52 protein-coding genes and 1 pseudogene are annotated in these 55,615 nt (G+C 60.5%); 29 read left to right on the top strand and 24 right to left on the bottom strand.

What is annotated here, in order from left to right; genetic code table 11:
• Positions 1-270 precede the first annotated feature (270 nt).
• Entirely contained in the window at positions 271-726 is a 456-nt protein-coding gene (locus B7L09_RS24380) for a DUF721 domain-containing protein (protein ID WP_094470979.1), read from the top strand.
• Between the two features lie 58 nt (positions 727-784).
• Here the strand turns inward: B7L09_RS24380 and B7L09_RS24375 are convergent, their stop codons facing one another.
• On the bottom strand, positions 785-2,272 hold the full coding sequence (locus B7L09_RS24375; protein ID WP_094470981.1) for a helicase HerA-like domain-containing protein: 1,488 nt from the start codon (positions 2,270-2,272) through the stop codon (positions 785-787).
• A 188-nt stretch (positions 2,273-2,460) separates the two neighbouring features.
• Between B7L09_RS24375 and B7L09_RS32915 the strand changes: the two are divergent.
• The 5 genes and pseudogenes from B7L09_RS32915 to gpgF all read left to right on the top strand — a co-directional run.
• Positions 2,461-3,492 (top strand): annotated as a pseudogene (locus B7L09_RS32915) (HAMP domain-containing protein); the annotation flags it as partial.
• 93 nt (positions 3,493-3,585) lie between these two features.
• On the top strand, positions 3,586-4,350 hold the full coding sequence (locus B7L09_RS32910; protein ID WP_438269346.1) for a methyl-accepting chemotaxis protein: 765 nt from the start codon (positions 3,586-3,588) through the stop codon (positions 4,348-4,350).
• 190 nt (positions 4,351-4,540) lie between these two features.
• Positions 4,541-5,662 (top strand): N-acetylglucosaminyl phosphatidylglycerol synthase, encoded by a 1,122-nt coding sequence (gene gpgS, locus B7L09_RS24365; protein ID WP_094470977.1) that lies wholly within the window; start codon positions 4,541-4,543, stop codon positions 5,660-5,662.
• Positions 5,655-6,431: an N-acetylglucosaminyl phosphatidylglycerol deacetylase gene (gene gpgD, locus B7L09_RS24360; RefSeq protein ID WP_094470976.1), complete on the top strand. Its 777-nt coding sequence runs from the start codon at positions 5,655-5,657 to the stop codon at positions 6,429-6,431. Before gpgS ends, gpgD begins: the two co-directional genes overlap by 8 nt.
• Positions 6,428-7,423, top strand: a complete 996-nt coding sequence (gene gpgF, locus B7L09_RS24355; RefSeq protein WP_094470975.1) for a glucosaminyl phosphatidylglycerol flippase — start codon at positions 6,428-6,430, stop codon at positions 7,421-7,423. The genes gpgD and gpgF overlap by 4 nt, the downstream gene beginning before the upstream one ends.
• Here the strand turns inward: gpgF and B7L09_RS32050 are convergent.
• Entirely contained in the window at positions 7,410-7,586 is a 177-nt protein-coding gene (locus B7L09_RS32050) for a hypothetical protein (protein ID WP_010457533.1), read from the bottom strand. The genes gpgF and B7L09_RS32050 overlap by 14 nt on opposite strands.
• Positions 7,587-7,672: 86 nt before the next feature.
• Complete coding sequence (gene purU / locus B7L09_RS24350) at positions 7,673-8,521, bottom strand: formyltetrahydrofolate deformylase (protein WP_094470974.1); 849 nt, start codon at positions 8,519-8,521, stop codon at positions 7,673-7,675.
• A 340-nt stretch (positions 8,522-8,861) separates the two neighbouring features.
• On the opposite strand from purU, the gene mvaT reads away from it, so the two are divergent.
• A complete protein-coding gene (gene mvaT / locus B7L09_RS24340) occupies positions 8,862-9,239 on the top strand; it encodes a histone-like nucleoid-structuring protein MvaT (RefSeq protein WP_094470972.1) in 378 nt (125 codons plus the stop codon).
• 99 nt (positions 9,240-9,338) lie between these two features.
• Here the strand turns inward: mvaT and sbcB are convergent, their stop codons facing one another.
• The gene (gene sbcB / locus B7L09_RS24335; RefSeq protein WP_094470971.1) at positions 9,339-10,769 is read right to left on the bottom strand and encodes an exodeoxyribonuclease I; all 1,431 of its coding nucleotides are present in this window, start codon (positions 10,767-10,769) and stop codon (positions 9,339-9,341) included.
• A 182-nt stretch (positions 10,770-10,951) separates the two neighbouring features.
• Between sbcB and B7L09_RS24330 the strand changes: the two genes are divergently transcribed.
• The 8 genes from B7L09_RS24330 (at position 10,952) to B7L09_RS24295 (ending at position 18,650) form a co-directional block, all read left to right on the top strand.
• Positions 10,952-11,677: an RDD family protein gene (locus B7L09_RS24330; protein WP_094470970.1), complete on the top strand. Its 726-nt coding sequence runs from the start codon at positions 10,952-10,954 to the stop codon at positions 11,675-11,677.
• Positions 11,674-12,651, top strand: a complete 978-nt coding sequence (locus B7L09_RS24325) for a stage II sporulation protein M (RefSeq protein ID WP_094470969.1) — start codon at positions 11,674-11,676, stop codon at positions 12,649-12,651. Before B7L09_RS24330 ends, B7L09_RS24325 begins: the two co-directional genes overlap by 4 nt.
• Complete coding sequence (locus B7L09_RS24320; RefSeq protein WP_094470968.1) at positions 12,638-14,182, top strand: DUF4129 domain-containing protein; 1,545 nt, start codon at positions 12,638-12,640, stop codon at positions 14,180-14,182. The genes B7L09_RS24325 and B7L09_RS24320 overlap by 14 nt, the downstream gene beginning before the upstream one ends.
• Complete coding sequence (locus B7L09_RS24315) at positions 14,179-15,342, top strand: DUF4350 domain-containing protein (RefSeq protein ID WP_094470967.1); 1,164 nt, start codon at positions 14,179-14,181, stop codon at positions 15,340-15,342. The genes B7L09_RS24320 and B7L09_RS24315 overlap by 4 nt, the downstream gene beginning before the upstream one ends.
• Complete coding sequence (locus B7L09_RS24310) at positions 15,339-16,340, top strand: AAA family ATPase (RefSeq protein WP_094470966.1); 1,002 nt, start codon at positions 15,339-15,341, stop codon at positions 16,338-16,340. The genes B7L09_RS24315 and B7L09_RS24310 overlap by 4 nt, the downstream gene beginning before the upstream one ends.
• Positions 16,337-17,668: a DUF58 domain-containing protein gene (locus B7L09_RS24305; RefSeq protein ID WP_094470965.1), complete on the top strand. Its 1,332-nt coding sequence runs from the start codon at positions 16,337-16,339 to the stop codon at positions 17,666-17,668. The genes B7L09_RS24310 and B7L09_RS24305 overlap by 4 nt, the downstream gene beginning before the upstream one ends.
• A gap of 92 nt (positions 17,669-17,760) precedes the next feature.
• On the top strand, positions 17,761-17,994 hold the full coding sequence (locus B7L09_RS32480) for a hypothetical protein (RefSeq protein ID WP_094470964.1): 234 nt from the start codon (positions 17,761-17,763) through the stop codon (positions 17,992-17,994).
• A 281-nt stretch (positions 17,995-18,275) separates the two neighbouring features.
• Entirely contained in the window at positions 18,276-18,650 is a 375-nt protein-coding gene (locus B7L09_RS24295) for a DUF6124 family protein (protein WP_094470963.1), read from the top strand.
• Between the two features lie 141 nt (positions 18,651-18,791).
• On the opposite strand, the gene B7L09_RS24290 is transcribed toward B7L09_RS24295, so the two are convergent.
• Both B7L09_RS24290 and B7L09_RS24285 read right to left on the bottom strand, forming a co-directional pair.
• Complete coding sequence (locus B7L09_RS24290; RefSeq protein ID WP_094470980.1) at positions 18,792-19,151, bottom strand: PilZ domain-containing protein; 360 nt, start codon at positions 19,149-19,151, stop codon at positions 18,792-18,794.
• Between the two features lie 245 nt (positions 19,152-19,396).
• A complete protein-coding gene (locus B7L09_RS24285) occupies positions 19,397-19,783 on the bottom strand; it encodes a tetratricopeptide repeat protein (protein ID WP_094470962.1) in 387 nt (128 codons plus the stop codon).
• Between the two features lie 157 nt (positions 19,784-19,940).
• On the opposite strand from B7L09_RS24285, the gene pyk reads away from it, so the two are divergent.
• Positions 19,941-21,392 carry a pyruvate kinase gene (gene pyk / locus B7L09_RS24280; protein WP_064453951.1) on the top strand — a complete coding sequence of 484 codons (1,452 nt, stop codon included), beginning with the start codon at positions 19,941-19,943 and terminating at the stop codon, positions 21,390-21,392.
• Positions 21,393-21,480: 88 nt separating this feature from the next.
• Here the strand turns inward: pyk and B7L09_RS24275 are convergent, their stop codons facing one another.
• The 3 genes from B7L09_RS24275 to B7L09_RS24265 are packed head-to-tail and all read right to left on the bottom strand — an operon-like array spanning position 21,481 to position 24,296.
• Entirely contained in the window at positions 21,481-22,230 is a 750-nt protein-coding gene (locus B7L09_RS24275; RefSeq protein ID WP_094470961.1) for an enoyl-CoA hydratase-related protein, read from the bottom strand.
• A gap of 31 nt (positions 22,231-22,261) precedes the next feature.
• On the bottom strand, positions 22,262-23,197 hold the full coding sequence (locus B7L09_RS24270) for an iron-sulfur-binding ferredoxin reductase (RefSeq protein ID WP_094470960.1): 936 nt from the start codon (positions 23,195-23,197) through the stop codon (positions 22,262-22,264).
• Complete coding sequence (locus tag B7L09_RS24265) at positions 23,190-24,296, bottom strand: GGDEF domain-containing protein (RefSeq protein ID WP_094470959.1); 1,107 nt, start codon at positions 24,294-24,296, stop codon at positions 23,190-23,192. Before B7L09_RS24265 ends, B7L09_RS24270 begins: the two co-directional genes overlap by 8 nt.
• 579 nt (positions 24,297-24,875) lie before the next feature.
• Between B7L09_RS24265 and B7L09_RS24260 the strand changes: the two genes are divergently transcribed.
• The 5 genes from B7L09_RS24260 to B7L09_RS24240 all read left to right on the top strand — a co-directional run bounded on the left by B7L09_RS24260 (position 24,876) and on the right by B7L09_RS24240 (position 32,151).
• On the top strand, positions 24,876-26,399 hold the full coding sequence (locus B7L09_RS24260; protein WP_064453954.1) for a fumarate hydratase: 1,524 nt from the start codon (positions 24,876-24,878) through the stop codon (positions 26,397-26,399).
• 163 nt (positions 26,400-26,562) lie between these two features.
• Complete coding sequence (locus B7L09_RS24255; RefSeq protein WP_094470958.1) at positions 26,563-28,329, top strand: sensor histidine kinase; 1,767 nt, start codon at positions 26,563-26,565, stop codon at positions 28,327-28,329.
• Positions 28,323-29,648 (top strand): sigma-54-dependent transcriptional regulator, encoded by a 1,326-nt coding sequence (locus tag B7L09_RS24250; protein WP_094470957.1) that lies wholly within the window; start codon positions 28,323-28,325, stop codon positions 29,646-29,648. The genes B7L09_RS24255 and B7L09_RS24250 overlap by 7 nt, the downstream gene beginning before the upstream one ends.
• A 309-nt stretch (positions 29,649-29,957) precedes the next feature.
• Positions 29,958-31,277, top strand: coding sequence for an MFS transporter (locus tag B7L09_RS24245; protein WP_094470956.1), 1,320 nt, complete (start codon positions 29,958-29,960; stop codon positions 31,275-31,277).
• Between the two features lie 244 nt (positions 31,278-31,521).
• Positions 31,522-32,151 carry a flavin reductase family protein gene (locus tag B7L09_RS24240; RefSeq protein ID WP_094470955.1) on the top strand — a complete coding sequence of 210 codons (630 nt, stop codon included), beginning with the start codon at positions 31,522-31,524 and terminating at the stop codon, positions 32,149-32,151.
• On the opposite strand, the gene B7L09_RS24235 is transcribed toward B7L09_RS24240, so the two are convergent.
• Together B7L09_RS24235 and B7L09_RS24230 are read right to left on the bottom strand one after the other, a co-directional pair.
• A complete protein-coding gene (locus tag B7L09_RS24235; protein ID WP_083375873.1) occupies positions 32,152-32,382 on the bottom strand; it encodes a hypothetical protein in 231 nt (76 codons plus the stop codon).
• A 41-nt stretch (positions 32,383-32,423) separates the two neighbouring features.
• Positions 32,424-32,777 carry a putative quinol monooxygenase gene (locus B7L09_RS24230; protein WP_094470954.1) on the bottom strand — a complete coding sequence of 118 codons (354 nt, stop codon included), beginning with the start codon at positions 32,775-32,777 and terminating at the stop codon, positions 32,424-32,426.
• Between the two features lie 335 nt (positions 32,778-33,112).
• Here B7L09_RS24230 and B7L09_RS24225 point away from each other — a divergent pair, with 335 nt between their 5' ends.
• Positions 33,113-34,042: an AraC family transcriptional regulator gene (locus B7L09_RS24225; protein WP_094470953.1), complete on the top strand. Its 930-nt coding sequence runs from the start codon at positions 33,113-33,115 to the stop codon at positions 34,040-34,042.
• A 153-nt stretch (positions 34,043-34,195) separates the two neighbouring features.
• Here B7L09_RS24225 and B7L09_RS24220 read toward each other — a convergent pair whose 3' ends face one another.
• The 6 genes from B7L09_RS24220 to B7L09_RS24195 all read right to left on the bottom strand — a co-directional run bounded on the left by B7L09_RS24220 (position 34,196) and on the right by B7L09_RS24195 (position 41,618).
• Positions 34,196-35,251: an ABC transporter ATP-binding protein gene (locus B7L09_RS24220; RefSeq protein ID WP_094470952.1), complete on the bottom strand. Its 1,056-nt coding sequence runs from the start codon at positions 35,249-35,251 to the stop codon at positions 34,196-34,198.
• 15 nt (positions 35,252-35,266) lie between these two features.
• Positions 35,267-36,115: an ABC transporter permease gene (locus tag B7L09_RS24215; protein ID WP_094470951.1), complete on the bottom strand. Its 849-nt coding sequence runs from the start codon at positions 36,113-36,115 to the stop codon at positions 35,267-35,269.
• The gene (locus B7L09_RS24210) at positions 36,112-37,020 is read right to left on the bottom strand and encodes an ABC transporter permease (RefSeq protein WP_094470950.1); all 909 of its coding nucleotides are present in this window, start codon (positions 37,018-37,020) and stop codon (positions 36,112-36,114) included. Before B7L09_RS24210 ends, B7L09_RS24215 begins: the two co-directional genes overlap by 4 nt.
• 194 nt (positions 37,021-37,214) lie before the next feature.
• Complete coding sequence (locus B7L09_RS24205; RefSeq protein ID WP_094470949.1) at positions 37,215-38,318, bottom strand: extracellular solute-binding protein; 1,104 nt, start codon at positions 38,316-38,318, stop codon at positions 37,215-37,217.
• A 217-nt stretch (positions 38,319-38,535) separates the two neighbouring features.
• Positions 38,536-39,984 (bottom strand): aldehyde dehydrogenase family protein, encoded by a 1,449-nt coding sequence (locus B7L09_RS24200; RefSeq protein ID WP_094470948.1) that lies wholly within the window; start codon positions 39,982-39,984, stop codon positions 38,536-38,538.
• Positions 39,981-41,618 carry a 5-guanidino-2-oxopentanoate decarboxylase gene (locus tag B7L09_RS24195; protein ID WP_094470947.1) on the bottom strand — a complete coding sequence of 546 codons (1,638 nt, stop codon included), beginning with the start codon at positions 41,616-41,618 and terminating at the stop codon, positions 39,981-39,983. Before B7L09_RS24195 ends, B7L09_RS24200 begins: the two co-directional genes overlap by 4 nt.
• 159 nt (positions 41,619-41,777) lie before the next feature.
• On the opposite strand from B7L09_RS24195, the gene B7L09_RS24190 reads away from it, so the two are divergent.
• Positions 41,778-42,659, top strand: coding sequence for a LysR substrate-binding domain-containing protein (locus tag B7L09_RS24190; protein WP_094470946.1), 882 nt, complete (start codon positions 41,778-41,780; stop codon positions 42,657-42,659).
• A 130-nt stretch (positions 42,660-42,789) separates the two neighbouring features.
• Here B7L09_RS24190 and B7L09_RS24185 read toward each other — a convergent pair whose 3' ends face one another.
• Positions 42,790-43,404, bottom strand: a complete 615-nt coding sequence (locus B7L09_RS24185) for an NAD(P)-dependent oxidoreductase (protein ID WP_094470945.1) — start codon at positions 43,402-43,404, stop codon at positions 42,790-42,792.
• A gap of 212 nt (positions 43,405-43,616) precedes the next feature.
• On the bottom strand, positions 43,617-44,504 hold the full coding sequence (locus B7L09_RS24180; protein ID WP_094470944.1) for an MBL fold metallo-hydrolase: 888 nt from the start codon (positions 44,502-44,504) through the stop codon (positions 43,617-43,619).
• Between the two features lie 115 nt (positions 44,505-44,619).
• Here B7L09_RS24180 and B7L09_RS24175 point away from each other — a divergent pair, with 115 nt between their 5' ends.
• Both B7L09_RS24175 and B7L09_RS32045 read left to right on the top strand, forming a co-directional pair.
• Entirely contained in the window at positions 44,620-45,525 is a 906-nt protein-coding gene (locus B7L09_RS24175) for a LysR family transcriptional regulator (protein ID WP_217902017.1), read from the top strand.
• An 807-nt stretch (positions 45,526-46,332) separates the two neighbouring features.
• Positions 46,333-46,509: a hypothetical protein gene (locus tag B7L09_RS32045; RefSeq protein WP_176457761.1), complete on the top strand. Its 177-nt coding sequence runs from the start codon at positions 46,333-46,335 to the stop codon at positions 46,507-46,509.
• 9 nt (positions 46,510-46,518) lie between these two features.
• On the opposite strand, the gene B7L09_RS24160 is transcribed toward B7L09_RS32045, so the two are convergent.
• Positions 46,519-47,415, bottom strand: a complete 897-nt coding sequence (locus tag B7L09_RS24160) for a helix-turn-helix domain-containing protein (RefSeq protein ID WP_094470940.1) — start codon at positions 47,413-47,415, stop codon at positions 46,519-46,521.
• 197 nt (positions 47,416-47,612) lie between these two features.
• Here B7L09_RS24160 and pobA point away from each other — a divergent pair, with 197 nt between their 5' ends.
• Both pobA and B7L09_RS24150 read left to right on the top strand, forming a co-directional pair.
• Positions 47,613-48,797, top strand: a complete 1,185-nt coding sequence (pobA, locus tag B7L09_RS24155; protein ID WP_176457762.1) for a 4-hydroxybenzoate 3-monooxygenase — start codon at positions 47,613-47,615, stop codon at positions 48,795-48,797.
• Between the two features lie 80 nt (positions 48,798-48,877).
• Entirely contained in the window at positions 48,878-50,395 is a 1,518-nt protein-coding gene (locus B7L09_RS24150; protein WP_094470938.1) for an MDR family MFS transporter, read from the top strand.
• A 107-nt stretch (positions 50,396-50,502) separates the two neighbouring features.
• On the opposite strand, the gene B7L09_RS24145 is transcribed toward B7L09_RS24150, so the two are convergent.
• The 4 genes from B7L09_RS24145 to B7L09_RS24130 all read right to left on the bottom strand — a co-directional run bounded on the left by B7L09_RS24145 (position 50,503) and on the right by B7L09_RS24130 (position 54,428).
• Entirely contained in the window at positions 50,503-51,351 is an 849-nt protein-coding gene (locus B7L09_RS24145; RefSeq protein ID WP_094470937.1) for a cache domain-containing protein, read from the bottom strand.
• Positions 51,352-51,440: 89 nt separating this feature from the next.
• A complete protein-coding gene (locus tag B7L09_RS24140) occupies positions 51,441-52,319 on the bottom strand; it encodes an ATPase (protein WP_094470936.1) in 879 nt (292 codons plus the stop codon).
• Between the two features lie 121 nt (positions 52,320-52,440).
• Complete coding sequence (locus tag B7L09_RS24135; RefSeq protein WP_094470935.1) at positions 52,441-53,433, bottom strand: NAD-dependent epimerase/dehydratase family protein; 993 nt, start codon at positions 53,431-53,433, stop codon at positions 52,441-52,443.
• A 101-nt stretch (positions 53,434-53,534) separates the two neighbouring features.
• On the bottom strand, positions 53,535-54,428 hold the full coding sequence (locus B7L09_RS24130) for a LysR family transcriptional regulator ArgP (RefSeq protein ID WP_094470934.1): 894 nt from the start codon (positions 54,426-54,428) through the stop codon (positions 53,535-53,537).
• A 96-nt stretch (positions 54,429-54,524) separates the two neighbouring features.
• Between B7L09_RS24130 and B7L09_RS24125 the strand changes: the two genes are divergently transcribed.
• On the top strand, positions 54,525-54,926 hold the full coding sequence (locus B7L09_RS24125) for an ACT domain-containing protein (RefSeq protein ID WP_094470933.1): 402 nt from the start codon (positions 54,525-54,527) through the stop codon (positions 54,924-54,926).
• A gap of 5 nt (positions 54,927-54,931) precedes the next feature.
• Positions 54,932-55,531 carry a LysE/ArgO family amino acid transporter gene (locus B7L09_RS24120; protein ID WP_094470932.1) on the top strand — a complete coding sequence of 200 codons (600 nt, stop codon included), beginning with the start codon at positions 54,932-54,934 and terminating at the stop codon, positions 55,529-55,531.
• Positions 55,532-55,615: the final 84 nt, after the last annotated feature.

The raw sequence follows: 55,615 nt of genomic DNA, 5'->3' as shown, positions 1-55,615 counted from the left end.
GCACCGTGAGTGGCCCGAGCAGCCCTCACGGCCGCATGCGAACGAGCATTCTACCCGGAAACGATGGTGAGGAAAGTGGCGTTATTCCACGATGCATGCACTGCGCTGTAACGGGGCTCACTTAAAATAAGGGCTTTTTGCTGAACTTCAAGCCATTCGCGGCAGAAGTTACTTGTTGATTTAATGGGTAAAGCGCTCGCAAAGCAATGGGTCAGGTGCACGTGGTGCTTTCTGCTACCATGGCGGCTCTGTTACTTCAGGTGTCTGATCATGGCATTTCGCCCTCTTACAGCCCGCGCTCCCAGCGTGTTGCTTCGCGAAGCCAAGCCGTTGAAAGCCATCTTCGGCCACGCGCAACGCTTGGGCCATTTGCAACGCCTGGTAGAAAGCCAGCTGCAACCTGCCGCCCGCGAGCATTGCCATGTGGCGTCCTGGCGCGAGGGTAATTTGCTGTTAATNGTGACTGACGGTCATTGGGCCACCCGCCTGCGTTATCAACAAAAACGTCTGCAACGCCAGTTACAGATGTTCGACGAATTCGCCAGCCTGACGCGGATTCTGTTCAAAGTGCAGCCCCCCACCGTTCAGCAAGGGGCGGCGGGGCATACCATCAGTTTGTCGACGGATGCGGGCGCGACCATACAGGCCACGGCCGATGGCATCAGTGATCCGAATCTGCGAGCGGCGCTGGAACGCCTTGCGGCGCACGCCAAACCCAAGGAATGACATAGACCCCCTGTGGGAGCGAGCAAGCCCGCTCCCACAGTTTGATTGTGTCCGCTGGCTATCGGCGTTTGCTGCCGCCCAGTAGCGAGCCCATCAGTCCGCGTACCAGTTGTCGGCCCAATTGATTGGCTGCCTGGCGCATTGCCGATTTCAGCGCCTGCCCCGCCGCCGTGCCGAGGAACTCTCCAGCCTTGTCGGTGAAACTCGGTTCTTCGGCGGCCGGTTTGCCGGGAGCAGCGTCAGTCTCCGGCGCCAACCCTTTGCGCCCCATCAATATTTCATACGCCGATTCCCGATCAACCGGCTTGTCATACCGCCCCTTGAACGGCGACCCGGCGATCAGCATCGTGCGCTCGGTTTCGGTCAACGGCCCGATCCGCGATTGCGGCGGTGCGACCAAGACACGCTGGACCATCTCCGGCGTGCCCTTGTCTTGCAAGGTGCCGACCAGCGCCTCGCCAATCCCCAGCTCAGTCAACACCGATAAGGCATCAAACGCCGGGTTCGGTCGGAAGCCTTCCGCCACCGCACGCAGGGACTTCTGCTCCTTGGCGGTGAAGGCACGCAAACCGTGCTGGATACGCAGGCCGAGCTGAGCCAGCACGTCATCCGGCAAGTCACCCGGCGATTGNGTGACGAAATACACACCTACCCCTTTGGACCGGATCAAACGCACCACTTGCTCCAGGCGATCCTGCAACGCCTTGGGTGTATCGGCAAACAACAAATGCGCCTCGTCGAAAAACAACGCCAGCAGCGGTTTGTCCGAATCGCCACGCTCCGGCAGTTGCTCGAACAACTCGGCCAGCAACCACAGCAAGAATGTCGCATACACCTTCGGCGCTTCGTGGACCAGACGACTGGCATCCAGCAGATGGATGCGTCCACGGCCGTCAGCCGTCGGTTGCAGAATGTCTTCGAGTTGCAGCGCCGGTTCGCCGAACAGCGCTTCGGCACCTTGTTGCTCCAGGGTCGCCAGTCGTCGCAACAGCGCCTGACTGGAACCGGTGGTCATCAACGCCGCGTCGTCCCCCAGCAACTCAGGGTTGTCACGCAGGTGATTGAGCAGCGCCTTCAGATCCTTTAGGTCCAGCAGCAACAGCCCTTCGCGGTCCGCCACCTTGAACGCGGCATACAGCGCCGACTGCTGGCTGTCGGTCAACTCCAGCAGGCTGCCTATCAACAACGGCCCCATTTCGCTCAAGGTCGTGCGCAATGGATGACCGGACTGACCGTTAATATCCCACAGGGTGACCGGATAGGCCGCAGGCTTGTGATTCAGCCACGGCATCCCGGCGATCCGCTCGGCGATTTTGCCTTGAGGGTTGCCNGCTGCCCCCAGACCACACAGGTCGCCCTTGATATCCGCGGCGAACACCGCCACGCCAGCGTCGCTGAAGGCTTCGGCCAGACGCTGCAACGTGACGGTTTTACCGGTCCCGGTAGCGCCAGCGACCAGGCCGTGACGGTTCGCCAGGCGCATGGCCTGAGAGATAGGCTGGCCGGCAAGGTCAGCGCCGATAACGAGTTGCGATGAGTCAGGCATTTTGTCACCCATGGTTAATCTTTGATCCTGCACGGCCGATAAAAATGGTTGTGAGACTAATCCGAAAATAGCGTCGGTAATTCCCTAAGGAGAGGATGGAAATATCAGCTTTTTTTCAACATTGCCCATTCAGCGTGCCTTTATAAAAGCACGCTCAGGACATTAAGACCTTAGCGGAACCCCAAGCCATGAACAAAAACCTGCGCTTCAGCCATAAAATTTTGCTTGCCGCCGCCCTCATCGTTGTTGCCGCCTTCGCCTCGTTCACACTGTACAACGACTATCTGCAACGCAACGCCATTCGCGAAGACCTGGACAACTACCTCAACGAGATGGGAGACGTCACCGCCAGCAACATCCAGACCTGGCTGGCCGGCCGTATCCTGCTGATCGACAACCTCGCTCAAAACATCGCTGTCAATCCGGAACAGTCCAACGTCGCCAGCCTGCTTGAGCAGAAAGCCCTGACGTCGACCTTCATGGCATCCTATCTGGGCGATGCCACCGGCAGTTTCACGATTCGCCCCGACGCAAAAATGCCCGCTGGCTTCGATCCGCGGGTGCGTCCTTGGTACAAAGGCGCCGAAAGCAGCAGCACGGCAACCCTGACTGAACCTTATATCGATGCGGCCACCGGCCAGACCATCATCTCCATCGCCACCGCCTCGAAAAAGGCCGGGCAAAGCGTGGGCGTGGTGGGCGGCGACTTGAGCCTGCAAACCCTGATCGATACCCTCAGCGCCCGCGACTTCGACGGCATGGGCTATGCCTTTCTGGTCAGCGCCGACGGCAAGATCCTGGTGCACCCGGACAAAGCCCTGGTGATGAAGTCCCTGAGCGAGGCATTCCCGAAAAGTACTCCGCGCATCAGCAGCGACTTCAGTGAAGTGGAAGTCGACGGCAAGACCCGCATCGTCACCTTCACACCGATCAAAGGCCTGCCGTCGGTCAACTGGTACATCGGCCTGTCGGTCGACAAAGACAAAGCCTTCTCGATGCTCAGCGAATTCCGCGCTTCGGCGGTCGTCGCGACGATCATTGCCGTGGCGATCATCATCGCCCTACTGGGTATGTTGATCCGCATCCTGATCCAGCCGCTGCACGTCATGACCCGCGCCATGGAAGACATCGCTGACGGTGAAGGCGACCTGACCAAACGCCTGACCATCGTCAACAACGATGAATTCGGCGTTCTCGGCACGGCGTTCAACCGCTTCGTGGAACGGATTCATACCTCCATTCGCGAAGTGTCCTCGGCCACCGAGCAGGTCAACGAAGTCGCCCTGCGCGTGGTCAGTGCGTCCAACTCGTCCATGGTCAANTCTGACCAGCAAGCTTCCCGTACCAGCAGCGTGGCCGCCGCGATCAACCAGCTCGGCGCCGCCGCTCAGGAAATCGCCCGCAACGCCGCTCAGGCTTCCAGTCAGGCCAGCGATGCCCGCAGCCTCGCCGAAGACGGCCAACAAGTGGTCGATCGCAGCATCAAAGCGATGAATCAGCTGTCGAGCATGCTCAGCGCTTCGAGCACCAACATCGAGTCGCTGAACAGCAAAACCGTGAACATCGGGCAAATTCTGGAAGTCATTACCAGCATCTCCCAGCAAACCAACCTGCTGGCGCTCAACGCAGCCATCGAAGCGGCACGCGCCGGTGAAGCCGGGCGTGGTTTTGCCGTGGTGGCTGACGAAGTACGCAACCTGGCGCACCGCACGCAGGAATCGGCGCAACAGGTGCAGACCATGATCGAGGAGCTGCAAGTCGGCGCCCGCGAATCCGTCAGCACCATGAGCGACAGTCAGCGCCACAGTCAGGACAGCGTGGAAATCGCCAACTTGGCGGGCGAGCGCTTGAACAGCGTGACGCTGCGTATTGGTGAGATTGACGGGATGAACCAGTCGGTGGCGACGGCGACCGAGGAACAGACGGCGGTGGTGGAGTCGATCAATGTCGACATTACCGAGATCAACACGCTGAATCAGGAAGGCGTGGAGAACCTGCAGTCGACGTTGCGGGCGTGTTCGGACCTGGAGCAGCAGGCGGCGCGTCTGAAGCAGTTGGTAGGTAGTTTCCGAATCTAGCGTCTGAACTGGCCTCTTCGCGGGCAAGCCCGCTCCCACAGGGTTTAGTGTGAACCTGTGGGAGCGGGCTTGCCCACGAAGGCGGTCTGTAACACACCGCAAAAACCTCGCTGATCCCCCCGCCACAAAACCCCAACCGAACATCTATCCTTCATAAAGGTCAACCAAGGGAGAACAACGGACCGGAGGGATGCTCACTGTGCATATCGCGGACATAACCATGTTCTACGCCCCGGCCAGCGGTGGCGTGCGCACGTATCTGGATGCCAAGCACCGTCGCCTGAGCATCAAGCCAGGCATTCGCCACAGTTTGCTGATTCCAGGGGCACACTTGAGTGAGCAGGACGGCGTCTACTCAGTTCCAGCCCCGGCCCTGCCCTTCGGCAAGGGTTATCGTTTCCCCCTCCGCCTGGCGCCATGGCGAAATGTCCTGCAGGATTTGCAGCCTGACCTGATCGAAGTCGGCGACCCTTACCTTACCGCTTGGGCGGCTTTGGATGCGCGCCGGCAACTGGATGTGCCGGTGATCGGGTTTTATCATTCGGACCTGCCGCTGCTGGTCAGCAATCGAATGGGCAATTGGGTGACCCCGAATGTCGAGGCCTATGTCAGCAAGCTGTATGGCAACTTCGACCGGGTACTGGCGCCGAGTCAGGTCATGGCCGACAAGTTGATCGGTCTTGGGGTGAAGAATGTGTTCGTGCAGCCGTTGGGCGTCGACCTGCAAACATTCAATCCCGAAGCAAGGGACGACGGCCTGCGGGCCGAATTAGGCATTGATGAGAACACCCATCTGCTGATCTTCGCCGGCCGTGGCTCCAAGGAAAAGAACCTGCCGGTCCTGCTCGGTTGCATGAAGCGTCTGGGGCCTCGTTATCATTTGTTGCTAGTCGGTTCCTCCATGCCCGCTGTGGTGCCGGACAACGTGACTGTCGTCGATGAGTTCTGCCCGGCCACGCAAGTCGCGCGCTTGATGGCCAGCGCCGACGCACTGCTGCATGCCGGTGATCAGGAAACTTTCGGCCTGGTGATCCTCGAGGCCATGGCCAGCGGCATTCCGGTCGTGGCGGTGGCAGCCGGGGCCTTCGAGGAAATCGTCACCGATCAATGCGGTGTGCTCTGCGCGCCGAACAATCCCCTGGCGATGGCCAACGCGGTGCGCGAGTTGTTCAGTCAGGGCAGCGCCACCCTGGGCAAGCGCGCCCGCAGCCATGTTGAACAGCATTACGCCTGGGACGCCGTGGTCAACAGCCTGCTGGGGCACTATCACGCGGTGCTCGGCAGCCAATGGCCGCTGACCGCCAATGGTTGAACCCATGAACCTGCCCAGCCTGTTACTCGTGCTGCATGACGTTGCGCCGCAGACTTGGGCCGATTACCAGCCTTTTGTCGACGCCGTCGATGCCTTGGGCGATGTGCCGATGACCTGGCTGGTGGTGCCGAACTTCCACAAGCACAACGACCTGGACGAGCATCCGGGATTTCGTCGGTGGCTGACCAGCCGCGTCGCCCGAGGTGACGAACTGGCATTGCACGGCTACTTTCATTGCGACGAAGGCCCTCCTCCCAGCAATCCCAGAGACTGGTTCATGCGCCGGATCTATACCCACGAAGGCGAGTTTTACAGCTTGTCGCAAACCGCCGCGCTCGCCCGCCTGCGCGCCGGAATCGAGGTCTTCCATCGTTATCACTGGCCGCTGGAAGGCTTCGTCGCCCCAGCCTGGCTGATGAGCGAAGGCACTCGGCAGGCGTTACGCCAGTTACCGCTGAGCTACACCAGCGATCGCCAGCATTTCTATCGGCTGCCGGAGTTCACTTCCATCGATGCGCCGGGACTGGTCTGGAGTGCCCGCAGTGCCTGGCGCCGTGGCCTGTCGAAACTCGTCAGCGATCAGCGTGAACAGCGCTGGCGGCAAGCACCGGTGATTCGCCTTGGCCTGCATCCGGTGGACATGCGCCATGGATTTTCGCGTAGTTACTGGCTGCACACCCTCAAGCGCTTGCTCGATGAGGGACGAGTGCCGTTGACCAAGGCCCAGTGGCTCTCTTTGCACAGTGATCGTCTCGGTCGCGCCGCATGAGCCGGGGCATTCTGCTGTTTATCGCCCTGCTCGCCGCGGTGCTGATTCCGTTGCTGCTGGGTGGCAACGAGACGTGGTCGCGCCTGCAAAATTTCCCGTTGAATGAATTGCTGATCATGTTCGGCATGATCTTGCTGTGCTGGGTGGTGAACACCCTGCGCTTGCGCCTGTTGTTGGGCGACCAATGCGACAAGGTGGGCCGAGTGAAAAGCCTCGGAGTGGTGATGGCCGCCGAGTTCGCCTACTGCGCCACGCCCGGCGGGAGTGGCGGACCGCTGACGATCATGGCGCTACTCGCGCGCAATGGCGTGCGCCCGGCAAGGGGCAGCGCAGTGTTCGCCATGGACCAACTCAGCGATCTGCTGTTTTTCCTCTGCGCGCTGAGCGGGATTCTGATTTATGCGTTGTTCCAGCACCTCAGCGAACGCTTGGAATGGTTGCTGATCGTCAGCGCCGTCTCGATGTTTGGCGGGTTGCTCAGCTGCGTGGTGGTGGCGCGCTACCATCGATTGCTGATTCGCCTGAGCGGGCGGTTGCTCGTGCGCCTCAACGTCAAAGGCACCACGCGCCTGCGCTGGGCACGCAAGCTCCTGCATTTCCTGGCGGCGTTCACTGACACGCTGAAGTTGCCCGTTCTGACGTTGATCAAGGTGTTTGCCCTGACCTGCGTGCATTGGCTCCTGCGGTATAGCGTGCTGTATCTGGCGGTGCGCGGGCTCGGGGCAGACTTGCAGTGGGCCTGGTGCTTTCTGATCCAGATGCTTTCACTGAGTGCAGGGCAATTCAGCCTGCTGCCGGGCGGTGCCGGGGCGGCAGAGTTGACCTCGGCGGCGCTGTTGGCGCCCATGGTGGGGAAATCCACCGCGGCGGCGGCGATTCTGATCTGGCGGGCGGTGACGTATTACTTCTACCTGGTGGTGGGTGGCCCGGTGTTTTTGTTGATGCTGGGGCGGCCGCTGCTCAAAAAGTTGATGAAGTTCAAGCAGGCTTAGGCTTGTCTTCGGGTTGCTGCTGCAACTGCTCCCACAACTCGGCGGCACCGGGAAACTCCGTGCCGTCTTCAGGGCTCATCTCATCCGGGTCGTAACGACTCAAACAGCCCTCCCCCAACGTGGCGGGGGCCTTGGAAGTGGCTTTGTCGAGTGGGTCGGCCATGGTCATGTCCTCAGTGCAGAAACGGCGAAGGGCCTGAAGCGATTGAACGCCCAGGCCCTTCGAATTTCAACCGCTGTGTGTGGCTATCAGAACACCACGGTCTTGTTGCCATGCACCAGCACCCGGTCTTCCAGGTGATAACGCAGACCGCGGGCCAGCACCATNTTCTCGACGTCACGGCCGAAACGCACCATGTCTTCGATGCTGTCGCTGTGGCTGACGCGTACTACGTCCTGCTCGATGATCGGGCCAGCGTCCAGCTCCTCGGTGACGTAGTGGCAGGTCGCGCCGATCAACTTCACGCCACGCATGGAGGCCTGGTGATACGGCTTGGCACCGACGAACGACGGCAGGAAGCTGTGGTGAATGTTGATGACCTTGTGTGCATATTCCCTGCACAACGCGGGCGGCAGGATTTGCATGTAACGGGCAAGTACCACCACTTCGGCATCGTGCTGCTTGACCAGGCGGGAGACCTCGGCGAACGCCGGCTCTTTATCCTGTGGGTTGACCGGCACGTGGTAATACGGGATGCCATGCCATTCGACCATGCTGCGCAGGTCGTCATGGTTGGAAATCACACAGGCAATCTCACAGTCCAGCTCATCGCTGTGCCAGCGGTGCAGCAAGTCAGCCAGACAGTGGGATTCACGGCTGGCCATCAACACAACGCGCTTTTTCTGCGCGGTATCGGTAATGCGCCAGTTCATCGAGAACTCTTCGGCAATGGGTGCAAACGCTTCGCGAAAGGCTTCAATACCGAAAGGCAGCGAATCGGCACGAATCTCGTGACGCATGAAAAACCAACCGCTGAGATTGTCCGAGTGATGGCTCGCCTCGGTGATCCAGCCGTTGTGGGAGGCCAGAAAGTTACTGACTTTGGCAACGATGCCAACCCGGTCCGGGCAAGCAATCACCAGCCGAAAAGTGCGCATTAGGGGAAAACTCCAGAACTTCGCAAAGGTCGCCATTCTAGCGATTACGCAGAAAAACTGCAGTATTGATGACACATTGACCTGCACGCGGGTCAGTGGAACAGATTCCGGCAGCACCTCACCACCCGCGCGATGGTGTTCTTGTAGTCAATCTTCAAGCGCTCAATTGTGAATATCTGTGATGACTGCATCACACTTTTAACTCTGCGTTCAGTTTATGCCCTATTCACCGCAACTAATTTAAATAAAACACCGGTTAAATGTTTACTTGATGAAACACCCTGACTATTATTGCGGCACTGTCACCCTGCCATCCAGCGCCCAACATAAGGTAGTCCTCATGTCTCTGATCAACGAATACCGCGCCACCGAAGAAGCTATCAAAGAGCTGCAAGCCCGTTTGAAGAACCTGTCCCAAGACGACAAGCTGCAAACCGAGCTGGAATTCGAAGGCAAACTGCGCACCCTGATGGGTGAATACTCCAAATCCCTGCGTGACATCATCGCGCTGCTGGATCCGGAATCGAAAATCAAAGCACCNCGCNGTGGCGCTGTGAAAACTACCGGCACCAAGCGTGCTCGCAAGGTCAAGCAATACAAGAACCCGCACAACGGCGAAGTGATTGAAACCAAAGGTGGCAACCACAAGACGCTGAAAGAGTGGAAAGCCAAGTGGGGCGGTGACGTGGTTGAAGGCTGGGCTACCCTGCTGGGCTAAGCCCAATAGGTTGTCAAAGACTTATCCGCGACAAAAAATAACGCCAGCTGATGCTGGCGTTTTTTTATGCCCGGAATACAGCCCGGGCATTTTTCGTTTTCAAAGATTCAAACGTTTGCGTAATCCCTCGACATAATTCTGCCATTCATTCAGTACCTCTCGCTGAAACGTTGTAGCAGTAACGCTCAATTGGGCTGCGGCTTCTACGAAACTTTCAAGCGTATTGGGCGCCCCCCACTCTGGGGTCGACAAACGTTGCTGACAGAATATTCGCCAGCGCTCTTGCTCCTCGGAATTCAACGTATCGGGGAAGTTGCGTGCGCGATAACGAAACAATAATTCAGGTAAACGTTCGTCATCGAAAGGCCATTGCTGTTGTGATAATTGGGCAGGGTCGGCGGCCCTGACTTGCTCACATAGACGACGATCCCGATCACCGATAAAACCATCGTATAACTGTTGTTCGGGGTCCCGGCTCGAGGTGAAATCTTCGCTGGCATAAACCGCTAACACTTTATCCCGCCAAACTTGTTGTGCGTCACTTAGCCGCAGTACGCGATCCTGATAAAGCGCCATGTCCAGCCCCAGGCGTTGCTGATCGTCAGGCCGAAGTACCGACAGCGGCGCCACCACCGGGCACTTGTTGATATGAATAAGCTTGAGCGGCACCGGCAATTCTCCGTCGGCCAGGTCATCACGGCGGGTGTACAGCCGCTGACGCAGGGTTTCTGCGTCCAGATCAAGCAACCCCTGGGGATCCAGGTGCAGGTCGCAGACAATCAGGGCGTTTTTGTTGCGCGGATGCCAGGCCAGTGGCAGCACCACACCGACATAACTGCGAGCGGCAGAGAATCGCCCGGAAATGTGCACCATCGGTTGTAACAGTCGAATCTGATCCATCACCTTTTGTTTGCCGCGCAACTGGAACAGCCAGTCATACAACTTCGGCTGCTTCTCGCGAATAAGCCGAGCCAGGGCGATGGTGGCGCGAACGTCCGACAGCGCCTCGTGGGCATTGCCGTGGTCAATGCCATTAGCGGCGGTCAGCCGTTCGAGTTTAAGCGTCACCCGCCCTGCATCATCGGTTGGCCAGACGAGGCCATCGGGGCGCAAGGCGTAGGCTGTGCGGACCACATCGATCAAGTCCCAGCGACTGTTGCCGCCCTGCCACTCACGGGCGTAGGGGTCAAAAAAGTTTCGGTACAGGCTGTAACGGGTCATCTCGTCATCGAAGCGCAACGTGTTGTAACCCGCGCCACACGTACCCGGCGCCGCCAGTTGAGCGTGCACCCGGGTCATGAAGTCGGCTTCGCTCAAACCGTGTTCGGCCAGTTGGCCGGGCGTAATGCCAGTGATCGCGCACGCGGCTGGATGCGGCAGGATGTCGTCGCTGGGCTGACAGAAGAGGTTGACCGGCTCGTCGATCTCATTGAGATCAAAGTCGGTGCGAATCCCCGCCACCTGGAGCGGTCGGTCGCATCGGGGATTGATGCCGGTGGTTTCGTAGTCGTACCAGAAGATCGAGGTCACGGGCTGTTCCTGAACTGAAGATCGGCAAAGTCTAGGCGTTCACATCCCGCCCCGGCCAGTAACTTGTCATTCAATCAGCTCTTGTTAGGTAACGTGCACTACATAGTTATGTCGTTTCCCCCCGAGAGGCTGCTAGCATCGGACGGACATCGAATCCCGAACAGGCCACATCAAGGTTGCCCATGCTCGAGACCACAGCACTGCCAAGGAAAGCGACGCTGCCCCCGCCACTGGACACGCGGTATCAAGTCGAAACGCCCGAAGGCATCGACTTGCCACTGCGCCCGGCCGGGTTGATGGTTCGTGCGCTGGCCTTCTCCATCGACCTCGGGTTGCGCGGGCTGATTCTCGGCGTGCTGTTTATCGTGTTGGCGTTTCTGGGAAAACTCGGCGCCGGGCTGGGCTCGATCCTGCTGTTCGGGGTCAGCTGGTGGTACATGGTGCTGTTCGAGGTACTCAATCAAGGCCGTTCGCCGGGCAAACAATGGATGGGCTTGCGCGTGGTGCACGACGACGGCACCCCGATCGGCTGGTCCGCCTCACTCATTCGCAACCTGCTGCGTTTTGTCGACATGCTGCCTTTCGGCTACTTCCTCGGCGCCATCAGTTGCCTGCAACACCCCCATTTCAAACGCCTCGGTGACCTGGCCGCCGGCACGCTGGTGATCTACCGCGAACAACCCTTGACCCGACCGCAACTGCCCGACGCCCAGCCTCGCCGCCCGGCCTTTGCCCTGACGCTACCCGAGCAACGCGCCGTCCTCGGGTTTGCCGAGCGCCAGGGCGAGCTTTCCGAGGCGCGCAGCCATGAACTCGCGTCCATCCTTGCCCAACCCTTGCAGGTTCCCGCGCCACGCGCCGTGGCGGAACTTAACGCCATCGCTCGTGGTTTGTTGGGGCCCGCATGAAGCAAAGTCTTTTCGAAAATCGCCACAAGGCCGAGTGGGCGCGGTTTTCCCTGATGCTCGAACAGCTGGAGCGCGGCAAGGAAGCGTCCGGTATCGCCAGTTTCCCGAAAGACTATCGACGGCTCTGCCAACAACTGGCACTGGCTCAGGAACGCGGCTACAGCAGTTTCCTGATCGACTCGTTGCAGCAACAAGTGCTGCGCGGGCATCAACAGCTTTACCGACATCGCAGTCGACTGGGCGCCAACATTCTGAGCTTTATCCTTGCCGGATTTCCGCGGCTGGTGCGCGAACAATGGCGCTTTGTGCTCGCCGCCGGCCTGATGTTTTTTGGCAGCCTGATCGGCTTCGCGCTGCTGGTGTATCTGTTCCCGGACCTGGTCTACAACCTGATCCCGGCCGAGCAGGTCAGTGAGATGCAAAGCATGTACGACCCGGTCGCCGGCCATTTGGGACGCTCGGCGGAGCGCGCCGCCAGCGAAGACTGGGTGATGTTCGGTTACTACATCATGCACAACATCGGCATCGCCTTTCAGACCTTTGCCAGCGGGTTGCTGTTTGGTCTGGGCAGCGCATTTTTCCTGTTGTTCAACGGTTTGATGATCGGTGCGGTGGCCGGGCACCTGACGCACATCGGCTTCGGGCAAACCTTCTGGTCGTTCGTGATCGGCCACGGCGCCTTCGAACTGAGCGCCATTGCCCTGGCCGGTGCCGCCGGCCTGCAACTGGGCTGGGCGTTGATCGCGCCGGGACGCCTGCCCCGCGCCGAAGCGTTGCGACTGGCAGCGCGCAAAAGCGTATTGCTGATCTGCGGCGTCATGCTGTTTCTGCTGATTGCCGCGTTTATCGAAGCCTACTGGTCATCGATGACCGCGCCTGCACCCACGACCAAATACCTGGTCGGCGCGGTGCTGTGGTTGTTGGTGGCGACTTACTTGCTGTTTGCCGGACGGACACGCCATGCGCCTGAGTGACGCCACGGTCGTCATCCGCCCACGCACCTCCTGGGAAGCCATGGACCTGGGCGTGCTGCTGAGCCAGCGCCATCGACGGTTGCTGATGACCAGCTGGGCCATCATCACCTTGCCGATCTTCGCGCTGCTCAGCTTTTGGCTATGGGATTCCCCCTCCCTCGCCGTGTTCATCTTCTGGTGGTTGAAACCGGCGTTCGAGCGCTTGCCGCTGTACATCCTGTCCAAAGCCATGTTCGGCGAAACGCCCACCTTGAAACAGGCGCTGCGCCAATGGCCGAACCTGCTCAAGCCACAACTGTTGGCCAGTCTGACCTGGCGACGACTGAGCCTGAGCCGCAGTTTTCTGATGCCGGTGGTGCAACTTGAAGGCCTGGCCGGTGACGAACGACAACAGCGCTTGCGGGTGCTGCTGCAACGCAACGCCGGTGCAGCGCAGTGGTTGACGATCATAGGCGTGCACCTGGAAAGCGCGCTGTGGATTGGCCTGATGGTGCTGTTCTATATGTTCCTGCCACAGCAGGTTGAACTCGACTGGAGCTGGCAGACCTTGATCGCCGTGGCCACCCAGGACTGGCGCTGGCTGGAACACCTGACCAATTTCTTTTACGTGCTGGTGCTGATTGTCTGGGAACCGATCTACGTGGCCTGTGGTTTCAGTCTTTATCTGAATCGGCGCACGGTGCTGGAAGCCTGGGACATCGAACTGGTGTTCCGCCGATTGCGCCAACACCTCAACACCACGACGGTCACTCTGCTGCTGGCGGCGATAATGCTGGTGCCGACCACGCAAAACGTCTGGGCCACCGAGCCGGTCATTACCCCGGACAGCCCACGCCTACAGGACCAACCACTGACCAGCCAGGCCTCCCGAGACAGCATCAAAACAATCCTCGATCAGCCCCCGTTCAAGAACAAGGAAACGGTGACCCGCTATCGGTTTGGCGAAGACAAACCCGACACCAAAACCCCAGACGACGGGAAAACACCTGAATGGCTGAAGGCATTGGCCGGTCTGCTCGACAGCCAGCGTTTCGGCTTTATCGCCAACCTGATTGAAGTGCTGCTCTGGGCCGCCGTAATGAGCGCCATCGGCGTGCTGATCTGGCGTTACCGCGACTGGTTGCAAGCGTTCGTCAGCCGTCGGCCGGTGTTGAACCGACGAGCCGCGCGTCCGTTACCGCAGCAAGCATTCGGCCTGGACCTGAGCCGCGAAACCCTACCCGCCGACATTGCCGCCAGCGCCGAAAGTCTCTGGCAAACCAACCCGCGCGCGGCCCTCGGATTGCTCTATCGCGCCCTGCTCAGCCATTTGTTGCACGACCACAACATGGCACTGAAACCCGCCGACACCGAAGGCGAGGTGCTGCAACGTGTCGAGCAACTGCACCAACCGGCCTTGCTCGCCTTCAGCAGAACCTTGACCGGGCACTGGCAGAACATGGCCTACGGGCATCGCCTGCCACCTGCGCATTTGCAACAGGAACTCTGTGACGGCTGGCGAACCTTGTTCGGCCCGGGAGCCGCCCGTTGAGCCGGCGCTTGTGGCTTTCGGTCGGTGTGTTCATCACCGTGCTGGTGGGCGCGCTGAGTGTTTATCTGTACCTGAAGGCCACGCCCTATCAGGCCGAAATCGATCACGGCCCCTCACCCGAAGCCCTGGCCAATCCCTATCTGGCCGCCGAGCATTTCCTGCGAAAACAAGGCCTGACCGTCGGCCATGCCAACAGCCTCGATGTGCTGCCCACCCTCGATCCGCGTCAGCACAGCCTGCTGTTGCTCGGCGACCGCTACAACATGACGCCACGCCAGATTGATCAAGTGATGAACTGGACCCGGGCCGGCGGGCGCCTGTTGTTTGTCGCCCAGTCGCTGTGGGATGAAAAGACCGGCCAGAGCAATGACCTGCTGCTCGATCGCGTGCAGGTGCATCAGTCGCTGAGCAAAGACCTCAAGGAGCCGCCGCCTGACATCCTCGACGACCCGTTCCCCAAACTGACCAAGCTGTATCTGGAAGACGAGAACGCGCCGGCCTACGCCAGTTTCGATACGGCGTTCCATCTCGAAGACCCGAAAAACCTCGCGCAAGCCTGGGCCAACAGTGGCAAGGCTACGCACATGATGCAGCTCAACCACGGGCTCGGTTCGATCACTGTGGTCACCGACGCCGACCTGTGGAAAACCCCGGCCATCGGCCAATACGACAACGCCTGGCTGCTCTGGTACCTGACCGCCGACACGAGCGTGACCTTGCTGTTCAACACCGATCACGACAGTCTGCTGACCTTGTTGCTGCGCAACTTCCCTCAGGCGTTGGTCGCCCTCATCGCCCTGATCGGTCTTGCGCTCTGGCACGTTGGAGTGCGCCATGGTCCGCTGCTGGAACCGGCGTCGAAAGGTCGCCGGCAACTTCAGGAACACTTGCGCGCCAGCGCCGATTTCATGCTGCGCCGCAGCGGTCAGCACAGCCTGTTGCAAGCCTTGCAGCAAGACATCCTGCGCCGTGTCCGCCACCGACACCCCGGCTTTGAACAACTCGGCGTTGCCGAGCAATGGCTGGTGCTCGCGCGCCTGACCGGCCAGCCCACGCGCGCCATCAGCCAGGCCATGAGCCCGCGACCGAAGCAGCGGCTGTCCAGCGCTGAATTCAGCCGTCAGGTCGCCCACCTTCAAACCTTGAGGAACACGCTATGAGTCAACAGATCGAGCCCGGCAGCGCGACTCACGCCGCCCAGCAACGCCAGCGTGCCAGTCAGTTGGCCCAGGCCGTGCGCAATGAGTTGCAAAAAGCCGTGATCGGCCAGAACAGCGTGATCGACGACGTCCTCACCGCACTGATTGCTGGCGGCCACGTGTTGCTCGAAGGTGTNCCGGGCTTNGGTAAAACGCTGCTGGTGCGCGCGCTGGCCCGTTGTTTCGGTGGCGATTTCGCACGCATCCAGTTCACGCCGGACCTGATGCCCAGCGATGTCACCGGTCACGCCGTGTACGACCTGAACACCGAGCAGTTCAAACTGCGCAAGGGGCCGCTGTTCACTCACCTGTTGCTGGCTGACGAAATCAACCGCGCCCCGGCCAAGACTCAGGCCGCCCTGCTTGAAGCCATGCAGGAGCGTCAAGTCACCCTTGAAGGNCGCGCCTTGCCCATCGTGCAACCGTTCATGGTGCTCGCCACGCAAAACCCGATCGAACAGGAAGGCACGTATCCACTGCCCGAAGCCGAGCTCGACCGCTTCATGCTCAAGGTGCGCATGGACTACCCCGACGCCGAGCAAGAGCTGGACATGGTCCGCCAGGTCAGCCGCTCGACCCGCGCCGACATGCTCGACGTACAACCGCTGCGCACCGTGTTGCAAGCCAAGGACGTGCTGGCCTTGCAGCGCATCGCCAGCGATCTACCGCTGGACGATCAGGTCCTCGATTACGCCGTGCGCCTGGCCCGCACCACCCGCACCTGGCCAGGCCTGACCCTCGGCGCCGGGCCACGCGCCTCCATTGCCCTGGTGCGTTGCGCCCGCGCCCGCGCGCTGCTGCGTGGCGGCGACTTCGTGATCCCGGATGACATCAAAGGTTGCGCCCTGGCAGTGCTGCGCCATCGTGTACGGATCGCCCCCGAGTTCGACATCGAAGGGCTGGACGTCGATCAGGTACTCAAGCAGTTGCTCGATCAAGTGCCGGCGCCGCGTCTGTGAAACCCTCGCGCCTGTTGCTGATCTGGCTCGCCATCCTGCTGGCCATCGGCATCGTGCTGGGCGCGTTGCGGGCACTGGAATTCGACGTACCCTCGAGCCTGTTATCGATCAATTGGGGATTGCTGCTGGCGCTGCTGGCCCTGGCCATTCTCGACGCCATTCGCCTCAAGCGTTTGCCCTTGCCGCGCCTCCAGCGCCAGATGCCCGGCAGCCTGGCGCTCGGTCGATGGAGCGAAGTGCGGCTGGAGGTCGAGCATGACTTTGCTCAATCCCTGAACCTGCAGATCTTCGACCATGTTCCGGAAGGCGTCAGCTTCGAAAACCTGCCGCTTTCGGTGGAACTGCAACCCGGCCAGCAGAGCCAGGTCGGCTATCGACTACGCCCCCTCAAGCGCGGCCACTTCATCTTCGAACACTGCGAAATCAACCTGCCGAGCCCCTTGGGTTTATGGTCAGACAAACGCCTGCTGAACGTGACCGACAGCACCCGCGTCTACCCCGACTTCGCCCGTCTCTACGGCGGTGAACTGCTGGCGGTGGATAACTGGCTCAGCCAACTCGGCGTGCGTCAGCGTCAACGGCGGGGCCTGGGTCTGGAATTTCATCAGTTACGCGAGTTTCACGAAGGCGACAGCCTGCGGCAGATCGACTGGAAAGCCACCGCGCGCCAGCGCACGCCAATCGCCCGGGAATATCAGGACGAGCGCGACCAGCAAATTGTGTTCATGCTTGATTGTGGCCGGCGCATGCGCAGCCAGGACGGTGAACTGGCCCATTTCGATCACGCACTCAATGCCTGTCTGTTGCTCAGCTACATCGCCCTGCGCCAGGGCGATGCAGTGGGCCTAAGTACCTTTGCCAGTGATCGAGCGCATTACCTCGCCCCGGTCAAAGGCACGGGCCAGCTCAACGTATTGCTCAACACCGTCTACGACCTCGACAGCACCCAACGCCCCGCCGACTACCAGGCTGCCGCCACGCAGCTACTGGCCCGACAGAAACGCCGTGCGCTGGTGGTGCTGGTCACCAACCTGCGCGACGAAGACGACGAAGAACTGCTTACCGCCGTCAAACGCCTGAGCAAACTGCATCGGGTACTGGTGGCGAGTCTGCGCGAGGACTTGCTCGACGGTTTGCGGCACGCGCCGGTGCAAACCTTGCCGGAAGCGCTGGCTTATTGCGGGACGGTGGATTACTTGAATGACCGGGCGCAACTCCACGAGCAGTTGAGTGCTCATGGAGTGCCGGTGGTGGATGCCCGGCCCTCAGAGTTGGGGGCCGAGTTGGTGACGCGGTATTTGGGGTGGAAAAAGTCAGGGGGGTTGTAATGTCTTTTCCGAACAGCAGGAACAAGGTCGTCTTCAGTTCTATGATTCCGTGACGGTGAAAATCAGGTGTCGGGAATCAAAAGGTACGCCATCTGCATCGCGTAGTTGCGCCTCAACTTTATCTATTCGCGTCAGTGCTAATCAAGATCAACCAGAACCAACTAGCGTTGGGTGCGGCTATGGATGAGCTCACTATCTGGGCTGAGAAGCAAGGTGCGAGCGATGTCGCTGGCCACATAAGAGATGCACTAGAAACGCTGGATCAAAATCAAGAGTTTATCTCGTTGGCTCTTCTCTCTGTGTCAACTGACTTCAAAGGAGAATAGGTATCCCCGCTTTATAGTCCCTTTACCCGAAGCGAAGAGTGACGGAGTGGAGAGACTCGCTTTGCTGTGGCCAATGGTCATGACCATTGGCCAAGCCTGCATTCACCCTGGTCCTACACGTATATACAAGAAGCCGTACAACGGCTACATAATCAGTTGCTTCTGCCTACAACCTGCGGTGCCCCCGACTGACTTCGGGCGAGAGTCACCCCGATTAAGGTTCTCCTATCGCTACTTATCAGCGATCCAATAAGGAGTTAACCCCATGTCGAAGGCTACACCTGCCCCTTCCACCGAATCCCCCCGAAACCGACCCGGTTTCCCCCTACGCCACCCTCGATTCAAGAAAGCTCCACGCCGCCGCCGACAAGGCGCTGGACCACTACCTCAAACCCGACGTCGATACCCTTCGCTCTTCCCAGGAACGTGCCATGAAAATGTTCACCGTCGTCGCCGATGCCAACCCCGAAGCGCTAAACATCGAGACCTACGAAACCTTTTCCACGGTCAGCACGTTGCTGCTCGACCTGGCAGACAGCCTGGACGACAAGCCGCGGCATCTGGCGATGGCGATTTACCGGATGAGTGAGTTGGGGTTGATGCTGGTGGAGCGGTCGCTGGATAACGAGAAGGCGATCAAGGTGACCGAAGCTTAACTATCAGTCGTCTTTGCTGACGTCATCGCGGGCAAGCCCGCTCCCACAGGGATCGGCGTCGAACACACATTTTGTGAACGACGCCAGACACTGTGGGAGCGGGCTTGCCCGCGATGGCGATGGTGAAAACGCCAATGAACTTCAGGCAGATGCAGGCATCGGCTGAAAACTGAAGTACTGCGTCAACGCCTCCACCAATTGCCCATACTCCAGCGGTGCCCGTTGCAGGCTGAACCCGGCGTCGTAATGGTGGGGGGTTTCGTCTTCGTGGCACCACAAACAGCACGCCGTCAGGTCAATGACCTGCTGGCAACCGTCGCTGGCGGGGATTTTCAATCGCAGGTCAAAGTCGACGCCCACCATCATGGGCAACTGGCTGATGAGCATCAGCCCGTCGGCGGACACATTGCCCAGAAAGCCGATGGGTTTGTCGGTGACGCTGTTGAACACTTTCAGAAAATACGGCAATTGATGCCGCTCGATCCGGCGGTCGGTAAACATGCGCAGTTGGCCCAGCAAGGCCCTTAAGCAGGGCCGCACTAATGCTTCGGAACGTGCCTGTTTTTGCTCTTGTCGAAAAGCCTGGCGCGCTCTCCCCGTTCCCGGTGCGTCAGTCCACGAATCCGCTGACGCTTACAGCTGCCGGTGACAGGTATGACCTCGGTCTAGAGACATGGCTCTAAAACCGATCTATTCGACTATAGCTCACCACCGTCGGGCGGCCAGCCTTTGCATGACAACAGTCATCAAAACTGCGTCGGGCGCACCGCTGCTGCGGCGCTGCGAGTCGGGTAATGGCCCAGGCTCTGCAAGGTTTCCAGGCGCGCGCGGGCGCGGTAGGCGTATTCGCTTTGCGGGTAGGACGCCATGATGAACTGATAAGTCTGCGCCGCATCGATGAACAGCTTCTGCCGTTCCAGGCACTGGCCGCGCATCATCGACACTTCCGGCCACACATAAGGCCGCGCACGGCTGGAGCGTTCGACTTTCGACAATTCGAGCATCACCTGCTCGCAATTGCCGCGATCGTAGGCGCTGTAGGCGTTATTCAAATGATGGTTCATCGACCAACGGGCGCAGCCCGTCACACTGAGGACGCTGAGGGCAAGGGCGGCAATGGGCACGAATCGCATGGGGGTTCTCCTGTCTTGAGCTCTGTATCGACCCGTGAGCAGAAATCTTCAGGAATGTTCGGTTAAAGATATAAACGAATAAGTAGTGCATATGAACAATGACTACAACCAAAGAGCATAGTAGCCTTCCCCAGCGCTTGAACTCAGGAGTCTGTGCATGTCCGTCCGTCGTACCAAAATCGTCGCCACCCTTGGCCCGGCCAGTAACTCGCCGGAAGTCCTCGAACAGCTGATTCTGGCTGGTTTGGACGTTGCCCGTCTGAACTTCTCCCACGGCACCCCGGACGAGCACAAGGCTCGCGCCAAGCTGGTGCGTGACTTGGCCGCCAAGCACGGCCGCTTCGTGGCATTGCTGGGTGACCTGCAAGGCCCGAAAATCCGTATCGCCAAATTCGCCAACAAGCGAATCGAACTGAAGATCGGTGACAAGTTCACCTTCTCCACCAGCCATTCGCTGACCGAAGGCAACCAGGACGTCGTAGGTATCGACTACCCGGACCTGGTCAAGGATTGCGGTGTCGGTGACGAACTGCTGCTGGACGACGGTCGCGTGGTCATGCGCGTCGACACAGCGACCCCCACCGAACTGAACTGCACCGTGATCATCGGTGGTCCGCTGTCCGACCACAAAGGCATCAACCGCCGCGGCGGTGGCCTGACGGCGCCAGCCCTGACTGAAAAAGACAAGGCCGACATCAAGCTCGCCGCCGAAATGGAAGTGGACTACCTCGCTGTGTCCTTCCCGCGCGACGCCGCCGACATGGAATACGCCCGTAAACTGCGCGACGAAGCCGGCGGCACCGCTTGGCTGGTGGCGAAGATCGAACGCGCCGAAGCCGTGGCCAATGACGAAACCCTCGACGGCCTGATCAAAGCGTCCGACGCAGTCATGGTTGCCCGTGGTGACCTGGGCGTGGAAATCGGTGACGCCGAGCTGATCGGTATTCAGAAGAAGATCATCCTGCACGCACGCCGCCACAATAAAGCGGTGATCGTGGCGACCCAGATGATGGAGTCGATGATCCAGAACCCGATGCCAACTCGTGCCGAAGTGTCTGACGTGGCCAACGCCGTGCTCGACTACACCGACGCCGTGATGCTCTCGGCTGAAAGTGCTGCCGGCCCGTACCCGCTCGAAGCCGTCCAGGCCATGGCGCGTATCTGCGTCGGTGCCGAAAAGCACCCGACCAGCAAGACCTCCAGCCACCGTATCGGCAAAGTGTTCGAAAGCTGCGACCAGAGCATCGCGCTGGCAGCCATGTACACCGCCAACCACTTCCCGGGCGTTAAAGCGATCATCGCCTTGACCGAAAGTGGCTACACGCCGTTGATCATGTCGCGCATCCGTTCCTCGATCCCGATCTACGCGTTCTCCCCGCACCGCGAAACCCAGGCCCGCGCGGCCATGTTCCGTGGCGTGTACACCGTCCCGTTTGACCCGGCATCCCTGCCGCCAAACCAAGTCAGCCAGGCGGCTATCGACGAACTGCTTAAACGTGGCGTTGTGGAAAAAGGCGACTGGGTCATCCTGACCAAGGGCGACAGCTACCACACCATCGGCGGCACCAACGGCATGAAAATCCTGCACGTTGGCGACCCAATGGTCTGAGTGACACGCTGAAAAACAAAAGCCCCGCCATGTGAATGGCGGGGCTTTTTGCATTTCAAGGCAGGGTGACGGGTTAAATTAGAGGGCCTCATCGCAGGCAAGCCAATGCTGACAACGCCGCCATCGCTTCTTGTGAGCGCAGCCGCTGAGTGAACAACGCGCCCTCCTCTTCGATAACTTTGCGCAGCTGTTCCCGATTCGGCGCCTTCATCAATTGCTTGCTGATCCGCACCGCGTCCGGCGGCAATGACTCAAACCGCAACGCCATCTCTCGCGCTTTGGCCAACGCCGCTTTGCCGCTGCCCAACGCCTCGGTCGCAATCCCCCATGCCGCCGCCTGTTCACCGCTGAACCCTTCGCCGAGCAGCAGCAACTCCGCCGCTTTTGCGTGGCCGAGCAGTCGCGGCAGGATCAGGCTGGAACCAAACTCCGGGCACAACCCGAGGTTCACGAACGGCATCCGCAACCGCGCATCCCGACTGACATACACCAAATCGCAATGCAGCAACATCGTCGTGCCGATCCCCACCGCAGCGCCCGCCACGGCGGCGATCACCGGTTTGCGGCATTCCAGCAAGTTGAGCATGAAGTGAAACACCGGGCTGTCGAGGTTGCTCGGCGGTTGCTGGATGAAGTCGGCAATGTCGTTGCCGGCAGTGAAGCACTCGGCGCTGCCGGTGATCAGCACGGCGTTGATTTCGGGGTCGGTGTCGGCCTGTTTCAGCGCGTCAGCCAAGTGGCTGTACATGGCGCGGGTCAGGGCGTTTTTCTTGTCGGGGCGGTTCAGGCGCAGGGTCAGCAGGCCGCGTTCGCGTTCAAGCTGGATGGCATCGGTCATGGCGAGTCTCGCGTCGTTAAACGATCAGCGCTCAACCACGGGGAACAAAGACATCCGCCAGCAGTTGGTTGCGCGGCAATCCGGCCAGGTACAAACGCCGGGCAAAGGCGTCGACACTGTCGGGGGCTCCGCAGACTAAGGCCAGGGTTTGTCGGGAAACAAGCCGCAGTTGCGCCAACGCCTGCGGCAACTCGGCCGGGGTCCAGCATTCGATGCTGAGGTTTTCACGCACATCGCACATGGCTTGCAGGGGTTTGGCCAGGTAATGCTCGCTGGTGTCATGGGCGAGGTGAATGACGCGGATGGCGCCTTGGTGATCCTGACGCAGCGCTTCGCGCAACACCCCGAACAACGGCCCCAATCCCGTACCGGCGGCCATCAGCCACAGCGGTCGAGTGCTCCAGTCGGGGTCGTATTGCAACGCTCCGCCACGCAATTCGCCGAGGCGGATCGGGTCGCCGATTTTCAGTTGGCGGGCCGCATTGCTGAACTCACCCGGCTGGCGACAATCGAGGTGAAATTCCAGAAAACGGTCTTCTTCCGGCAGGCTCGCCAAGGAGTATGGCCGTGCCACGTTACCCGCCCACAACACCAGATGCTGCCCGGCACGGTAGCGCAACGGTCGCTCGGTTGTCAGGCGCAAACGCAACACACTGGCGCTCAACCAATCGACAGCGGCGACTTGCGCCGGGCGGCCGTCGACGTGTGGATCGAAGGTATGCACCTGCAAGTCCTCGACCACCTGACACTGACACGCCAAGCGCCAACCTTGCTGACGCTGTTCAACACTCAACGCATCGGGACGGCTGTCACTGGGCAAGCCTTGGACGCATTGCACCAGGCACGCGTGGCAACTGCCGGCGCGACAACTGTAGGGCACGGCCACGCCGTTCTGGTTCAGGGCATCGAGCAGATTGCTGCCCGGCGCCACGGACCAGTGGCGCTCACCGACGCGCAACTCAGGCATCGACGTTCTCCCACGCCGCCGCGCAACGATTGCGACCGTCACGCTTGGCGCGGTAAAGCGCCTGGTCGGCGCGCTGCAAGGCATCGTCGAGATCATCGCCCAGCTCCAGCAAGGTCATGCCGGCGGACAAGCTGAGGTGGGCGACGTTGAGTCCGACCAGTTCGACATCGGTGAAGGCGATACGCAACCGTTCGCAACAGGAGGTCAGGCGTTCGGCGTTGCAGTCGGGCAACAGCACCACGAACTCTTCGCCGCCATAACGGGCCAGCACATCCCCCTCGCGCAGGCAGGCGGTGGCCACGCCGGCAAAGGCTTGCAGTACCTGATCGCCAGCAGCGTGGCCATGAACATCATTGATACGTTTGAAGTGGTCGAGGTCGATCAGCGCCAGGCCATGCACCACGCCAGCGTCCATCGCATTCAGCTCGCGGGAGGCCAGGCGCAGGAAATGCCGGCGGTTGAACAGCCCGGTGAGTTCGTCGGTGGCGACCAGGTCTTCGAGCTGGCGCATCATCCCGCGCAGGGTGTCCTGGTGTGCCTGCAAGGCAAACCGTCGTTGCCTCATACGTTGACGCGAGGCCTGGACGTAACGGGCATAGAGCTCCAGCCACACCAAGACGATAAACAGCACGCACACCTGCAACGCCGCCAGCGCCGGGTCGTGCAACTGGAAGTGGTAGCCCTCCCACAGGGTGATCGCGCTGAAACTGAAAAACACCAACAGCGCGCACCGCACAAACGCACGGCGCGAAAGATGGAACAGCCCGAACAACATGATCAACAGGTAGAACACCAGGAACGCGCCGCGTGCCTCATCCAGATTGGCGATCAGCCACGTCTGCCACCCCAGGCCCATCAACACTTGTGCTTCGGTCAGGCTCGGGTCGGAAAAGCGCAGGTTGCAGCCGCTGTAAAACAACGCAAACAACGTCCCTTGAGTGATCACCACCAGCGCACTGCCGATGGCCACGCTGGTCAGCGATTCATCGTAATGCCCGGTGAAAAACGCCAGCCACAGCAAGACCAAAGCCAGGGCGTAGGTGCCGGCTGCGAGGGCAAAGCGTTTGAGTAAAAGCCGTTGGATGGCGTTATGGGTCAATCGTTGACTCACCGTGCGAAAGGAGGCTGACCGAGTGTCCTACTCTACAGACCGAATGCCACTTTAGTGGGGTGTCTGATAAATGACCATTCAATTTTCGGGGCAGAAAACTGGCGTCAAAAGCATGTCCGATTTTCACCTGGATCCTGATGCTGGCCATGGTCCCTGTAGCCGCTGGCGAAGCCTGCGGCTACAGGGATCGCGGTGTTATAAGACCAACGATTGACTGCCACCTGTCTCACCGAGGTGTAGCTATCGGATCCTGATGCTGGCCATGGTCCCTGTAGCCGCTGGCGAAGCCTGCGGCTACAGGGATCGCGGTGTTATAAGACCAACGATTGACTGCCGGCGGGTGTGCCTGGAACCGAGGCGCGTTATACTGCCGCGCCTTTTTAGCGTCGCGCCAGCTTCCCCGGCGTGCCTTGTAAAGGTGCTTGCAACCGACCGATGCACCCAAGCTGCAAGCACCTTATTGCCTGCAGCACTCGGCGTGCCTTGGAAAGGTGACTTCAGCCGACCGATGTACCCCACTGAAGCCACCTTTATTGAATGTTCCCGTCTTATAGAGGAGCGCGACTCATGACCGTGATCAAGCAAGACGACCTGATTCAGAGCGTTGCCGACGCCCTGCAATTCATTTCCTACTACCACCCCGTTGACTTCATTCAGGCGATGCACGAAGCCTACCTGCGCGAAGAATCCCCGGCAGCCCGTGACTCCATCGCGCAGATCCTGATCAACTCGCGCATGTGTGCCACCGGCCATCGCCCGATCTGCCAGGACACCGGTATCGTCACCGTATTTGTACGTGTAGGCATGGACGTGCGCTGGGATGGCGCCACGATGAGCCTGGACGACATGATCAACCAAGGTGTGCGCCAGGCCTACAACCTGCCGGAAAACGTCCTGCGCGCATCCATCCTGGCCGACCCGGCTGGCGCGCGTAAAAACACCAAGGACAACACCCCTGCAGTCATCCACTACTCCATCGTCCCGGGTAACACCGTGGAAGTGGACGTGGCCGCTAAAGGTGGTGGTTCCGAGAACAAGTCGAAAATGGCCATGCTCAACCCGTCCGACTCGATCGTCGACTGGGTGCTCAAGACCGTTCCGACCATGGGCGCCGGCTGGTGCCCACCGGGCATGCTGGGCATCGGCATCGGCGGCACCGCCGAGAAAGCCGCCGTGATGGCCAAGGAAGTGTTGATGGAATCCATCGACATCCACGAGCTGAAAAAGCGCGGCCCGCAGAACCGTATCGAAGAGATGCGCCTGGAGCTGTTCGAGAAGGTCAACCAACTGGGCATCGGTGCCCAGGGCCTGGGTGGCCTGACCACCGTGCTCGACGTAAAAATCATGGACTACCCGACCCACGCAGCCTCGCTGCCGGTGTGCATGATCCCCAACTGCGCCGCCACCCGTCACGCGCACTTCGTGCTCGACGGTTCGGGCCCGGCGTCGCTGGAAGCGCCACCGCTGGACGCTTACCCGGAAATCGTCTGGGAAGCCGGCCCGTCGGCCCGTCGCGTCAACCTCGACACCCTGACCCCGGAAGACGTGCAGAGCTGGAAGCCGGGCGAAACCGTCTTGCTCAACGGCAAGATGCTCACCGGCCGCGACGCTGCGCACAAGCGCATGGTCGAGATGCTCAACAAGGGTGAAACCTTGCCGGTGGACCTCAAGGGTCGCTTCATCTACTACGTCGGCCCGGTTGATCCGGTGCGCGAAGAAGTGGTTGGCCCGGCAGGCCCGACCACCGCGACGCGGATGGACAAGTTCACCCGTCAGATCCTCGAGCAAACCGGCCTGCTGGGCATGATCGGCAAATCCGAGCGCGGCCCGACCGCCATCGAAGCGATCAAGGACCACAAAGCCGTGTACCTGATGGCCGTTGGCGGCGCGGCTTACCTGGTGGCGCAAGCCATCAAGAAGTCGCGCGTGGTCGCGTTTGCCGAACTGGGCATGGAAGCGATCTACGAGTTCGACGTGAAAGACATGCCGGTCACCGTAGCGGTGGACAGCAAGGGCGAATCCGTCCACATCACCGGTCCTGCCATCTGGCAGAAAAAGATCAGTGAAAGCCTGGCGGTAGAGGTGCAGTAAGCACTTCCCTCGCAAGGATAAAGGCGACTGCGGCCCCATGGCCCAGTCGCCTTTTTTATGACTGGCAATGTTGCAATGACAAACTCGGTCATGTGGGAGCTGGCTTAGGAAACCGGGCGGCATGCTATGGTGCGCGCCCGTACCTCTTCCTGTTTCCTAAAGCATGCTGCCGACTTCGCGCACGTTACGCCTGACGCTGTACACCTTGCTGATCGTTGCCGGTGCCGCACTGGCAGCCGGTTTTGCCCTGCGTCACGCCGAACGCCAGGCGCTGGTCGAAGACGCCGCGCGGGCCAATCAGCAGTTGGCGCTCTACGCAAATTCCCTGCACACCCTGATTGATCGCTACCGCGCCCTGCCCGCCGTGCTGGCGCTGGACCCGGAGTTGCGCGGCGCGCTCAATGGCCAGGTAACGCCCGAACAACAGGACGCGTTGAACCGCAAACTGGAAAAAATCAACGGCGCCGCGCAGTCCTCGACCCTGGAACTGCTCGACCGCACCGGCCTCGCCGTGGCCGCCAGCAATTGGCGTTTGCCCAGCAGTTACGTCGGCCACAACTACGGCTTTCGCCCCTACTTCAGCCAGACCCGCACCCAGGGCACCGGGCGCTTTTATGCGGTGGGGGTGACTAGCGGCATTCCGGGGTATTTCCTGTCCAGCGCGGTGACCAGCGACAGTGGCGAGTTCCTCGGGGCGATGGTGGTGAAGCTCGAGTTTCCGGAACTGGAGCGTGAATGGCGCCAGGGCAGCGACACGCTGCTGGTCAGCGATGCACGCGGCATTATCTTTATCGCCAATCAACCAGGCTGGCGCTATCGCCTGTTGAAACCCTTGAGTGACAGCGATCACGCCGAGCTCAAGGTCACCCGCCAATACGACAAACAACCGCTGACCCCGCTGGACTATCAATCGCTGCAGCGCTTTGACGACAACAGCGATCTGGCGCGGGTCGTCGGGCCTGACGGCACGGCCAATTACCTGTGGGAATCGCTGCCGCTGAGCACGGAAGGCTGGACCTTGCACCTGCTGCGCCGCCCGCAAGTCGCCTTCGAAGACAGCCGCAACGCCGCGCTCGCAGCGGCCGGGCTGTGGCTGGCGCTGGTGTTTCTGTTGCTGTTCCTCAATCAGCGCTGGCGCCTGGCGAAAATGCGTCAGCGCAGCCGTGAAGAGCTCGAACAATTGGTCGAAGAGCGCACCCGCGACCTGCGCACCGCTCAGGACGGTCTGGTGCANTCAGCCAAGCTGGCGGCACTGGGGCAGATGTCCGCCGCCCTCGCCCATGAAATCAACCAGCCACTGACCGCCCAGCGCATGCAGTTGGCGACCTTGCGGCTGCTGCTGGACCATGGCCGCGTGGACGATGCCTACAAGGCGCTCACCCCGCTGGACGACATGCTCACGCGCATGGCCGCCCTCACCGGCCACCTGAAAACCTTTGCCCGCAAAAGCCCCAGCGGTTTGCGCGAACGGCTGGATCTGGCGGCGGTGGTCGACCAATCGCTGCAATTGCTCGACGCGCGTCTGCATGATGAGCAGGTCAGCACCGTGCTGCACCTGACGCGCCCGGCGTGGGTGCGTGGCGATGCGATCCGACTGGAACAGGTGTTGATCAACCTGCTGCGCAATGCGCTGGACGCCATGGCGGACAAACCGCGCAAACGCCTGGAAATCCGCCTGCACGCCGACCAGCAACTCTGGCACCTGACCGTCACCGACAACGGAGGCGGCATCGCCGAAGAACACTTGCCGAACGTGTTCGATCCGTTCTTCACCACCAAACCGGTGGGCGATGGCCTGGGTCTTGGCCTGGCGGTATCGTTTGCCATCGTTCACGAATCGGGTGGGCGCCTGAGCGCCGACAATCACGCCAACGGCGCCGTGTTCACCGTGACTTTACCCATCGATCTGGAGGCCCACGGCCCATGCTGAATTCCGTGATGGTGGTCGACGACGAAGCCAGCATTCGCACGGCCGTCGAGCAATGGCTGAGCCTGTCGGGGTTTGACGTGCAGTTGTTCAGTCGCGCTGAAGAATGCCTGGCGCAATTGCCCAAGGATTTCCCCGGGGTGATCTTGAGCGACGTGCGCATGCCCGGCATGACCGGCCTGGAGTTGCTGGCCGAGGTTCAGCGCCGCGATGCCGATCTGCCGGTGATTCTGCTGACCGGCCACGGCGATGTACCGATGGCGGTCGAAGCGATGCGCGATGGCGCCTATGACTTCCTCGAAAAACCGTTCAGCCCGGAAACCCTGCTGAGCAGTTTGCGCAGGGCGCTGGACAAGCGCCGGCTGGTGCTGGAAAACCGCGCCTTGCATGAGCTGGCCGACAACCGCGCCAAACTCGACGCGACGCTGCTGGGCGTGTCACGCGGTTTGCAGACGTTGCGCCGGCAGGTACTGGATCTGGCGGCGCTGCCCGTCAACGTGTTGATTCGTGGCGAGACCGGCAGCGGCAAGGAATTGGTCGCCCGCTGCCTGCATGATTTTGGCCCGCGCGCGAAAAAGCCGTTTGTCGCGCTCAATTGCGCAGCGATCCCCGAGCAGTTGTTTGAGGCCGAGCTGTTCGGCCACGAAAGCGGCGCGTTCACCGGCGCCCAGGGCAGGCGCATCGGCAAGCTGGAGTACGCCCATGGCGGCACACTGTTTCTCGATGAAATCGAAAGCATGCCACTGGCCCAGCAGGTGAAACTGTTGCGCGTGTTGCAGGAACAGAAACTCGAGCGTCTGGGTTCGAATCAAAGTATTCACGTGGATTTGCGGATCATCGCCGCGACCAAGCCCGATCTGCTGGATGAGGCGCGGGCCGGTCGTTTTCGCGAGGATTTGGCCTATCGGTTGAACGTCGCTGAGTTGCGTCTGCCGCCCTTGCGTGAGCGGCGTGAAGACATTCCATTGTTGTTCGAAACGTTTGCGCAGAACGCCGCCGAGCGTTTGGGCCGCACATTTCCACCGTTGAGCGGCCCGCAGTTGAGCCATCTGTTGAGCCACGACTGGCCGGGCAATGTGCGCGAACTGGCGAACGTGGCCGAGCGTCAGGTGCTGGGGTTGGGTGAACCGGAACCGGTCGGGATCGATCCCGGCCAGTCGCTGGCGGCACAGGCGGAAGCGTTTGAAGCGCATTGCCTGCGCGCAGCGTTGACCCGGCACAAGGGCGACGTGAAAGCGGTGCTTGAAGAACTGCAACTGCCGCGCCGGACCTTCAATGAAAAGATGCAGCGACATGGCCTGAGTCGGGAGATGTTCTTGTAGTGCCTGAACGGGCCCCTTCGCGGGCAAGCCCGCTCCCACAGGGTGTGGTGTCGTACACAAAATCTTCGTTCAACTCGGTCACTGTGGGAGCAGGCTTGCTCGCGAAGGGGCCAGTGCAGGCAACGCAATCCACAACCCAGATAAGCAATTTTCCGCTCACGCCTGACCCGGCATAAGCGGATTTCCGCTCACCAGTTCCCCGCAACCCCTCTAAACCAGCCCTCCTTGATGTGGCACACCTCCTGCTATAGCCCACACAGGCTGCGTTTCAACGCGCTCCACAAAAACAATTAGATGAAGGATCCTTCAATGGATAACTCCAACACCTTGCCTCTGGGGTCGGCGGCTGCGCCGGCAAAAGAACGCAGTACGTCCAGCCGGATCAAATCGATCTTCAGCGGCTCCGTCGGCAACATGGTCGAGTGGTATGACTGGTACGTCTACGCTGCCTTCTCCCTGTACTTCGCCAAGTCCTTTTTCCCCAAAGGCGACNCCACCGCCCAGTTGATGAACACCGCCGCCATCTTTGCCGTGGGCTTCATCATGCGCCCGATCGGTGGCTGGCTGATGGGCCTCTACGCCGACTACAAGGGCCGCAAGGCCGCACTGATGGCCTCGGTATTGCTGATGTGCTTCGGCTCGCTGCTGATCGCATTGACCCCGGGCTACGACACCATCGGCATCGGCGCACCGATCATGCTGGTGTTCGCACGCTTGCTGCAAGGCCTGTCGGTCGGCGGCGAGTACGGCACCTCGGCCACCTACTTGAGTGAAATGGCGACCAAGGAACGTCGCGGTTTCTTCTCCAGCTTCCAGTACGTGACCCTGATCTCCGGCCAGCTCATCGCCCTGGCCGTATTGATCATTCTGCAACAAACCCTGACCACCGAGCAGCTGTATGCCTGGGGCTGGCGCATCCCGTTCGCCATCGGCGCCTTGTGCGCAGTGGTCGCGCTGTTCTTGCGTCGCGGCATGGAAGAAACCGAGTCGTTCACCAAAAAGGAAAAGGCCAAGGAAAGCGCGATGCGCACCTTGATGCGCCACCCCAAGGAAGTGTTGACCGTGGTCGGCCTGACCATGGGCGGCACCCTGGCGTTCTACACCTACACCACCTACATGCAGAAATACCTGGTGAATACCGTCGGCATGAGCATCTCCGACTCCACCACCATTTCAGCCGCCACGCTGTTTCTGTTCATGTGCCTGCAACCCCTGGTCGGCGGGCTGTCCGACAAAGTCGGCCGGCGGCCGATCCTGATCGCGTTCGGTATCCTCGGCACGCTGTTCACCGTGCCGATCCTCACCACCCTGCACACCATCCAAAGCTGGTGGGGCGCGTTCTTTCTGATCATGGCAGCGCTGATCATTGTCAGCGGCTACACCTCGATCAATGCGGTGGTAAAAGCCGAGCTGTTCCCTACGGAAATCCGCGCCCTGGGCGTGGGCCTGCCGTATGCACTGACCGTTTCGATTTTCGGCGGCACCGCTGAATACATCGCACTGTGGTTCAAGAGCATTAGCATGGAGACCGGTTACTACTGGTATGTGACNGCGTGTATTGCNGTATCGCTGCTGGTGTACATCACCATGAAAGACACCCGCAAGCATTCGCGGATCGAGACGGACTGAGTCCGCCCGCGCAATAAAAACAGGGGCAGACCTTCACGGGTCTGCCCCTTTTCATTGAATAAAAACTACAAAACACTGTGGGAGCGGGCTTGCTCGCGATGGCGGTGTGTCAGTCGATGNATGTGTTGACTGACACNCCGCCATCGCAGGCAAGCCNGCTCCCACATTTTGATCTTNCCGCTGGNNATTATGGTTTCGTCCTTGCACTATGAACGCCATCCGCACACCGCCCAGGAATCCCTTCATGCCCGACGACATCCACTTCTACGAACCCGCCAACGGCCACGGCCTGCCGCACGACCCGTTCAATGCCATCGTCGGCCCACGGCCCATCGGCTGGATTTCCTCCCACGACAGCGAAGGCCGTCTGAACCTGGCGCCCTACAGTTTCTTCAATGCGTTCAACTACATCCCGCCGATCATTGGGTTTTCCAGCGTCGGGCGCAAAGACAGCCTGAACAACATCGAGCAGACCGGCGAGTTTGTGTGGAACCTGGCCACCCGCCCGCTGGCCGAGCAGATGAACCAGAGTTGCGCAGCGGTAGCGCCGCAGGTGAATGAGTTCGAACTGTCCGGCCTGACGCCGGTGGCCTCGAAAATCGTCGGCGTGCCGCGTGTGGGCGAAAGCCCGGTGTCCTTCGAGTGCAAGGTCACGCAGATCATTCAGTTGCAGCGGGCGGACGGGAACGTGGTGCCGAGCTGGCTGATTCTGGGCGAAGTGGTCGCCGTGCATATCGCCAAGTGGCTGTTGAAAGACGGGGTGTACGACACCGCCGCGGCAGAACCGATTCTGCGCGGCGGCGGGCCAGCGGATTACTTTCAGCTGGGGCCAGAGGCCTTGTTCAAGATGTTCCGCCCGGGGGCGGTCAAGTAATCACCAGAGCAGGTCGGCGTCTTCTTTGACGTCTTTGAGGCGGGTCAGCTCTTTTGCGGCGGCCAGATCAGCCTCGTTGGCCGTCTTGAAGATTTGCCCTTCAAGTACTTTGTGAAAACGTGGCGCACCGGTGCCACCGATGGCTTTGACGGCGATCGCGGCGTGGTAACCCCCCTCGCCCGGTACTACAGCGGAAACAGCTTCGAAATGATCAAAGGCTTTACGTGCCATGTCGCGGATCCTGGCTGATTGAGAATGGAGCCATTAAACCCTCAACCCGCCATTTTGTGTACCCACGACCGGGACTGCCCCAGCGCCTGGTCGGCCGACACGTCCTTGAAGGTATGAAAATCCAGGCTGTTGACCACCAGTTCCTGCACCAGCTCGGCGAAAATCTCCATCGCCGGGGTGCCGAAATAGGCCGTCATCGCTTGCTGGTGCGTCCAGAAACCGGACACCAGCCACAACTCTGGTTCACATTGCGAATGCTGCAGGGAAAAACTCAGGCAACCCGGCGCGCTGCGGGACGGCTCGATCAAGGCGCTCAGGCGCGCCCCGAGTTCTGCCGAACGCCCGGCGCGGGCACGAACAAAAGCCATATGACTGACGGGGATCTGCGTAGACATGTTCAACCCTCCCAGGGAGTCGAGTGGCAGCCGGGGGACGGGCTGCGACAGGATCAAAGGTTAAGCGCACAGGGGGAAGCGCGGTTAGTCGATTCCTGCCGGCTTTTTGCACAATCCTGCGCGGCGTTTCGATAAACCTGTAACAACCTGTAAAAGCGTTCGTATCAACGAAACACGGCTTTCAAGCAAGTTTCCCTGGGTTGCAGCAGCGATAGAGGCACCGCTGATCCACTCGATGCAGAATCAGGCAAGCTTGAGGCAGGATGTGTCTACCGCTGCGTCTTGCACAAACTTAAGCTGGCCCCATTACCAACACCTGCGCGAGGATGCCCGGCATGTCGTCGTTCGATCACTTTCAAGCCCCGCTGGATGCCGACATGGAGAAACAGCGCGCGGAACTGGCCACTATCATCCGTCGCAACACAACGGACGATGGCACTTATGCCACTGCGGTCGGCTCGCTGTTCATGTCGCGTCACGGTAAGTCTCATGACTTTGCCCCGGTGCTGGCGCAACCGGCGTTGTGCATCATGGCCCAGGGCCGCAAAGAGGTCAGGCTGGCCGATGAATACTTCAATTACGATCCGCTGAATTACCTGGTGGTGTCGGTCTCGATGCCACTGAGCGGACGAGTAGTGAATGTCACCTCTGAAGAACCGATCCTCGCGGTGCGACTGGATATTGATCCGGCCGAAATTACCGCGCTGATTGCCGACGCCGGCCCTTTGGGCGTACCGACCCGCCCCACCGGCCGCGGCCTGTATGTCGAACGGATTGATACAGCGATGCTCGACGCGGTGTTGCGTCTGGCGCGTTTGCTGGATGCGCCGAAAGACATCGCCATGCTCGCGCCGCTGATTCGTCGGGAGATTCTTTATCGGTTGTTGCGCAGTCAGCAGGGGCATCGGCTGTATGAGATTGCGATTGCCAATAGCCAGAGCCANCGTGTGAGCCAGGCGATCAAGTGGCTGAACGGCAACTATGAGCAGCCGCTGCGTATCGATGATCTGGCGAAGGAAGTGAACCTGAGCGTGTCGACGTTGCATCACCGTTTCAAGGCGATGACGGCGATGAGCCCGCTGCAGTATCAGAAGCAACTGCGCTTGCAGGAGGCGCGGCGGTTGATGATCGCCGAAGGGCTGGAGGCCTCGGCAGCGGCGTATCGGGTGGGGTATGAAAGCCCGTCACAATTCAGCCGGGAATACAGCCGGTTGTTTGGGGCGCCACCGCTGAGAGATTTGGCCCGGTTGCGCCAAAGCATCTGACCCACTGCAATTAATATTGTGGGAGCTGGCTTGCCTGCGATGGCGGTGTATCANCGCGGGCAAGCCCGCTCCCACAGGTATTGCGGTGTACACATAACCTGTGGGAGCGGGCTTGCCCGCGATGGGGCCAATGAATTCAGCCCGTTTCTAATGTCAGGCGCCGAGTACGCGGCACGCCTCAGCCGGCAAAGTCACCGACACCGGGTTGCCAATGCTCAGCCCAAACCCCTGACACGGCGTGCTCAGCGCGGTAAACGACACCCCGGAACACTCAACCGTCGTTTCAATCGTCGCGCCAATATCGCGCACAAACGTCACCGTGCCGAGCAACCGGTTCCCCGCCGTCGCCTGCGGATGCGACAGTTGCAGGTCTTCAGGGCGAATCAGCATTTTCACCTTCTCACCGGCCACAATGCTGCTGCAGATCGGCACTTCCAGCGCATCACCACCCGGCAGGCCGACCTTGCCGTTACCCAGCGCGGTGGCCGGGAAGATGTTGCCCGAGCCGATAAAGTCCGCGACAAATTCGTTGGCCGGGTGCCGGTAGATTTCAATCGGCGTGCCAACTTGTTGCACCCGATGCTCACCCAATACCACCACGATATCGGCCATGGTCATGGCTTCACGCTGATCGTGGGTCACCATGATCGTGGTGATGTTCAGGCGCTGTTGCAGCTGACGGATTTCCACTTGCATCGACTCGCGCAGCTTGGCGTCGAGCGCCGACAGCGGCTCATCGAGCAGGAGGATTTTCGGGTGGTTGGCAATCGCCCGGGCAATCGCCACGCGCTGGCGTTGACCGCCAGACAGCTTCGCCACAGGGCGATCAATCATCTCGCTCAGCTGTATCAGTTCCAGCAACTCCACCACCCGCGCCTGCTGGTCAGCCTTGCTGACCCCGCGCAGTTTCAGCGGATAGGCGATGTTCTCCCCCACCGTCATGTGCGGAAACAGCGCCAGGGACTGGAACACCATGCCGAAATTGCGCTGATGCGCAGGCGTGTGGCCGATGTCTTCACCGTCCAGGCGAATCTCGCCGCCGCTCAGGGTTTCAAGCCCGGCAATCATCCGCAGCAAGGTGGTTTTACCGCAGCCCGACGGGCCGAGGAAACACACCAGTTTGCCTTCCGGCAAATGCAGGTTTACATCCTTTACCGCGCAGGCCGAGCCGTAATGTTTCTCGACGTTTTCCAGAATCAGACCAGTCATGTTGCACCTCAAGAATCAGAACGAAACGCCACCTTCACCGACCAGCTTCTCCAGCGCCCAGATCAGGACGAAGTCGATCAGCACGATCAGCACGGCAAACGAGAAAACGGTAGGGTCGAGCGAAGACACGGTGCGGCTGTACATCCAGATCGGCACGGTCATCACGTCGATGGTGTAGAGGAAATAGGTCACGGTGAATTCGTTGAACGAGACGATGAACGCCAGCAGCATCCCCGCCAGAATCCCCGACTTCATCAACGGCACCACCACATCGATAATCGCTCGCAGCGGGGAAGCGCCGAGCATTTGTGCGGCCTCTTCGACTTCGCTGCCGATGGAGAGCATCGCCGCCGTGCAGTTCTTCACCACGAACGGCAACGCCAGGATCACGTGGGCGATCACCAGCCGCGAGGTGGTCATCTGGAACGGCAGGCTGTCGAACACCAGCAGCAACGCCAGCCCCAACACCACCATCGGAAACACCAGCGGCAGCGACATCAGTTGCAGCGCCACGGCCTTGCCACGGAACTCACAACGGGTCAGCGCGTAAGCCGCCGGTACCGCCACAATCGTGGCGAAGACCATGGTCAGGCACGCCACCATCAGGCTGGTGGTCATGGCTTTGCCCAGGCTCAGCACATCGCTGGAATCCGGTGACACGAAAGTGTGCCAGGCGGCCTTGTACCATTGCAGGCTGTAGCTGCTCGGCGGGAAGTCGAGGTTCGAGGCACCACTGAACGACATCACAATCATGGTCAGGATCGGCAACACCGCCAGCAGCAGGATGAAGCCTGAGAGGATGCCGGCAAACTTGCCGGTCTCGCCGGGCAGCAGCCCATAACGTTTCTTGGTCAACGTGCTCATTGGGAAGCCTCCAGCATGCGCCGACGACGGCCTGTGATGAATTCGGACAAGGTCATGATTGCCAGCGTGGTGACAATCAACACTACGCCGGCAGCGGAGGCGGCAGGCCAGTTCATCAGCGGGGCGATCTGGTCATGCACCATCACTGCAAGCATCGGCACGCGCCGACCGCCGAGCAGCAAAGGCACGACGAAGCTGCTGGCGTTGTAGGCGAACACCAATGTCGCGCCGGTGATGATCCCCGGCATGCTCATCGGCAGCACCACTTGGCGGAACACCTGGAAACGACTCGCGCCGAGGGTGGCGGCGGCTTCTTCGTAAGTACGGGCGACGCCGCGCATGGCGCTGGCAATCGGCAGCACGGCCAATGGGAACGCGGTTTGCACCAGCCCCATCAACACGCCGTTCTGGTTGTAGAGCAACATGATCGGGCGCTTGATCAGGCCCAGGCCCATCAGCGCCTGATTGAGCATGCCACCAGGGCCGAGAATCACCAGCCAGCCGTAGCTTTGCAGCAGCAGGTTGACCAGCAAGGGCAGCAGCACCGCGGCGAGGAAGATCCGTCGCACGAACGGCGAGGTCAGCCGCGACATGGTGTAGGCCACCGGGATCGCCAGCACGACGGCGATCACTGCGCTGATCAAGGCCAGGCGCAGGGTCAGCAGCAAGGATTTGAGGTAATAGGGTTCGAGCAATTGGGCGTAACTGGCCAGGCTGAACCCGGTCCACTCTGCGCCTTTGGTGCCCACGCTCATGCGCAGCACCAGCAGGCTGGCGGCAATCAGCACGCCCAGAAACAGCATCGACGGCGAGAGGAAAAACCACGCACGCGCCGTCGGCGAAACACCCCGGTTGGCGCGCGCGGGAGCGGCGGCGACCGGATGAGTCAAAGGTTGGTGTTCCATAGCAAAGGTCTCGTCAATGGAAAGCAGCTGACAAACACAAGACGTGAAACCACCGTGAACCCTGTGGGAGCGGGCTTGCTCGCGAAGAGGCCGTGTCAGTCGACATCAATGTTGAATGTCACACAGCATTCGCGAGCAAGCCCGCTCCCACATTTTGATTTGTGGTGCTCTCAGGGCTTGTGTTCGTCACTCGATCAGGAAGAAAAGATTTCCGTGTAACGACGAATCCATTGGTCATGCACGGTGGCCAGGAAGGCGTTGTCGTGCATGATCGCCTTCTCGGCAATCTGCTCCGGCGTGAGGATGTACGGGCTTTTGCGCGCTTCAGCGGAGATGATCGCCTTGGCGTTGACCGGGCCGTTGTAGATGTCTTCGGCCATCTTGCCCTGCACCAGCGGGTCCAGAGAGTGGTTGATGAAGGCGTAGGTCAGGTCGGTATCGCCCGGACGGTTCTTCGGCATCACCGAGAGCATCAGGTCGGTGTAGAAACCTTCCTTCATCCCGAACGTGGCGCCCAGGCCGTAGGCCGGATCGCGGATCTGTTTCGGGAAGAACGCGGGTGCGTACAGACCGCCCATGTCCAGGGAACCGGTGCGGAACAGTTCGGCGATCTGGTTCGGGTTTTCACCCAGGGTGACCACACGGTCTTTCAGCTCGGCGAGTTTCTTGAAGCCCGGCTCGATGTTGTGCTCGTCACCACCGGCCAGTTTGGCGGCGATGATGATCAGGTCCATCGCTTCGGTCCAGTTCGGCGGCGGCAGGAAGATGTTCGGCGACAGCTCGGCGTCCCACAGGGCGGCATAACTGTCCGGTGCTTCCTTGATGGTGCGGGTGCTGTAGACGAGGCTGTTGCACCACAGCAGGTAACCGATGCCGTGACCATTGGCGCCGGTGCGGTATTTCTCCGGTACGTCGACCAGGTTGGGAATGCGGTTGAGGTCGGGTTTTTCCAGCAGATTGGCCGCGGCCAGGCCTTCGGCGCCTACGCCGGCCAGGGTGATGATGTCGTACTGCGGACGATCACCGCCGGCCTTGAGCTTGGCAACCATTTCCGAGGTGCTGCCGGTGCGGTCAGCGATGACCTTGCAACCGTACTTGTCTTCGAAAGTGGCTGCGATGTTACGCAGAGCAGCCAGGCCAGTGTCATCAGACCAGGTCAGCAGGCGCAGGGTCTTGCCCTGGAACCGCGTGTCGCTGGCATTGGCCTTGACGAAGGGCAAACTCATGGCCGCCGCGGCTACGGACGCCACGCCCACGGTTTTGATGAATTGACGTCTGTTTAGATCATGCTCGCCCATTACGGACTCCCTTTGTTTTTGTAGGTATAAGGCAGGTCGAAACTGTTGCATCCGCGCGGCCGGATCAGCGTTATCCCTCGTATTTTCGGGGGCTTGGCTGAACCAGTGAGTTCATCCTGAGGTCGTGCAAAACACCTGACTATCGATAAAAACTCATCGAAGCCATGACACCAGCGCATGCCTCGATACGAGGCATGCCCTCACCTTTTTCGTGCCTTCAGACGGCGCGAATCACGTGTTTAATTTCCTGGAAAGCCTGCAAACCCCACGGCCCCAATTCGCGGCCGATGCTGCTCTGTTTGTAACCACCCCANGCGGTCTGCGGGAAGATCACTTGCGGTGCGTTGATCCACACCAGCCCCGCCTGCAAGGCGTTTGCGACGCGATCCGCGGCTTCGTTGTCGCGAGTGACCACGCTGGCCACCAGGCCAAACTGGCTGTCGTTGGCCAAGGCAATCGCTTCGGCTTCAGAGGCGAAACTGCGCACGCAGATCACTGGCCCGAAAATCTCTTCACACCACAACGCACTGTCGAGGGGCACTTCGGTGAAAATCGTCGGCTGTAAAAAATAACCGCGGGACAGGTCTGCGGGACGGTTGCCGCCGCACATCAGCTTGGCGCCGGCACTCAGACCACGATCAATGTGACCGAGCACACGCTGGTATTGCGCCTGATTGACCAGCGCGCCCATTTCCACGTTCGGGTCGAACGGGTCGGCGACGCGAATGGCTTCGGCGCGGGCCTTCAACCGGATGAGGAACTCATCCGCCAATTCGTCAGCGACCAGCACGCGGCTGGTGGCGGAGCACATTTGCCCGGCGTTGAAGAAACCGCCGCCACAGGCCACTTCCACCGCCAGCTCAATGTCAGCATCGGCGAGCACCAGCAGCGAGGATTTGCCGCCCAGTTCCAGGCTCACGCCCTTCACGGTTTCTGCGGCACGTTGCATGACTTGAACACCGACCGCGTTGCTGCCGGTGAAGGAGATTTTGGCGATACGCGGGTCGGCCGACAGCGGCGCGCCGACGGCCAGGCCCGTGCCGCAAACCAGGTTGAACACGCCATCCGGCAAGCCGGACTCAGCGATGATCGCCGCCAGTTCCAGCTCGGGCAGCGGCGTGACTTCGGACGGCTTGAGCACCACGCAACAACCGGCAGCCAGCGCCGGGGCGAGTTTCCAGGCGGTGGTGACCATCGGGAAATTCCACGGCACGATCAGCCCCACCACGCCGCACGGCTCNCGGCGCACACGCGCGCTGAAATCGTCAGTGGGCAGCTCGACGTTGCTGTCTTGTTTGGCATCGAGGCCTTCGGCCAGGCCGGCGTAATACTCGAACGTGGCGATCACGTCATCGACGTCGATGGCGGCTTCGAACAGCGGCTTGCCGTTGTTGCTCGACTGCAACGTCATCAAGTGGTCGCGTCCGGCCTGCACCCCAGCGGCGATTCTGCGCAGGATCGCGCCGCGCTCAGTGCCGGTGGTTTTCGACCAGTCGCCGAACGCTTTTGTGGCGGCAGTGACGGCTTGATCGACGGCTTTTTCATCGCCGCCATTCACGGTGGTCAACAGGGCTTCGGTGGCCGGGTTGATCACGCGCAGATGTTCGTTGCCGGCCGACCATTGGCCGTTGATGTACAGACCATCAAGAGTGGTAGGGAAGCTCATTTCGACACCGCCTTCATCCACTGGGTCTGATCGATTTCAATCAGGGTCGGACCTTGGCGATCAGCGGCGGCGCGCAGTGCGCTGCGCAGTTGTTCAACACCGTTGACCGCTTCAGCCGCACAGCCCAAGGCCGTGGCCACGCCGATGAAGTCCGGGGTGTAGATGTCCACGCCGACTGGCTCGATGGAACGGTTAACCATGTATTTCTTGATCTCCTCGTAGCCCTGGTTATTCCACAGCAGCACGATCACCGGCACGCGCGCTTCCACCGCGCTGGCCAGTTCCGGCAGGGTGAACTGCAGGCCGCCGTCGCCGATCAAACAAACAACCGGAGGACGCGTGCCGCTTTCAACGCTGCCCCCGAGCCAGGCGCCAATCGCCGCCGGCAAGGCGTAACCGAGGGTGCCGTAACCGGTGGACGAGTTGAACCAGCGACGCGGACGTTCCGGGTTGAAGGTCAGGTTGCCGGTGTACACCGGTTGGGTCGAATCGCCGACGAACACTGCGTCTGGCAGTTCATGCAGGACGGTTTCGAGGAAACGGGTCTGGGCCAGGGTCGGGGCGTCCCAAGTGGCAGCGAGGTCTTCGCGCAGACGGGCAGCGCGGACCTGGCCCCAATCGTTGCGACGCTCGGCCAGCGAGTGTTTGGACAGCTCGCCGAGCAAGGCTTGCGCGGCGTTGCGCGAGTCCGCCACCAGGGCAACTTTCGGCGGGTANTTGCGCACGGTCTGGTCNGGGTCGATGTCGACCCGCAGCAGTAAACCTGGAATCTCGAAGCCTCCGGCGAAGGTCACGTCATAGTCGGTTTCCGCCAGCTCCGTGCCGATGGCCAGCACCACATCGGCTTCGGCGACGAGGGCGCGGGTGGCAACCAGGCTCTGGGTCGAACCGATCAACAACGGGTGATTGGATTCGAGCATGCCTTTGGCATTGATGGTCAGGGCCACTGGCGCGTCCAGCAGTTCGGCCAACTCGGTCAGCTCGGCGGCTGCATCGATGGCGCCGCCACCGGCAAGAATCAGTGGACGCTTGGCGCCGGCCAGCAGCGCGGTCATGCGGCTGATGGCGCTTGGCGAGGCACCGGCGCGGTCGATGTTCACCGGGAGGCTGGCGAGCAAGTCGTCTGCCTCTTCAACCAGCACATCCAACGGAATTTCGATGTGCACAGGGCGCGGACGGCCGGCCTGGAACAGTGCAAACGCACGGGCCAATACGCCAGGCAACTCCGCCGCCGACATCAAGGTATGGGAGAACGCGGCGACGCCCGCGATCATCGCGCCCTGGTTCGGCAGCTCGTGCAACTTGCCGCGTCCGCCGCCCAATTGGCTGCGCGACTGCACGCTGGAAATCACCAGCATGGGGATCGAGTCGGCATAGGCCTGGCCCATGGCGGTGGTGATGTTGGTCATGCCCGGGCCGGTGATGATGAAGCACACNCCNGGTTTACCGCTGGTGCGCGCATAACCGTCGGCCATGAAACCGGCGCCCTGTTCGTGACGCGGCGTGACGTGGTTGATGCTCGAACGGGCCAGCCCGCGATACAGCTCCACGGTATGAACCCCGGGAATGCCGAACACCTGCTCGACCCCGTAATCTTCGAGTAACTTGACCAATACTTCGCCGCACGTCGCCATGTCTTTGCCCTTTTTGTTCGTTTGAGACGCCGGGCCTGCGCTGTGTTTATGATGCGTGGGCAGGTCCAGGGATGGCCTCATTGGAACGGGCGACACGTAGCCGCAACAATGGATAAAAAGTCATACTAGCCATGTCCTCACGTCATACCTTGGATCCAAATGAAACGATTGCCTCCCCTGCCGGCGCTGCACACTTTTCTGATTACCGCGCAGTGCTGCAACTTCACCCGGGCCGCCGAACANCTGCACATCACCCAAGGTGCGGTGAGCCGGCAGATTGCCGGGTTGGAGCGCCATNTGGGTTATGAATTGTTTATCCGCCAGGCGCGGGGCTTGAGCCTGACCGCTGAAGGACGCGAATGGCTGCCACGGGTGCAGCAGATTTTCGGCTTGATCGACGAGGCCGTGGAGCAAATCGGCCGTCGCCGCGANACCTTGCAACTCAAGGCCTCCACCTGCGTGATGCGCTGGCTGCTGCCGCGCTTGATGCAATGGCAAAGGGAGCGCCCGGACGTGCCTGTGGAATTGACCACCACGGTGAAACACGGCGTGGATTTTCATCGCGAGCAGTTCGATGCGGCGGTGATCTATGGCGTACCGCCGGAGACATCACTGGCGTCCCATCGGCTGTTCGATGAGCAACTGACGCCGGTCTGCTCCCGGCCGTACCTCGAAGGGCCGGTGCCGTTGCAGGCGCCGGAAGATCTGGAACAGCACATGCTGTTGCACCCGACCCGCGACGAACGCGACTGGAAAGCCTGGCTGGCCAGCGCGGAGATTCGCTTGAGCAATGTCAGCAAGGGCCAGCATTTCGAAACCCTGGACCTGGCGATGTCGATGGCGTCCCAGGGGACTGGCGTGGCGATCGGGGATTGGTCATTGATTGGCGATGACCTGAGCGCCGGGCGGCTGGTCATGCCGTTTGAATTGAAGGTGAAGACGGGGTTGGCGTATTACCTGGTGTTCCCGGAAAAACCCGGCCCTTCGCCGAAATTGCGCGAGTTGTTGGGGTGGTTGGTGGAGCAGGCTCAATCGCGTTGAGCCCTGCCGGTTTGACGCATAACCTGTGGGAGCGAGCTTGCTCGCTCCCACAGGTTTTTTGAGCCCTGCCGGTTTGACGCATAACCTGTGGGAGCGAGCTTGCTCGCTCCCACAGGTTTTTATAGTGAACTCAATACCCGACGGTGAACCGCTGCCGCGAATGCTCAGGCGCTTCCACTTCATCAATCAGCGCAATCGCATAATCAGCAAATGTGATCCAGCTGCGCCCTGAACTGCTCACCAGCAAATCATCCTTGCCCACCCGAAACGCCCCCGTGCGTTCACCTTCAACGAATTCCGCCGACGGTGACAGAAAGGTCCAGTCCAGATCCTTTTCCTGGCGCAGATTCCCAAGGAACTCAGCCCCGGCGCTCGCCTCAGCCTTGTACGCCTCCGGGAAGCCCTCGCTGTCGATCACGCGGCTGCCGCCTGGCAACAGCAGCGAACCGGCACCGCCCACCACCAGCAAGCGTTTCACACCCGCTTTCTTCACTGGACCGATCACGGCGCTGGCCGAAAGGGTCGCGAAGTGCGCCGCGCTGATGACCATGTCATGGCCTTCGACGGCCGCTTGCAACGCGTGGGCATCAAGGGCATCGACATCCTTGGCGACCACCCCGGCACGCGGGGCGATTTTCGAGGTGTCGCGGGCAATGGCCGTGACGCTATGACCACGACGCAAGGCTTCTTCCAGCAGTTGGCTGCCGGCACGGCCGGTGGCACCGATGATTGCGATTTTGCTCATGACGTTCTCCAGTTGGCTTGGGTATACGTGTATTCGTTTGGCATCAAACATTGTGGCGAGGGAGCTTGCTCCCGTTCAGCTACGCAGCAGTCGTAAAACCTGAGAATGCGCTGTGGCGCAAACACTGCGGGGGAGCGCTTCGCACTGGAGCGCCAGCCCGGTCCAGCGGGAGCAAGCTCCCTCGCCACAGTTAATCCACTCGCCACATAAACTTATTCACCCCACTTCATTTCGCCCTTGGCGACTTTCGCGCTCAGCTCCAGCGAGCTTTCTTCGCCCAAAGTCGGGAAGCGTTTTTTCATGGCGGCGATCAGCGCGGCGGCGTCTTTGGCCTTTGGGGTTTCTTCGTCGAAGGCCTTGATGTAATCGGCGGTGAACTGCACGGCGGCCAGCGAACGGGCGCTCTGCCCCAGGTAATGCCCCGGCACGATGGTTTTCGGTTTCAGGGTTTCGATGGCGTGCAGCGTAGCCAGCCAATCGGCGTGGGATTGCGCGGTTTGTGTATCAGCCATCCACACGTGAATGTTTTCTGCCACGACCACACCACCGACCACGGCCTTGAGCGACGGGATCCACACAAAGGTCCGGTCCGGCTGCTTGCCGTCCAGGCCCACCACCTGCAATTTCTGCCCTTCAAGCATCAGGCTGTCGCCCTTGAGTACGCCGGGCACGATCGTTTTGGCCGGCACGTCGGCGCCCATTTTCGGGCCCCAGAACGCTAATTTGTGTTCAGCGGTGGCCTTGATGTGGTCCACCACCGGCTGCGAGGCCAGCACTTTGGCGTCGGGGAATGCGGTGGTCAGGGTGTCGAGGCCGAAGTAGAAATCCGGGTCGCCATCGCTGACGTAGATGGTGGTCAGGTGCTTGCCGCTGGCGCGGATCTTTGTCACAAGCTGCTCGGCTTGGGTTTTACCGAATTGCGCGTCGACCAGAATCGCTTCTTTCTCACCGCTGACCAGAACCGAGGTCACCGGGAAGATCGCCTTGTCGCCCGGGTTGTACACGTCCAGGGTCAGGGTCGATGCCGCCGCAGCGTGGGCCGCGAAGCCGAGGGTGGCGGTGGCCAGCAAAATGCGCTTGAGAGAGGTGAAGCCGATCATCTGTTGCTCCGTTGTCCGAATGCCGTGTCTGGCGATGGGGACAGAGCTTAGTTGCATGACTCAGTACAAAAAATGCGATGCTTGAACATAGTTTGTTTCTGAAAGCGGGCAAATCATGGATCGTCTACAAGCAATGCGGGTGTTCGTCTCAGTGGTCGACCTCGGCAGCCAGTCGGCCGCCGCCGATCATCTGGACCTGTCACGGCCGGTGGTTTCGCGTTATCTGGCCGAGCTGGAAGATTGGGTCGGCGCACGCCTGATGCACCGCACCACGCGCAAATTGAGCCTGACCGCCGCCGGCAGCGAAATCCTGCCTCGCTGTCGGCAGATGCTCGACCTGTCCACCGACATGCAAGCCGCTGTGAGCGAGCCGGATGAGGCGCCACGTGGCCTGCTGCGCATCAGCGTCAGCACCTCGTTCGGTCAGGCGCAATTGGCGGATGCCATGGCGGCTTACGTCAAACNNTACCCCGTTGTCAGTATTGATATGCAGATGCTCGACCGCACGGTGAACCTGGTGGATGAGCGCATCGACTTGGCCATCCGCACCAGCAACGACCTTGACCCGAACCTGATCGCCCGGCGGCTGACGGTCTGCCGCTCGGTGATCTGCGCCTCCCCGGCTTACCTGAGCGAACACCCGGCACCGCAGCGGGTCGAGGACCTGAGTCAGCACAACTGCCTGACCCACTCTTACTTCGGCAAAAGCCTCTGGCATTTCGAGGAGGACGGCGAGCCGGTGTCGGTGCCGGTGCAGGGCAACATCAGCGCCAACGAAGCCAGCACCTTGCTGCGTGCAACGATGGCCGGTGCGGGGGTGGCGATGCTGCCCAGTTATCAGGCGGGTGTGCATATCCACAGCGGCGAACTGATCCGCCTGCTGCCACACGCCGAGCCCCGGCAGATGAGCGTGTACGCGGTGTACGCCTCGCGCAAGCACATGCCGGCGGCGCTGCGCAGCATGCTGGATTTTCTGGTCTTGAGATTCCCCGAAGAACCGGAGTGGGATATCGGCCTGTAACCTGATCAAAACTGTGGGAGCGGGCTTGCTCGCGAAGGCGGCTGATCATTCAACAATGATGGCGACTGACCCNNCNCNNTNGCGGTCTGACATCTGGCATTGATGTTGGCAGACACTCCGCCATCGCGAGCAGGCTCACTCCCACAATAGAATTGGTGATACCGCAGCCTTTGCGCTCGACTCCACTCCCCTTGTGGGAGCGAGCCTGCTCGCGATGTCGGACTGAAATCTGACATCTTTGTTGCCTGACACTCCGCTATCGCGAGCAGGCTCGCTCCCACAGTTTGATTGGTGATACCGCAGCCTTTGCGCTCGACTCCATTCCCCTTGTGGGAGCGAGCCTGCTCGCGATGACGGTCTGAAATCTGACATCTCTGTTGCCTGACACTCTGCTATCGCGAGCAGGCTCACTCCCACAGTTTGATTGGTGATACCGCAGCCTTTGCGCTCGACTCCACTCCCCTTGTGGGAGCGAGCCTGCTCGCGATGTCGGTCTGAAATCTGACATCTTTGTTGCCTGGCACTCCGCTATCGCGATCAGGCTCGCTCCCACAGTTTGATTGGTGATACCGCAGCCTTTGCGCGGGAACCCACACCCCTGTGGGAGCGGGCTTGCCCGCGATGACGGACTGACATTCAACATCTATGGCGACTGACCCACCGCCTTCGCGAGCAAGCCCGCTCCCACAGGGGGATATCAGTGTTCTGAATGTCGGGGTACATCCGTAGCGCGCGTCACTGGCATCTCACCCGCGCTGACCTATGCTGAAAGTAATACCGAAGGGTATTCGTTCAGAGGTCAACGCCATGAACACCAAAACAAGAAGATACCTCGCCATTTTCATCACCTGCGCCGCGACGCTGGCGCTGTATGGCACCGCCGCCTGGCGTGTCGAGCAGTTGCGACAACTGCCCCGCGACTACGCGAGTTGTAACTTCGAGCGCTGCATTCCCCACAACGCGACCCTCAACGCCCTTCGGTAACGAAGGCGGTCAGGCCTCGTTGTCCTGATCGGCCTTCAAGCGGTCGCGAAAAGCCTTGGGCGAGATCCCCACCCGGCGCCGGAACAGGCGTGTGAAGTTGGTAGGATCGGAGAACCCCAACACCTCCGACATCTCATTGATCGTCATGCTGGTGTAGGTCAGCAGGCGCTTGGCTTCCAGCAATTGACGCTCGTGCATGATCTGCAACGCCGGTTGCCCCGCCAGTTCACGGCAGGTGCCGTTGAGGTGCGACACGGAAATCCCCAGCCGATGCGCCAGGTCCTCGACCTTGACGTGCTGACGATAGGTCTCTTCCACCAGCTGGATAAAACCGTTGAGGTATTCCCGGGCGCGATGCGGACGCTGACTGGCATCGCGGCGCGAAATCACCTGACGGCTGACCCACACCATGATCACGCTGACCAACGAATGCATGAGCATTTCGCGCGCGGGCTGGTGGCCGGTGTATTCGTCTTGCAGCGCCGAAAACAGGCTATTGAGGTACTCGCTTTCCTTGCCCGCCGGGTAACTTTCGGCTTGGGCCAGCGCGTTCACCGAGTTGCCCAGTTGCGCCTGAAGATGGGTCACCAGCGGCGCGGCCAAGGTCACGACAAACCCTTCGACGTCCTCGGAAAACCGGTAACCATGTACCGATAACGGCGGCAGGATCAGGATCGCCGGTTCAGTCAGTTGCGTGTGTTTACCTTCGATTTCAAGCTCTGCCTGACCTTTGAATACGAAGAGCAACTGGCACAAATCAGCGTGACGGTGAGGTTTGATTTCCCATTGATGTTCGCGGCTGCGTTTGGAAATGGTTTCACAGTGCAGCAAGTCGGGGGTCGGCCAGTCCAGGCTTTCACCGTAGAGCTTGAACACTGGAATCGAAGGCAGGTCAGGCTTGTTCATCACTTCAATCCAGGCCTCAGAGGGTTACGGGCGATAATCGCACCGATTGGCAGAATGTACAGGTATCGGCTCAGTTTTCACCTTCAATTGACAGACCCGCAAGGGAAAAATGCAAGCACTCGATCCATAAAAATCATTCACCGGCCGTGGTCGCGTGAAGCTTGCGAGTCATAAAAACAATGAAAACAATGAAAACGCTGAAAACCCAAATCGCCATCATTGGCGCCGGTCCCTCCGGTTTGCTGCTCGGCCAATTGCTGCATAACGCCGGAATCGACACCCTGATCCTTGAACGACAGACCCCCGACTATGTGCTCGGGCGAATCCGCGCCGGTGTGCTCGAACAAGGCATGGTAGAGCTGTTGCGTCAGGCCGGGGTGGGTCAGCGTATGGACGCCGAAGGGCTGGTCCATGGTGGTTTCGAACTGGCCCTCGACGGGCGCCGGGTACACATCGATCTGCAAGCCCTGACCGGTGGCAAAACCGTGATGATTTACGGCCAGACCGAAGTCACCCGGGACCTGATGGCCGCTCGTCGGGAGGCTGGCGCGCAGACGATTTACCAGGCCGGCAACGTCGTACCGCACGGGATGAAAACCGCAGAACCGTTCGTGACGTTTGAGAAGGATGGCGAGACGTATCGCCTCGATTGTGACTACATCGCCGGGTGTGACGGTTTCCATGGCGTGGCGCGACAGTCGATTCCGACTGAATGCCTGAAGGTCTTCGAGCGGGTCTATCCATTCGGCTGGCTCGGAATTCTCGCCGATACGCCGCCAGTCCATGAAGAGTTGGTCTACGCCCGCCACGAGCGTGGATTTGCCCTGTGCAGCATGCGCTCGGCAACCCGCACGCGTTATTACCTGCAGGTGCCGGCGGACGAAAAGGTAGAGGACTGGCCGGATCTGCGCTTCTGGGATGAGCTCAAATCGCGCCTGCCTGAGGCGTTGGCCGACTCCCTGGTGACCGGGCCGTCCATCGAAAAAAGCATCGCGCCGCTGCGCAGTTTTGTGGTCGAACCGATGCAATACGGGCGCNTGTTCCTGCTCGGCGACGCCGCGCACATCGTCCCGCCCACCGGCGCCAAAGGCCTGAATCTGGCGGCCAGCGACGTCAGCACCTTGTTCACCATTTTGCAAAAGGTGTACAACGAGGGGCGCCTGGATTTGCTGGAGAAATACTCGGAAATCTGCCTGCGCCGGGTATGGAAGGCCGAACGGTTTTCCTGGTGGATGACCTCGATGCTGCATCGTTTCGATGACCACGACGCTTTCAGCCAGCGCATCTGCGAGTCGGAGCTGGACTACTTCGTACACTCCGAAGCCGGTCGAAAAACCATTGCAGAAAATTACGTCGGGCTTCCTTACGAAGCTATCGAATAGCCTGCTATCGACTTACACTGGCGAGCATCCCCGCTCGCCTTGCCTCTAGCGGGTCAATCACTGCCCCCAGGTTTTCAGCCGTGACCAATCTCAACCAGCCTGAAACGCCCAAACCGGCCATTCGCAGCGTGTTGATCGCCCTGATGCTGGCGATCTTTCTCGGCGCACTGGACCAGACCATTGTGGCCGTGTCCATGCCGGCTATTTCCGCGCAATTTCATGACGTCAACCTGCTGGCCTGGGTGATCTCCGGCTACATGGTGGCGATGACGGTGGCAGTGCCGATCTACGGCAAGCTGGGTGATTTGTACGGGCGTCGCCCGATGATGCTGATCGGCATGGGCGTGTTCACCCTGGCGTCACTGTTCTGCGGTATGGCGCAGAGCATGGAACAACTGGTGCTGGCGCGGATTCTCCAGGGCATTGGCGCCGGCGGCATGATCTCGGTCAGCCAGGCAATCATCGGTGACATCGTCCCACCCCGTGAGCGCGGGCGTTATCAAGGCTACTTCAGCAGCATGTACGCGGTGGCCAGCGTGGCCGGGCCGGTGCTGGGCGGGTATATGACCGAGTACCTGTCCTGGCGCTGGGTGTTTTTGATCAACCTGCCGCTGGGTGCCGGTGCCTGGTACGTGGCCCATCGCACCCTGGTGGGGCTGCCGGTGCCGCAGCGCAAGCCGGTCATCGATTACCTCGGCACCGTGCTGATGATCATCGGTTTGACCGCTTTGCTGCTGGGCATTACGGAAGTCGGTCAAGGCCACTCATGGCGCAGCGCCGAAGTGCTGGGCCTTCTCGGGTGCGCGGTGCTGGTGCTGGCGCTGTTCGTCTGGCATGAGCGCCGGGCGCGGGAGCCGTTGCTGCCGATGCACCTGTTCGCCAACCGCAGCGCGGTGCTGTGCTGGTGCACGATTTTCTTCACCAGCTTCCAGGCGATTTCCCTGACAGTGTTGATGCCTTTGCGTTATCAGACGGTGACCGGCTCCGGTGCCGACAGTGCCGCATTGCACCTGTTGCCGCTGGCCATGGGGTTGCCGATGGGCGCTTATTTCGCCGGGCGGATGACGTCGGTGACCGGGCGCTACAAACCGATGATCCTGACGGGGGCGGTGCTGATGCCGATCTCGATTCTCGGCATGGCCTTCAGTCCGCCCCAGGCTTTCTTGCTCAGCAGTCTGTTTATGTTGCTCAGCGGCATCGCCAGCGGCATGCAATTTCCGACGTCATTGGTTGGCACGCAGAACTCGGTGGAACAGCGGGACATCGGCGTCGCCACCAGCACCACCAACCTGTTCCGCTCGCTGGGCGGCGCGGTGGGCGTGGCGTTGATGTCGGCGCTGTTGCTGGCGTTGCTGCAAGATTCGAGCTTCGCCCATCTGGCCGGTTCGTCGATGATTGCCGAGGGCGGTTCGGGGAATGTGTTGCTGGACGGTTTGAACACTGCACCCGGGGAGGCGCAGAACGCCTTGCGCGCCGAGTTACTGCTGACGTTCAGGCATTTGCTGATGGTCAGTGCGGCGGTGTCGTTGCTGGGGTTGGCGGCGGCGGTTGCGATGCCGAACAGGGTGTTGCGGGGGCGGGAAGATAAGGTTCGGTAGATAGACCGAGTCGCCTGCATTCGCGAGCAAGCCCGCTCCCACATGTGATNTGNGNTCCATTGTGGGAGCGGGCTTGCTCGCGAAAGCGGTCTGTCAGTCACCATTAATCAAGGGCTGTAATACCCCACAGCCACCAGAAAATGCCCAACCTTTTTCAGGTAGGCATGCTTGTCCTCAACCTTGCCGGTCACCGGGTTTTTCCAGCGGTATTCGTATTCGCCGTAATCCTGTTTGGCAATCAATGCCAGGATCGGCTCGCCCACCGGCTTGCCGTCGGGGTCCTTGATCTTGCCGAAGTCGGTATTGACCAGCCGCACGTTCGTGCCATGCGCTACGTAGCGCCCGGTGTCCAGGTCGACGACGAACACGTACAAGTCATCCTGCAAGTAGCCACCCTTTAGAGAATTGATCGCAGTCAGCGTGCCCTTCTCGTCCTTGGCCAGATCCGTCGCCGCTTTGTTCAGCAAGGCCATCGCCTGTTCCGCTGACGCCCGTGGCAAGTAGTAGCCCACGGCGAGAATCCGCTGGCCAACGCGNTGATAGAACACGTGTTTGTGCTCAACCTTGCCATCGTTCCAGTTCTGCCAGCGGTATTCGGCCTGCTGGATGCCATTGCCCTCCGGCACGTTCAAGGCGTCCTTGAAGGCCTTCTGCAAATCCGGCCCGAGGGTTTCGGACACATCACGCCCGATCAACGCCGAAGACGGCCCGCCACTGGCGAGCATCACGCCCTTGGTATCGACCACGAACACATAGCGGTCATGGTCGACAAACTCGCCCTGACGGCTGAACGCGGCGAACGCCTTGTCGCCATTGCTCTGGTAAAAGGCCAGGGCNNTTTCCAGCAAGGCCTTGGCCGCCTGGCTGTCATCCTTTTCCGCCGTAGCCGCCTGAACCTGCCCCAGACACAGCAACAGCATCCCCCCCAGCGCGGCCAACTTGTGCAGAACCCCCATAGCGCATCCCTCGTTCTTGTCGGTGTTTCAAGAGCGTAGACGGCTATGGGATATGTACGAATATTCAGGAAAGCGCAGGCCATCGCGGGCTATTGCGCCCGGGCGCGGAGTTGCTGCTGCAGATTCTGGATCTGCGCCTGAAGGGTGTTGATGTTGCGGGTGGTTTGCCCGCGGAAGGCATCGAACTCGGCAGTATTGGTGACGCCTTGCGCGGCCGCCGGGCGGTTGTCCTGCTCGCTTTTGAGCACGATCATGTCTTGTTCCAGACGCTCGATGGCGGCGCTCGGGTTGCCCTGTTTCTTCAACGCGACGATATCGGCGCCGAGGCTTTTGAGCTGGGCGTCGAACTTGCTGGTGTCATCCGGGGCATTTTTCAACGCGGCCAACTCGGTGCTCAAGGCTTTGACCTGCGCCTGCAACTGCGTGTTGGCGGTCTGGTGTTCGGTGCTCTGGGCGGTCATCTGCGCCAGGCGCTTGTCCAGATCGGTGGTTTGCGCGGTCATTTGTGCCAGACGCTTGTCCAGGTCGCTGGTCTGACCGACCACACCTTGCTGCTGCTTGCTTTGATCCTGCAACTGGTTTTCCAGCTGCTTGATTTGCAGTTTCAGGGCTTCGCTGTCGCTGGTGACGTTGGNTTCGCTGGCCACGACCTTGCCGGAAATGTCCTGCAGGCGCCCTGCCGCTTCTTCGCTGATACGCGCAAAGCTTTCCTGGGTGGCAACCAACTGCTGCCCCATCAGGGAAATTTGCTGGAAGCTCCACCAGGCAAGGCCCGCGAAGGCGATCAGCAGTGCGCCGACCAATGCCCACAGCGGGCCGGTGCTGGCGCTTTTGACTTTGACCACCGGCGCCGTCCGCGAGTGCACGGAGGTGCGGGTAGTGCTTGGAAAATCATCGTCATCGAGGACGTCTGCACGCAGGCTCGGTACATCATCGAAGTCGTCGTTGGCATCGTTACGCATGGACATTGAGTCAACCTTTGTGGAACGCGGTGATGGCTATAGGCGGCGAGTATAAACCCCACAGCCGCAGCGATTGACCCTCAACGCCAAACTCGGTTCAGTGCTGGCCGGTTTGTCACTGCAAAAGTCAGCGAATGTCCTGGGCTTTCCACCAACCGCAGAATTCATCGAGGGCCGTCCAGAGACTGACTTTCGGATCGTAGTCCAGATAATGCCGGGCGCGGCTGATGTCCAGGGTGAAATTTTTGTTCATGACCTGCATGCCCAGTCGCGACAGCGTCGGCTCGGGACGCCCCGGCCACACCTTGCACACCCCTTCGTTGAGCGCGGCAACGCTGTAGGCCAAACCGTAGGAACGGTAACGCGTCACCTGTGGGACATCCATCTTGCGCATNACGTAGTTCACCACATCCCACACTGGCACCGGCGTGCCATTGCTGATGTTGTAGGCCTTGCCCAGCGCCGAGCCGGTCGCCAGCAAACTGCTGAGTAACGCTTCATTGAGGTTATGCACGCTGGTGAAGTCGACCTTGTTCAGGCCGTCGCCGACGATGGCCAGGCGGTTCTTGCGCTGCATTTTCAGCAACCGCGGGAAGATGCTCATGTCTCCGGCCCCGGTAACAAAACGCGGGCGCAGGGCCAGGGTTTCGAGACCGAACTCCTGTGCGCCGAACACCTTCTGTTCCGCCAGGTATTTGGTGGCGGCGTAAGGATGTTTGAAGCGCTTGGGCACCTGTTCTTCGGTCAGCCCCAGGTGGTCGCGCCCGTCAAAGTAGATCGACGGCGACGACAAATGCACCAGGCGCCGAACCCGCTGTTTCAGGCAAGCCTCGACCACGTTTTCGGTGACCTGCACATTGCCTTGATGAAAGTCCTGATAACGCCCCCACAACCCGACGGCACCGGCGCAATGCACCACGGCTTCGACATCACGGCACAGTTCGCGCACCAGGTCGGCATCACTCAAATCACCCTGGATAAACTCGGCGCCGCGCCGTACCAGGTGCTCTACACCTTCGGCGCGTCGCCCGTTGACCCGCACGTCCAGGCCCTGCTCCAGGGCGAAACGCGCGAAGCGTCCGCCGATGAAGCCGCTTGCGCCGGTGACCAGAATCTTCATGTAGCCTCCTACGGATGCAGCTGCCAGCGTCAAGCTTCAAGCCACAAGTTAAAAACGATCCGCAAGCTTTTCTCTTGCAGCTTGCAGCTTGACGCTGCCCGTCAGTCCAACGGCACCAGCCATTGCTTCGACGAACGCACCAATTGATCGGTCAGCAACCCCAGCAACTGACCGCCATTGCGCCAATGATGCCAGTACAGCGGCACATCGATGGGCTTATCTGGCAATAACTCCACCAATACGCCGGTTTGCAGTTGGTCGCGCACCTGTAATTCGGGCACGAGGCCCCAGCCCAGGCCGGCTTCGGTCAAACGAATAAAGCCTTCCGACGATGGGCATAAATGGTGCTCGAAACCGCCATCCACACCCAAAGAAGCCAGGTAACGGTGTTGTAGGAAATCGTCCGGGCCGAAGACCAGCGCCGGGGTTTTCGCCAGCAGGTCAGCCCGCACGCCTTCAGGGAAATGCCGCGCGATGAACGCCGGGCTGGCCAGCGCTCGATAACGCATGGCACCCAATAACACGCTGCGTGCGCCAGCCACCGGGCGCTCGCTGGCGCAGATACAGGCGGCCACTTCCCCGGCGCGCATGCGTTTGAGGCCGACGGTCTGGTCTTCCACCACCAGGTCGAGCAACAAATGCTGCTCGGCGCAGAAATCACTGACGGCTGCGGCCCACCATGTCGCAAGGCTGTCGGCGTTCAGGGCGATGCGCAGACGTTCCGGCAAACCTTCTTCGTCCAGTGCCGGGACCAGCGTCTGTAGATCCCGCTCAAGCAAACGCACCTGCTGGACATGGTTGAGCAGCCGCCGACCAATCTCGGTCGGGGCTGGTGGCGTGACCCGCACCAACACCGGTTGGCCGACCCGCGCCTCCAGCAGCTTGATGCGCTGGGAGATCGCTGATTGCGATAAGCCCAGCACCTGCGCAGCNCGTTCGAAGCCGGCTTGTTCCACCACTGCGGCCAGGGCAGAAAGCAATTTATAGTCGAACATCAGTTTCTCTAATGGGCGATCAGCAATATTGGTTTTTCTTATACAGCGTTGCACCGGAGAATAGCCAGCAAGCACTCTTGAACAAGGATCACCGACATGGCTGGCGAAACTTCATTGGCAACGCTGCTGCGCAGCATGAGCCCGCAGCTAAACGACGGCGACTACGTGTTCTGCACGTTGCGCGACGGCAAACTGCCCGCCGGTCTCGAGATCGTCGGCAGCTTTCGCGAGCAGGAGGGGCTGACCGTCATTCTCGAACGTTCCCACGCCGAGCAGGCCGGTTTCAGCTTCGATTACGTCGCGGCCTGGATCACCTTGAACGTGCACTCGGCCCTCGAAGCCGTCGGCCTGACGGCCGCCTTCGCCACGGCATTAGGCCAGGCCGGCATCAGTTGCAACGTGATCGCCGGTTACTACCACGACCATTTATTCGTCGGTCAGGCCGATGCCCAACGCGCAATGCACGTGTTGCGCGACCTGGCAGCGGACGCGGAGTAAATCCTATGTGGCAAAGCTATGTGAACGGACTGCTGGTGGCTTTGGGCCTGATCATGGCGATCGGCACCCAGAACGCCTTCGTACTGGCGCAAAGTCTGCGCCGTGAACATCACCTGCCGGTCGCGGCATTGTGCATCGTGTGCGATGCGATGCTGGTGGCCGCCGGGGTATTCGGGCTGGCGACGGTGCTGGCGCAAAACCCGACCTTGTTGGCAGTCGCCCGCTGGGGTGGCGCGATCTTTTTGATTTGGTATGGCAGTCAGGCGCTACGCCGAGCGTGCTCGAAACAAAGCCTGCAACAAGGTGAAAACCAGACGGTGCGCTCACTGCGCGCGGTGATGCTCAGCGCGTTGGCGGTGACGTTGCTCAACCCGCACGTTTATCTGGATACCGTTTTGTTGATCGGCTCCCTCGGCGCGCAGCAAACCGAGCCCGGCGCTTATGTCGTGGGCGCCGCGAGCGCATCGTTGTTGTGGTTTTTCACCCTGGCACTGGGCGCCGCATGGTTGGCACCCTGGCTGGCTCGGCCAAGCACATGGCGAATTCTCGAACTGCTGGTGGCGGTGATGATGTTCGCCGTGGCGTTTCAATTAATTGTCGCCTGATGAATATTCCAAAACGCTCTGGAACCTCTATCCCACACAGTTGTTGCGTGGTTTTGCCGCACCCCCGGTGCTATGATCCGGNCC

The organism is Pseudomonas mandelii (assembly GCF_002251635.1).
Lineage (GTDB): Bacteria > Pseudomonadota > Gammaproteobacteria > Pseudomonadales > Pseudomonadaceae > Aquipseudomonas > Aquipseudomonas mandelii_B.
This window is presented reverse-complemented; position numbering and strand designations above follow the sequence as displayed.

Coding starts and splice junctions, on each gene's coding strand:
- gpgS (WP_094470977.1), top strand. CDS start 4,541: ATGCTCACTGTGCATATCGCGGACATAACCATGTTCTACGCCCCGGCC.
- gpgD (WP_094470976.1), top strand. CDS start 5,655: ATGGTTGAACCCATGAACCTGCCCAGCCTGTTACTCGTGCTGCATGAC.
- gpgF (WP_094470975.1), top strand. CDS start 6,428: ATGAGCCGGGGCATTCTGCTGTTTATCGCCCTGCTCGCCGCGGTGCTG.
- B7L09_RS32050 (WP_010457533.1), bottom strand. CDS start 7,586: ATGGCCGACCCACTCGACAAAGCCACTTCCAAGGCCCCCGCCACGTTG.
- B7L09_RS24330 (WP_094470970.1), top strand. CDS start 10,952: ATGCTCGAGACCACAGCACTGCCAAGGAAAGCGACGCTGCCCCCGCCA.
- B7L09_RS24325 (WP_094470969.1), top strand. CDS start 11,674: ATGAAGCAAAGTCTTTTCGAAAATCGCCACAAGGCCGAGTGGGCGCGG.
- B7L09_RS24320 (WP_094470968.1), top strand. CDS start 12,638: ATGCGCCTGAGTGACGCCACGGTCGTCATCCGCCCACGCACCTCCTGG.
- B7L09_RS24290 (WP_094470980.1), bottom strand. CDS start 19,151: ATGTTTACCGACCGCCGGATCGAGCGGCATCAATTGCCGTATTTTCTG.
- B7L09_RS24285 (WP_094470962.1), bottom strand. CDS start 19,783: ATGCGATTCGTGCCCATTGCCGCCCTTGCCCTCAGCGTCCTCAGTGTG.
- pyk (WP_064453951.1), top strand. CDS start 19,941: ATGTCCGTCCGTCGTACCAAAATCGTCGCCACCCTTGGCCCGGCCAGT.
- B7L09_RS24275 (WP_094470961.1), bottom strand. CDS start 22,230: ATGACCGATGCCATCCAGCTTGAACGCGAACGCGGCCTGCTGACCCTG.
- B7L09_RS24270 (WP_094470960.1), bottom strand. CDS start 23,197: ATGCCTGAGTTGCGCGTCGGTGAGCGCCACTGGTCCGTGGCGCCGGGC.
- B7L09_RS24260 (WP_064453954.1), top strand. CDS start 24,876: ATGACCGTGATCAAGCAAGACGACCTGATTCAGAGCGTTGCCGACGCC.
- B7L09_RS24250 (WP_094470957.1), top strand. CDS start 28,323: ATGCTGAATTCCGTGATGGTGGTCGACGACGAAGCCAGCATTCGCACG.
- B7L09_RS24240 (WP_094470955.1), top strand. CDS start 31,522: ATGCCCGACGACATCCACTTCTACGAACCCGCCAACGGCCACGGCCTG.
- B7L09_RS24235 (WP_083375873.1), bottom strand. CDS start 32,382: ATGGCACGTAAAGCCTTTGATCATTTCGAAGCTGTTTCCGCTGTAGTA.
- B7L09_RS24230 (WP_094470954.1), bottom strand. CDS start 32,777: ATGTCTACGCAGATCCCCGTCAGTCATATGGCTTTTGTTCGTGCCCGC.
- B7L09_RS24220 (WP_094470952.1), bottom strand. CDS start 35,251: ATGACTGGTCTGATTCTGGAAAACGTCGAGAAACATTACGGCTCGGCC.
- B7L09_RS24215 (WP_094470951.1), bottom strand. CDS start 36,115: ATGAGCACGTTGACCAAGAAACGTTATGGGCTGCTGCCCGGCGAGACC.
- B7L09_RS24210 (WP_094470950.1), bottom strand. CDS start 37,020: ATGGAACACCAACCTTTGACTCATCCGGTCGCCGCCGCTCCCGCGCGC.
- B7L09_RS24205 (WP_094470949.1), bottom strand. CDS start 38,318: ATGGGCGAGCATGATCTAAACAGACGTCAATTCATCAAAACCGTGGGC.
- B7L09_RS24185 (WP_094470945.1), bottom strand. CDS start 43,404: ATGAGCAAAATCGCAATCATCGGTGCCACCGGCCGTGCCGGCAGCCAA.
- B7L09_RS24180 (WP_094470944.1), bottom strand. CDS start 44,504: ATGATCGGCTTCACCTCTCTCAAGCGCATTTTGCTGGCCACCGCCACC.
- B7L09_RS32045 (WP_176457761.1), top strand. CDS start 46,333: ATGAACACCAAAACAAGAAGATACCTCGCCATTTTCATCACCTGCGCC.
- B7L09_RS24160 (WP_094470940.1), bottom strand. CDS start 47,415: ATGAACAAGCCTGACCTGCCTTCGATTCCAGTGTTCAAGCTCTACGGT.
- B7L09_RS24125 (WP_094470933.1), top strand. CDS start 54,525: ATGGCTGGCGAAACTTCATTGGCAACGCTGCTGCGCAGCATGAGCCCG.
- B7L09_RS24120 (WP_094470932.1), top strand. CDS start 54,932: ATGTGGCAAAGCTATGTGAACGGACTGCTGGTGGCTTTGGGCCTGATC.